Source organism: Aquabacter sp. DMC10, from assembly GCF_056314145.1.
On record NZ_JBQUYX010000001.1, the window covers coordinates 56,857 to 112,025 of the forward strand.

A 55,169-nucleotide genomic window follows, 5' to 3' on the forward strand; every position below is an offset into this window, starting at 1 on the left:
GGGCGCACATAAAAGGCGCCCTCCGGCCCCGCCTCGGTCACCCGCTCGCCGCCGAACACCGTGCCGCCTTCGGCTTTCGCGGCGATAAGCGCGCGCTCCATGCCCTCATAGGCGGCGCGGTCCACCAGCGGTCCCACCAAAGCGGAGGTGGTCAGCGGATTGCCCACGGACACGCTGCCATAGGCGGCCTTCAGACGCGGCACGAGGGTGTCATAGACGCTCTCATGGACGAACAGGCGGCGCAGCGTGGTGCAGCGCTGGCCGGCCGTGCCCATGGCGCCGAAGGCGATGGCGCGCAGTGCCATGTCGAGGTCGGCGGAGGGGCAGACAATGCCCGCATTGTTGCCCCCCAGCTCCAGGATGGAGCGGGCAAAGCGCCGGGCAAGGCGCGGCCCCACCTCGCGCCCCATGCGGGTCGAACCGGTGGCCGAGACCAGCGGCACGCGAGGATGGTCCACCAGCACCTCGCCGATGGCGCGGTCGCCGATGAGAACCTGGCTGAGATGGGCGGGCGCATCGCCGAAGCGGGCGAGCGCGCGCTCAAACACCGCCTGGGAGGCCAATGCCGTGAGCGGGGTCTTTTCCGAGGGCTTCCACACCACCGGATTGCCGCACACCAGGGCGAGCGCCGCATTCCAGGACCACACCGCGACGGGGAAATTGAAGGCGGAGATGATGCCGGTGACGCCGAGCGGGTGCCAGGTCTCCATCATGCGATGGCCGGGGCGCTCGGTGGCGATGGTCAGGCCATAAAGCTGGCGGGAAAGGCCGACGGCGAAGTCGCAGATGTCGATCATCTCCTGCACTTCGCCCAGGCCCTCGGAGGCGATCTTGCCGGCCTCGATGGAGACGAGGCGCCCCAGGTCCGCCTTGGCCGCGCGCAGTTCCTCGCCGAGCAGGCGCACCAGTTCGCCGCGCCGGGGCGCGGGCACGAGGCGCCACGCCTTGAAGGCTTCGTGCGCGGCATCGATGGCGGCGGTCGCCTCGGCAGCCGAGACGGTGCGCAGCGCGCCGATGGCCTCACCGGTCACCGGGCTGAAGGACACCATGTCCCCGCCCGTCCAGGCCGCGCGGGAGACGCCGAGGCGATCGAGGAGCGCGGCGGTTTCCTGCTTCAGGTCGAGGGTCTCGGGCATGGTCGTCTCCGCACGGGTTCAACCGGCTTCTCCGGCCGCGCAGGGCGCGCCGACCAAGGCGGTTCGTTCATTCGGTCATTGCATGATAATCAAGCCGCGAGCGTCTCTACAGCGACGTTTTCGACTTTGTTGATGCGAGATGGGAATGAACCTCACGCGCAGCCTCATCCCGGACCTCGGGGTTTTCCAGGCCTTTGCCTGCGCCGCCCGCCACGGCAGCTTCACCCGCGCGGCGGAGGAACTGAACCTCACCCAGAGCGCGGTGAGCCGGCAGATCCGCACCCTGGAGACCCAGCTGGGCGTCGTGCTGTTCGAGCGGGTGCGCAAGCGCGTGGTGCTCTCGGAAGCGGGGCGGGCCTTGCTGCCGCAGGTGGCGCGGCTGCTCGACCAGAGCGAGGAGATCATGCGCCGGGCGCTCGCCGCCTCCGACGGCAAGGCGCTCCTGACCATCGCCACCTTGCCCAGCTTCGGCAGCCGCTGGCTGATGCGGCGCCTGCCGGGCTTTCTTCAACTTCATCCCGGCATCAGCTTCAACATCGCCTGCCATCGCGGACCATTCGACCTGTCGCGCGGGGATTTCGATGTGGCCATTCATTATGGCCAGCCGGTCTGGCCCCATGCCAGTTGCACCTATCTGTGCGACGAACTCATCGTGCCCGTGGCCAGCCCCGCCTTTGCCGGCCGTCCGGCCACGCCCGATGACATTGCGCGCGGCCCCCTCCTGCATCTGAGCACCCGCCCCAAGCTCTGGAGCCAATGGTTTGAGGCGCAGGGCCTTGGCGAGGTGAATGCCTTCCAGGGCCACCATTTCGACCAGTTCAACATGGTGATCGAGGCCGCGCTCGCGGGCGCCGGCTTCGCTCTCTTGCCGCGCTATCTCATCGAGGAGGAGCTGGCGGCCGGCCGGCTCGTGGTGGCCTGCCCCCGGCCCTTCTCCAGCGCGCACAGCTATTACATCGTCCTGCCCGAGGGAAAGCAGGAGACGCCCGCCGTCCAGGCCTTCAGGTCCTGGCTGCTGACGCAGGTCTCCACCTATCGGGCCTGACGCGGCTCACGTCAGGTCCATGCGGTAGCGCACGAAATCGTCGGCTGGCAGGAAGCTGTCATAGAGCCGGCGGGCGGGATTGTCGGCGCGCGTGTGCCAATAGAGCCGCGCCCAGCCGCGCCCGCGGCCTTCATCCACCAGGTCCTGGATCAGAGCCCGCCCGACGCCCTTGCCGCGCACCTGCGGATCGACAAACAGGTCCTCCAGGTAGCAGACGGGGTCGCGCACCCAGGTGCCCTCATGGAGCACGCTCAGGCTGAAGCCCACCGCCCGGCCCTCCAGGAGGGCGAGGCGGCCAAGGAGCGGCGCCTGCGGATCCAGCATGCGCGCCCAGGTATAGGCGGTGGTCGCCTCGGGCACGGTGGCCTCGTAAAAGGCATTGTAGCCGGTCCAGAGGGCCCGCCACTCCGCCGCGTCCCCCGCTTGAGGATCTCGGATCGTCACGGCCGGGCTTGCGATCATGTCCCTCTCCCCATCCCCGCATACAAGGGAACGACTTCGCCCATATCTTGGCCCAGATCAATGAACGGAAGCCGCGAAGCCGGGGAAATGGTGCAGCGCCCGCCCAGCTTGACCTTTGGCGTGCGATGCAGAAGAAGCAGGGCATGGGCGGCGGGCACGGGCGGGATCAATGGAGGATGGTGTTCGCCGCGCTTTACGCGCTGGCGATGCTGTTGCTCGGCTTCGCCCACCAGCCGATCGCGCGGGCCGGCGGCACCGACCTGGCCGCCTTCGCCTTGCCCGACGGCAGCATCCCGTCCCTGTGCACGAGCGCTGGAGACGATGCGGGCGCACCGACGCTCGCCGGCGCCGTATGGTGCGAGGCCTGCCTCCTGGTGCATGCAGGCGGCCTCTTGCCGCCGCCGGTGGCCCTTCCCTGTCGGCCAAGCCTGCATGAGCGCACCGGCCGTGCACAGCCCGTCCTCATCCTGTCCGGGCGCGTGGCGGCCGCCCAGAGGGCGCGGGGGCCACCGGTGGGCACCAACCTGACCTGAGCCGGCGCCGCGGCCCACCCGCGCGCCGTTCCCTGGCAGGGCCCGTACGGCCCCATTTGCGAAACCTCATCATGTCGAACCTTCATTTCGACGCGCATCCGCGCGTCACCGCCTCCGCACGCCCGGGCCTGTCCGCACGGCAAGAGGCCTATGCCCATCGGCTCATCTATCCCGACAATGGGTTCAACCCGCCTCGGCCCGTGTCGCTGGCCTTGAAACGCGGCTGGGCGGGGTGTTGCCCGGCCTGCGGCGGCGGGCCCGTGGTCCTCGGCCTTGGCGCCCTGAAAGAGGACTGCCCGGCCTGCGGCGAAGCCCTCCACCATGGCCGGATCGGCAATGCCATCGCGCTTCTTGTGGGGCCGGTCGCGCTGGCGCTGGCGCTGCTGGCGGCGGGCGTCATGGAGGACCTCGGCGGACTTCCGCTGCTGTTGGAACTGGCGATCAACGAGGGGATCGCGCTTGTCTCCGCCTTGACCTTGCTGCCTCGGGCCAAGGGGATGGTGATGGCCTACGCCTGGAGCCGGTATGTGGGCGGCTTCGACCCGCTTCGGCACCTGGTTCCCGATCCCGAGAGCCCGTCCGGGCCCGATGTCGGGCTGCCGGCGCGCGTGCAGGCGAGGCAGTAGAGCCTGATCCGGCCAAGTCGAACCGATCCGGTTGGGTGGGATGGCCTCCCCAACCTGTCGATCGCGCGCGTGACGCGCGAGACGCGCGAGACGCCCCTCCCCCCGCAGGCGCCACGCCCCGGGGTGGGCGGAGGTCGCCGAGGGAACCCATCGGGACGCCGGCTGTTGCCTTCCGGGACCATGCCGGGAGGACAGATGGAGAGCATCGAATATGTCGTCGACCAGCTCGACGGGTCGCTGGCCTTCGTGCCGAGTTGGGTCACGAGCCTTGTGGTCTTTCTTCTGGCCATCCTGCTGGCGCGCTTCGTCCACGCCTTGGCCTATCGCATCCTCACCCGGGTGGTGGCCGGAATGGACCTGTTCTGGCGCTCCCTGGTGTCGCGCACGGAGGGGCCGACGCGGCTGGCCGCCATCACGGTGGCGCTCGGCTTTGCCGCCAACATCGCGCCCTTGACCTTGCGCGAGACGGCCTTGGTGCAGCAGGCGCTGCTCTTGTGCTTCATTGCGCTGGTGGCCTGGCTCGCCAATACGGCGCTGCACATCTGGGTGACGGTCTATCTGCGCCGCTTCAAGCTGGATGCGGACGACAATCTCCTGGCCCGCAAGCACGTCACCCAGACCCGCATCCTGCGCCGGGCGGCGGGCACCATCATTTTTACGGTTGCCCTGTCCGCGGCCCTCATGTCGTTCGAGGATGTCCGGCAGTATGGCGTCAGCCTTCTGGCCTCCGCGGGCGTCGCCGGCATTGTGCTGGGCCTGGCGCTCCAGCCGGTGTTGAAGAACCTGTTCGCCGGCATCCAGCTGGCCGTCACCCAGCCCATCCGCATCGACGATGCCCTGCTGGTGGAAGGCGAGTGGGGCAAGGTGGAGGACATCACTTCCACCTATGTGGTGGTCAAGCTCTGGGACTGGCGCCGCCTCATCCTGCCGCTGAGCTATTTCATGGAAAAGCCGTTCCAGAACTGGACCCGGGAGGGCTCGGCGCTGATCGGCACCGTCATGATCTATCTGGACTACCGGGTGCCCGTGGCGACGGTGCGGCGCAAGGTGGAGGAGATCGCCGCCTCGTCGCGGCTGTGGGATCGCCAGGTGGTGAATGTGTCGGTCACCGACTTCCGGGAAACGGTGATGGAAGTGCGCATCCTGGTGAGCGCCACCAACGCCGGCGCGGCATTCGACCTGCGCTGCGAGGTGCGCGAAAAGCTGATCGCTTTCCTGCAGGAGGCCTATCCCGAGGCGCTGCCCCGCCTGCGCGCGGAAGTGGTCCCGCCGCGGGACGCGGCCTTTGCCGCGCCGCCGGAGCCTGCACGCCGGTCAGCGGCCGCCACCAACGCCTGACCCGCGGCCCTGCCCTCCCGAAGGGGGCAGGGCCGCCAAGGATCAGCCGCGTGCGGCGACGATGATGATCTCAACCAGATACTTGGGCGCCGCGAGGCGGGATTCGCCGGTGGCGCGGGCAGGCGCATTGTTGGGATCGACCCAGCTGTCCCACACGGCGTTCATGGCGGCAAAGTCGTTCATGTCGGCAAGCCAGATGGTGGCCGACAGGAGGCGGGACTTGTCCGTGCCGGCGCGGGCGAGCAGGCTGTCCACGGACTCCAGGATCGCCTTGGTCTGGCTGGCCACGTCCGGCCCTTCGCCCACCTGCCCGGCCAGATAGACCGTGTCGCCGTGGATCACGGCCTGGCTCATGCGGGGACCCTTGTCGAGCCGCTCGATGCTCATCGTCTCGTCCTTCCTAGATGGACGCGCCAGGCGGACGCCGGCGCGCTGAGATCTCGGCGACCCGCCCGCGCCCGGCCTCTGAAGCGGTCCGGCGGATGGAAAGGGCCGCACCGCCTCGCCTCTACCATCGCGCCCGCCCGATCGCCAGTCCCGGGGCGCCGGGCAACCGCCCCCGCCGGCGCAAGATCACGAAACAATCGAGCCGGCGCAGAAGTGAAAGATAAAGCAACAATAAGTAAGACTTCGCATTTAATCTATTAAATGCACCTCTTTTCTTTAGTAGACACAATTGCGTCACCTTTTATAATCAATACCTCACCGTCACCGCTGAGCTTTACATGAATCGCATCGGCGGGACGCGAGATCACACTGGACTGCGCAGGCCATGCCGCGCCCCAAACGCGGGCCTCCTCCCGAAAGGGAACGCTTCGGGGATCCAGCCGGTCTCGATGAACAGGCAGACGCGCCACGGGCGATGAGACCCGAGGCTTGACGCTTAAGATGAGGGAAAGACGATGGAAGCCGACGCCAAGACCGTGAACCCGCGGTTCCAGAAGTTCCAGGAACTGCTTGCCGAAACCTTGAAGGATCCGGCGGACTCCGCCCGCTTCAATGCTGAAGTGACCGATGCCGCTTCGCTCATGGCCTATTGCGCCGAGCGTGGCCTCACCCTGCGCCAGAGCGAGGCGGACGGCATTTTTGAAGCCGCCGACGAGCTGGCCAAGGCACGCCTGGAGGCCCTGCGTCAGTCGGGCGAGCTGGAAGACGCGCAGCTGGACGCGGTGTCCGGTGGCGTCTCCTGGGCCGCCGTGGGCGGTGCAATCGGAGCGATCGCCGGTGTCGGCCTGGGCGTCACCTTAGGCCCGGGGCTGGTGGCTGGGGCCCTCGCCCTCCAAGGCTGGGCCATCATCGGCACGGCAGCCGCGTCCGCGGGCGGGGGTGCCATCGCGGGTGGCGGGGTGGGGGCCGGCATCGGCGCGCTGTCCGAGAAGGTCGCCGACCTCTTCCGCTAAGCGCGGTGCCGAACCGCATGCGCAATCAAGATTGTTCAAGGAGCCGATGATGACGCAGACGCATCCCGCCACCTTCCCTGAATTCGTGGTCGGCCTGGTGAAGGACGAGTCCCGCTTCCGGGAATTCAGTGAAACCGCCACCAGCCCGGAGGGCCTGCGCGGATACGCCGAGGCCAATGGCTACACGCTGTCGCCGGCGGAGGCTGAGCGTGTGTTCAACGAAGCGATGGCGTTCACCAAGTCGCCTGAAGCCCAGCAGATCGACGAGAACAGCCTCGAAGCGGTCAACGGCGGCATCAGCTGGGCTGCCATCGGCGGCATTGCCGGTGGCGTCGTGGGCACGGTGGGCTTTGGCCTTGCCATGGCCGGAGCGCTCGCCACCGGCCCGCTGGCCCCCACCATGGTCGCGGCGGTGATGGGGCTCAGCGCCTCCGGCGCCTTCGGCCTGGCGGCCTCCTCGGCCACGGCGGGTGTCGTTGGGGCCGTCGCCGGCGCCCTCGGTGGCCACGCCATCGACGAGAGCTGATCGCCCCTCGCCCATGCGCGGCGGCCCCTCCCGGGCCGCCGCTCCCACGCCCCTTGGCCGACCGCCGGGCGACGGGGTGCGGGACCGCCGCTTGATTGCCATCTCCCCGATCCGCGGTCTAACCTGCGCCGCCTTTCGGGGAGCCCCAATGACCCGCCCCTTCGATGCCATCTTCGCCGAGGCCGCAGCCCGCAAGGGCGGCCCGACTGCTCTGGACGCGCTCCTCGCCGAGCCCCCCTCCCGCACCCCGCAGGAGATCGCCGCCACGCCCGATGATCGCGTACTGGCCGAAATGGCGCGCCGCATCTTCAATGCGGGCTTCTCCTCCAAGGTGATCGCCGCCAAATGGCCGGCGTTCGAGACCGCGTTCGAGGGATTTGATCCCCATGCCTGCGCCTTCATGCCCGACGAGAAGCTGGAGGCCCTGCTGGCGGACCCGGGCATCGTGCGCAACGGCGCCAAGATCAAGGCGGTGCAGGCCAATGCGCGGATGGTCGTGGACCTTGCGGCCGAACACGGCACCGCCGCCGGCTTCATCGCCCGCTGGCCGGACGCCGATTATGTGGGCCTCTTGGAGATCCTGAAGACGCGCGGCAGCCATCTTGGGGGCGACAGCGGCATGCGGGTGCTGCGGGCGCTGGGCAAGCCGGCCTTCATCACCACCAAGGACGTGGTGGCGGCCCTGATCCGGGAAGGGGTGGTCGCCAAGGCCCCCAGCAGCAAGCGGGATTTCGCGGCCGTGCAAGAGGCGTTCAACACCTGGAGCGCGCAAAGCGGCCGCGACTTCACCGCCATCAGCCGCACCCTCGCTCTCACCGTGGGGGCATAGGGGCCGCGCCCCCCGGGAAGGGGGCGCAGCTGGAAGCCTCGCTCAGAGCTTGTATTCGTACAGCAGCCGGGCGCGGATGGTGCCGTCGAGAGCCCGGATGTCCTCCAGCACGCGCTGGCTGTCGGCCGCCGAGGCGTCCGCGTCCAGCACCACATAGCCCACATCCGCGTGGGTCTCGTAATATTGGGCGGCGATGTTGACGGAGTGGCGGGCGAGCACCTCGTTGAGGCGGCCCAGCATGCCCGGCACGTTGCGCTGCACCTGGATGAAGCGGGTGCCCAGCGGGCGGGCCGGCAACTGCACCTGCGGGAAGTTCACCGCGCCCATGGTGGAGCCGCTGTCGGAATAATCGACCAGCTTGCGCGCCACCTCGGCGCCGATGCGCTCCTGCGCCTCTTCCGTCGAGCCGCCGATGTGCGGGGTCAGGATGACATTGTCGAGGCCCTGGAGGGGGCTTGCGAAGCGCTCCGCATTGGAGCTCGGCTCCACCGGGAACACGTCCACTGCCGCGCCGCGCAGCTTGCCGGCCTTGAGGGCATCGGCGAGGGCGTCGAGGTCCACCACCGTGCCGCGGCTGTTGTTGATGAGATAGGCGCCGGGCTTCATGGCAGCGATCTCGTCGCGGCCGATCATGCCGTGGGTGGCGGGGGTCTCGGGCACGTGCAGGCTCACCACGTCGGAAGCGGCGAGCAGCTCATGCAGGCTGGTGGTGGATTCGGTGTTGCCGTGGCGCAGCTTGTCGGTGTGGTCATAGAAGATCACTTTCATGCCCATGGCTTCGGCCAGATTGGACAGCTGCGAGCCGATATTGCCGTAGCCGACGATGCCCAGCGTCTTGCCGCGCACCTCGTGGCTGTTGGCGGCCGACTTGTCCCAGCCGCCCTGGTGGGCGGCGTTGGAGCGGGGGATGATGCGGCGATAGAGCATCACGATCTCGCCGATCACCAGTTCCGCCACCGAGCGGGTGTTGGAGAAGGGCGCATTGAAGACCGGCACGCCGTAGGCGCGCACCGCGTCGATATCCACCTGGTTGGTGCCGACACTGAAGCAGCCGACGGCGATGAGGCGGTCGGCCGCCTCCATGATCTCGGCGGTGATATGGGTGCGCGAGCGGATGCCGAGGATGTGGACGCCCTTGATGGCCTCCTTCAGCGCCTCCCCGTCCAGCGCCTTGGTCAGGCGGGTCAGGTTGGTATAGCCGGCGGAGGTCATCAGTTCGACGGCGCTGTCATTCACGCCCTCCAGCAGCAGAACCCGGATCTTGTCCTTGGCCAGCGAGAGGTGCGGCGAATGGGAATTGCTGTGGTGCACGATCTTCGGTCCTTCAGCGATAACGACCGATGCCACTTGAGGCCCCGGTTCGGTATGACGCCAGGGCATCCCTCGAACGGGGCCGCCGGGCGGGCGCGACCTTAGCGTTTTTGCCGGCCGCGTCCAGGGAGGGGCTGCGGGCCTGGCTCAGACCACCCTTGCCTTTCCTGCAGGCCTCGGCACGGCCGCAGGCGGGACGGCTTACAAAACCGTAAGTGTAAAGTCCAAGCTTGCCGTTCTAGCGTGAGCCCCGCCGCCCGTCCGAGGCGGCAAAGACTCCCTGGGGGGACACGAGATGAAGAAGGCGGTGGCGGAGTTCATCGGCACCTTTACCCTGGTGCTGTTCGGGTGTGGCGCGGCAGTGGTGGGCGGCATGGGGACGGGGGCTACCGCCATCGATGTCCTCGGCATCGCCTTCGCGTTCGGCCTTGCCATCGTGGCCATGGCCTATGGCATCGGCCCCATCTCGGGCTGCCATGTGAACCCGGCGGTGTCCTTCGGCGTGCTCCTGGCGGGTCGCATGTCGGCCCGGGACTTCGTCACCTATGCGGTGGCGCAGGTGCTGGGTGCCCTTGCCGGGGCGTTCGTCCTCTACATCATCCTCTCCGGCAAGGGCGCGGGCTGGACGCCGGGCGCGCTGGGGCAGAATGGCTGGGGGCCGGGCTATCTGGGCGGCTACAATCTTGGATCGGCCTTCGTGTTTGAGCTGGTGGCCACCTTCCTGTTCCTGGTGACCATCCTGGGCGTGACGCAGACCGGCAATCCCACCCATGTCCACGGCCTCGCAGGCCTCGCCATTGGCCTGACGCTGACGGCCATCCACATCTTCGGCATCAATATCACCGGCGTGTCGGTCAATCCCGCCCGCTCCCTCGGCCCGGCCCTGGTGGGGGCCGCCGGCAATGGCCAGGCGCTCGGCCAAGTCTGGCTGTTCATCCTCGCCCCCATGCTGGGCGCGGCGGCGGCCGGTCTCCTGTTCAAGAGCGGCATACTCGCCCGCGACGGCGCCTGAGCGGTCTAGCCGCCGGCCGGCTGGGCGCGGGACGCGTCCGGCACCTGCGCCTCCCTGGGCGGGCCGGCGGAACGCCGCACCACCAACTCGATGGGCAGTTCCAGCCGCGCCGGGCGTGCCTCGCCCTTCAGCCGGGCGAGCAGATGATCGGCCACCGCGCGCCCCAGTTCCGTGGTCGGCAGGTGCACGGTGGTCAAGGGCGGCGTCAGGTGGGCGGCGATCTCCAGATTGTCGATGCCGACGATGGAAAGGGCCTCCGGCACCCCAAGGCCGCTGGCCTGAGCCTCCAGCAGGGCGCCGGCGGCCAGGAGGTCGTTGCCGCAGATGACGGCCGTGGGCGACTGCGCCCGGCCCATGAGTTCCACGAGGCCGGCCCGCCCGCCGGCCAAGGTGAAGGAAGTCTCGATGATCTGGGAGGGGGTGAGTTCGAGCCCCCGTTCCGCCAGGGCGGCGCGCACGCCCTCCACGCGCATGCGGGCGCGGTCATTGGCGCGCAGGTGGCCGGAAATCATGCCGAAGCGCCGATGGCCCAGCGCCAGCAGGTGCTCGGCCAAAAGCCGGCCGGCGGCGCGATTGTCGAAGCCGATGGAGGGCAGGCGGGCATCGAAGGACCAGCTCAGCACCACCGGGACGCTGGACGTGGTGAGCAGCGACCATGTCTCGTCCAGATGGTCCGCGCCCACCACCATCAGCGCGTCCACGCCGCGCGCCAGCATGGCCCGCACGGCGGCGGCCTCCAGCGTCGGCACATAGTCGCTGGCCGCCACCAGAAGCTGGTAGCCATTGGCCGCCAGTTCCGTCTGCATGGCCTGAATGGCGCGGGCGAAGATGGCGTGGTCAAGGGTCGGCACCACCGCCCCGATGGTGAGCGTCTTGCCCGAGGCGAGGGCACGGGCGGCGCCGCCGGGCACATAATTGAGCCGGGCAATGGCGGAGCGCACCCGCTCCAGGGTGTCCGGCTGGAGCAGGTCGGGATGGGACAGGGCCCGCGAGACGGTGGCGGTGGAGACGGCGGCGAGCCGGGCCACATCCTCCAGCGTTGCCTTCGTCCTCGGGGGCATGGGCGTCCCCTCCTGCTGCGGTGCATCAGCGCATGAATGCGCTTTCATCCTTATCTGACCTGCTTCCACCCACGGGGACAAGAAATTTCTCACCGCACTTGCTGTGAGCCGCCTTGACAGGCCGGCCCGGGATGATAGCGTCATGTAAGCGCTTTCATAGACCGCCGCAGAGCGGTCCCGCGCCAACGCTCCCGCAGATGGAGCGCCGACATGTGGGAGGACGTCCATGCGGCTCGGACGACGGGCCGTGGTGGGAGTGGCGACGCTCGCTGCTCTTGCTGCGGCATGGTTTGTGTTCACCAGCGTCACCGGCATGATCTCGCCGGGCCGCTTCCCGACGCCCGGCGACACCTTTATCGCCGCGCGTCAGGCGCTCACCCGCGGCTATGGGGATGCGACCCTCCTGGTGCATGTGGTCCATTCGCTGAAGCTGGTGACCCTCGGCTTCCTCTGCTCCATCGCGGTGGGCGTGCCGCTCGGCCTGCTGATGGGCTGGAGCGCGGTGGCGGAAGCCCTGCTGAACCCGGTCTTCATGCTGCTGCGCCCGATCCCGCCGCTGGCCTGGATTCCGCTCGCCATCCTCTGGCTGGGCCTGGGCGATGCCGCCAAGATCATGGTGATCTTCTTCGCCGCCTTTGTGCCTTCGGTCATCAACACCCAGGCGGGCGTGAAGTCCATTCCCCGGCCGCTGATCGAGGCCGCCCGCATGCTCGGCACGCCCCGCTGGCGCTTCGTGCGGGAAGTTCTGGTGCCAGGCTCCGCGCCCATGATTTTCACGGGCCTGCGCCTCTCCCTCCAGGCGAGCTGGACCACCCTGGTTGCCGCCGAACTGGTGGGCGCGCTCGCTGGCCTCGGCCACCTCCTGAACCTCGCCCAGCAGGACCTTTATCCCGGCATGATCCTGGTGGGGATGGCGAGCGTGGCGGTGTTCGGCGCGCTCACCACGGCGCTGCTGGCCACCGTTGAGCGGCGGACCCTGACCTGGGTGCGCGTGCGGGGAGCCGCGGCATGAATGCGACCCTTGCTCCCTCTAGCCGCATGGCGCTTGGCGCCGTCGGTCTTGTCGGCTTCTTCGCCTTCTGGGCCGCCCTTTCGGCGAGCGGCCTCGTCGCCCCCACCTTCCTGCCCGGCCCGCTGGATGTGGCGCGGCGGCTGGTCGATCTCCTCACCGCCCAATTTGCCGGCGGCACCTTGCCGGCCCATCTGCTCTCCTCCCTCCAGCGCTTCGGTGCCGGCTATCTGCTGGCGGTGGCGGTGGGCGTGCCACTGGGTCTGATGATGGGGCGCTTCCGTCTGCTGGACGACATCGTCTCGCCCATCTTCGACGCCTTGCGCTTCATCGCCCCCATCGCCTGGGTGCCGTTCGCGGCGCTCTGGTTCGGAACGGGCTTTGGCGGGCCAGTGCTCATCATCTTCTCCGGCGCCTTTCCGCCCTGCCTGCTGAACGCCTATCGCGGCGCCCGGCACGTGGATCCGCGCTACCTCGAGGCCGCCGAAATGCTGGGCACGCCGAGCCACCGCATCATCCTGGAAGTGCTGCTGCCGGCCTCGGTGCCCTCCATCATCGCCGGCTTGCGCATCGGCGCGGGGCTGGGCTGGCAGTCGCTGGTGGGTGCCGAGCTGATCGTCGCCTCCACCGGGGTGGGCTTCATGATGGTGCAGGCCCAGGGCGCGGTCTCCACCACGACGGTGATGGTCGGCATGGCCGCCATCGGCTTCATCGGCGTCCTCATCGACGTCGCCCTGCGCACGCTGGAAGCGCGCATTCATCGCCGCCTGGGCGGAGCTTGAGAGGAAGAAATGAGCAGCATCCGCTTCGATGCCGTGGGCAAGGATTTCGGCGGCCACGTCAAGGCGCTGGACGACATCAACCTGAATGTGGCCGACAAGGAGTTCGTCGCCATCGTCGGCCCCTCCGGCTGCGGCAAGACCACGTGCCTGCGCCTCGCCGCCGGGTTTGAATTCCCCTCCTCCGGCCGTGTCCTGGTGGGCAACAGCGAGGTGACGGGGCCGGGGCCGGACCGGGCCGTGGTGTTCCAGCAATTTGCCTTGTTTCCCTGGAAGACCGTCACCGACAATATCGAGCTCGGCCTGCGCAACAAGAATGTGCCTGCCGCCGAGCGGCGCCAGCGCGTGGCCGACGCCATCGCCATGATCGGCCTGAACGGCTACGAAGAGGCCTACCCCCACCAATTGTCCGGCGGCATGCAGCAGCGCGTCGCCATCGCCCGCGCCTATGTGCTCGACCCGCAGGTGCTGCTCATGGACGAGCCCTTCGGCGCGCTGGACGCCCAGACCCGGGTGGTCATGCAAGAAGAATTGGTGCGCCTGGCCCGGCTCAATCCGCGCACGGTCCTCTTCATCACCCATGGGGTGGAGGAGGCGGTCTATCTCGCCGACCGTGTGGCCGTCATGACCCGCCGGCCGGGCCGCATCAAGGAAATCATCGACGTGAAGTCGGTGCGCGAAGCGGAACGCTGGGACAGCTACAGCCGCATCGAGGACGTGATGGACCTGGAATCCTTCGTCCACCTGCGCACCCACATTTGGAAGTCGCTTCGCGAGGAAAAGGCCGGCGCCGATCACTGAGCGCCGGAACACAAAGCCGGACCACCGGCGCCACAGGAGGAAACCCGCCATGACGACGACGACGACGAAGAGGACCCTTCTGGCCGCCGCGCTCGCCTGCGCCATCGGCCTCGGCGCCCCGGCCGTGGAGGCGCAGACGCTGAAGAAGATCAACATCTCCTACCAGCCTTCCCTCTATTGGGCGCTGCCCTTCTACATCGCCACCGAGAAGGGGTGGTGGAAGGAGGTGGGCCTCGACCCGTCTTTCGTCACCTTCCCGGCGGGCGCGCCCCAGGTGGCGGCGGCGCAGGCGGGATCGTGGGACGTGGGCGGCACGGGCTCGGTGCCGGCGGTGCTCGGCGCCTCCCGCTTCGGCCTCGTCACCGCCGGCATCACCAATGACGAATCCAAGACCAATGCCATGATGACCCGCGCCGACAAGGTCGCCGCCATCACCAAGGACCCGTCCCAGCTGAAGGGCCAGAAGCTGCTGCTGACCACCAACTCCACGGTGGATTATGCCGCCCGCGCCTGCCTTGCCAAATGGGGCCTCAAATCCTCCGACATGCAGTTCGTCAATCTCGGCCAGGCGCAGATCATTTCGGCCGTGATGGCCAATAATGGCGAAGTGTCCGGCGTCTGGGCGCCCAATACCTACACGCTGGAGGAAAAGGCCGGCGCCAAGGTGCTCTGCTCGGGCGCCGATGCCGGCGCCATGGTGCCCGGAGCGCTGGTGGTGCGCCCCGCCTTCGCCAAGGACAATGCGGACGATGTGGCCAAGGTGCTGGCGGTCTATGTGCGCGGCTGGGGCTGGGCCAAGGCGCACCCGAAGGAAGCCCGCGAAATGACCAAGCGCTTCTATGCCGTCGGCGGCGTGGAAGCCTCGGACGCGGCCATCGACCAGGAATTCGCGCTGCGGCCCACCTATTCCCTCGCCCAGCAGGTCGCGCTCATGGACCGCGCCAAGGGCGCCTCGGAATTTGACGGCTGGCTGGCGCGCATCGGCGGCTTCATGGCCGAGGTGGGCACCTTGCCCTCCGCGCCCGATCCCAAGAGCTACGTGGACGACAGTTTCATGAAGAAGGTGGCCGCCGATCCCAAGCTCAAGGCCTTCGCCACCGAATTCGACAAGACCAACTGAGGCCGCAAGCCCGGACGCGCAGCGCGCGCAATGGAGTATGTGAGATGGCTATCGCGTATCTGAAGCGGGCGAGCAAGACGCCGGAGACCGAGACCGGCACCGCGCAGGACGTGGTCACCGCCATGCTGGCGGAGATCGAGCGGCGCGGCGAAGACGCGGTGAGGGACTATGCGCTGAAGCTCGACAAATGGGACGGTCCCATCCTCGTCACCGCCGAGGAGATGGACCGCCGCGCCGCCGAGGTGCCGGAGGCCATCCGCCGCGACATCACCTTCGCGGCAGGCCAGGTGCGCCGCTTCGCCGAGGCCCAGCGCGACAGCGTGCGGGACTTCTCTGTGGACCTGATGCCCGGCCTCACCGCCGGGCAGAAGCTGGTGCCCTGCAACGTGGCCGGCTGCTATGTGCCCACCGGCCGCTATGCCCATATCGCCTCCGCCTACATGTCCATCGCCACCGCCAAGGCGGCGGGCGTGAAGACGGTGGTGGCGTGCTCCACGCCCTATCGGGGCCAGGGCATCCACCCTTATGTGCTCTATGCCATGAAGGTGGCGGGCGCCGACATGGTGATGACGCTGGGCGGCGTCCAGGCCATCGCGGCGATGGCCTTCGGCCTGTTCACCGGCAAGCCGGCGGACATCATTGTCGGCCCCGGGAACAAGTTCGTGGCCGAGGCCAAGCGCATGCTGTTCGGCAAGGTGGGCATCGACGTGTTCGCCGGCCCCTCCGAGGTGGCGGTGATCGCCGATGAGACCGCCGACCCGCTGATGGTGGCGGTGGACCTGGTGGGGCAGGCCGAGCATGGCCATGAAAGCCCCGCCTGGTTGTTCACCTCCTCCCGCGCGGTGGCCGAGGCGGTGATGGCCCATGTGCCCGCGCTCATTGCCGAGCTGCCCCCCGTCGCCCGCGATGCCGCCTCCGCCGCCTGGCGCGACTATGGCGAGGTGATCGTGTGCGACACCCGCGAGGAACTGGTTGACGTCTCAGACCGCTATGCCAGCGAGCATCTGGAGATCCACGCCGCCGACCTCGACTGGTGGCTGGAGAACCTGACCAATTACGGCTCGCTGTTCCTCGGCGAGGAGACCACCGTGGCGTTCGGCGACAAGACGTCGGGGCCGAACCACATCCTGCCCACCAAGTTCGCCGCCCGTTATTCGGCCGGCCTGTCGGTGCACAAGTTCCTCAAACCCCTCACCTGGCAGCGCATGACCCGCGAGGGCTGCAAGACCATCGCCCAGGTCACCGCCCGCATCTCGCGCCTGGAAGGCATGGAGGCCCACGCCCGCACCGGCGACCAGCGCCTCGCCAAATACTTCCCGGGGCACAATTTCGACATGGGCGCGGCGGTGGACGCCTGAGGGGAAGCCATGTTCGCCTTGTCGTCCCTCTTCGACCTGACGGGCCGCACGGCCCTTGTGACCGGCGGCAGTTCCGGCATCGGACTGGCCATCGGTGCCGCCCTCGGCAAGGCCGGCGCGCGGGTCATCCTCGCCGCTCGGCGCGCGGCGGAACTGGACGCCGCCGTGGATGATCTCCAGCGCGACGGCATCACCGCCGCCGCATTGGTGTCCGACCTTGCCGCCCCCGGCGCCGCCGAGGCGCTCGCCCGTGATGCGGGGGCGGTGGACATATTGGTGAATGCCGCCGGCATCAATCTGCGCCAGCCCTTCGGCGAAGTCAGCGCGGATGCCTTCGACCTGCACATGGCGGTGCATGTGCGCGCGCCCTTCCTGCTGACACGGGATCTGGCGCCGGGCATGGCGGAGCGGGGCTGGGGGCGCATCCTCAACATCGCCTCGCTGCAATCCTTCCGCGCCTTCCCCAATTCCGCGCCCTATGGGGCCGCCAAGGGCGCGGTGGCCCAGCTCACGCGGGCGACGGCGGAAGCCTGGTCGCGCCACGGCATCACCTGCAATGCCATCGCGCCCGGCTTCTTCCCCACCGCCCTCACGCAGGCCGTGTTCGAGGACGAGGCCCGCGCGAGCGCCAATGCCGCCCAGACCGCCATCGGCCGCAACGGCCGGCTGGAGGACCTGGTGGGCCCCGCCGTTTTCCTCGCCTCCGACGCCTCGGCCTATGTCACCGGCCAGGTGCTGGCGGTGGATGGCGGCTTCACCGCCAAATGAACGCACCCGTGAGCGGACATCCCCAATGAGAGCCCTGGTCTATACCGGCCCCCACAGCCTCGAACTGCGCACCGAGCCCGAGCCCGTCCCCGGCAATGACGAGGTTCTGGTGCGGGTGGAAGCGGTGGGCATTTGCGGGTCGGACATGCATGCCTATCACGGTCACGATGCCCGCCGCCCCGCGCCCTTGGTGCTGGGCCACGAGGCGGCGGGGCGCATCGCCTCCGGGCCGCGGGCGGGAGAGCGGGTGACCGTCAATCCTCTGGTGACCTGCGGCATCTGTCCCATCTGCGAGGCCGGGCGGCCGCATCTGTGCGCCTCCCGCCAGATCCTCTCCATGCCGCCCCGCCCCGGTGCTTTCGCGGAACTGGTGCGGGTGCCCGAGCGGAACCTGGTGCCGGTGCCGGAGCATCTGCCCATCGCCCATGCGGCGCTGGCGGAGCCCGTGGCGGTGTCCTATCACGCGGTCAATGCGGGCGCGCGCCTGCTGGGCCAGCCCTTGCCCGCCGCGCGCTGCCTGGTGCTGGGGGGCGGCGCCATCGGCCTTGCCGCCGCTCTGGTGCTGCGCATGCAGGGCGCGGCACGCATCTTCCTGGCCGAGCCCCACGGGGGCCGGCGCGAGACGGTGCGGCGGGCCGGCGACTTCCTCTGCTATGCGCCGGGCGGTGGAGACGAACCGGCCGACGGCAGCATCGACCTCGTGATCGATGCGGTGGGCGCGGAGGCCACGCGTGCCGCCGCGAGCCGGCTGGTGCGGCCGGGCGGCGTCATCGTGCACGCGGGCCTTCTGCCGGGGGAAGCGGGCTTCGACGTGCGGCGGATCACCTTGCAGGAGATCATCATCACCGGCACCTATTGCTACACCCCCGCCGATTTCCGGGCGACGGTGGATGCGCTCGCCTCCGGCCGGCTCGGGGCGCTGGACTGGATCGAGGAACGCCCCCTCGCCGAGGGCCCGCAGGCCTTCGCCGACATCGATGCCGGACGCACGGCGGCGGCGAAGATCGTGCTGCGCCTTTAGGCTGTCGGTGGCGCGGGGCGATGGGGGCTGCCATGATCGGGCGGCCTCCTCCGTGTGAATCCGGCCATGTCCCGCTCCGAACGCCTGCTCCTGCTTCTCGATGTCCTGCGCCGCCACCGCCGCCCGGTGAGCGGAAAAGTGCTGGCGGACGAGACCGGCGTGAGCCTGCGCACCCTTTATCGCGACATCGCCAGCCTCCAGGCCCAAGGTGCGACCATCGAGGGCGAAGCGGGGGTGGGCTATGTGCTGAAACCCGGCTTCCTGCTGCCGCCGCTCATGTTCTCCGCCGAGGAGATGGAGGCGGTGATGCTGGGCATGAAATGGGTGACGAACCGGGGGGACGAGGCCCTGCGCGCGGCGGCAGGGCGTGCCCTCTCCCGCATCCTGGCCGTGCTGCCGCCCGACTTCCATCCGGCCACCCTGCCCTCGCCTTTGCTGGTGGGGCCGGCGGCACCCCAGCCTGAGCACATGGTGGAGCAGGCCCTGTTGCGCGCGGCCATCCGGGCGGAACGCAAGCTCTCCATCGCCTATCAAGATGCATCCGGCACCCGCACGCAGCGCATCATCTGGCCGTTCGCACTGGCTTATTTCGATCACGCCCGCGTCCTGCTGGGCTGGTGCGAAATGCGGGAGGACTTCCGCAGTTTCCGCACCGATCGACTGATGGGAGCACAGATGCGGGAGGAGCGTTATCCCCGCCGCCGCCAGGTGCTGCTGCGGGAATGGCGGGCGCAGCAGGGTCTTCCGCCATCCATGGACGGATAAACCCTACTGCCAGAAACTGACAGCAGGCTCCCATAGGGTGCGCCCGTCTCAATGACGGGAACCCACCATGTTCGTGAACACCTCCCTCCTCCTCCATGTGGCCGACGCGCAGGCGAGCGGGGCCTTCTATGCCCGGCTGCTGGGGATCGCGCCGCTGGAGGAGAGCTCCACCTTCGTCTTCTTCCGCCTGCCCACCGGCACGGGCCTCGGGCTCTGGCGGCGGGACGGCGTGACGCCGGCCGCTCCGGCGCCCGTGGGCGGGGGCGAGATCGGCCTCAGCCTCGCCAATGCCGCCGCCGTGGATGCCACCCATGCGGACTGGGTTGCCAAGGGCGCCCGTATCCTTCTGCCGCCGACGGATCTGGATTTCGGCCGCAGCTTCGTCGCTGCCGATCCCGACGGGCACTGGCTGCGGGTCTATGCGCTGGCGCCCGAAGCGGCCTGAGCGGGAGCGCTCAGGCCTGCCCGAGATAGAGCTTGGCCGCTCGCTCGTCGGTGAGGAGGTCGGCGGCGGGGCCTTCCAGGGCCACCTTGCCGCCATCCAGCACCGCGCCGCGATGGGAGATGGCCAGCGCCTGCCGAGCGCGCTGCTCTATAAGGAACACCGCCGTCCCTGTCCCGGCCAGGGCCGCGATGCGGGCGAAGCTCTCATCCACCTTGGCGGGGGACAGGGCGGCGGTGGGTTCGTCGAGCACGATCACCGCCGGCCGCGTCATCAACGCCCGGGCGAAGGCAAGCTGCTGGCGTTCGCCGCCCGACAGGCTGCCGGCCCGCGCCCGCCGCCGCTCGGCCAGAGCCGGGAACAGCGCGAACATCTCGTCGATGCGGGCCGCCTTGTCGCGCACCCCTTCCACCACCGCGAGGTTGTCGCGGATGGACAAGGAGGGGAACACGTTCGACACCTGCGGCACATAGCCGATGCCCGCATGGGCCCGCGCCTCGGCGGGCAGATGGGTGATGTCCCGCCCCTGAAGCAGCACCCGGCCGGTGACGCGCGGCAGCAGCCCCACCACCGCCTTGGCCAGCGTCGACTTGCCGGCGCCATTGGTGCCAGCCACGGTGAGGATCTCCCCCGCCGCAAGGGTCAGGTCGATGCCGTTGAGGATGTTCACCTCGCCATAGCCGCCGGCGAGGGTTTCGATGGTCAGCATCACGCGGCCGCTCCCCCAAGATAGGCGTCCCGCACCTTGGGATCGGCCAGAACTTCACTTGGCGTGCCGGAGGCGATGAGGCGACCGCGATCCATCACATGCAAGGTCGAGACGAGGCGGTTCAGCGCCGGCAGATCGTGCTCAATGATGAGGAAGCCGATGCCCCGGCCGTTCAGTTCGCGGATGCGCAGGGACAATTCCTCGATCAGCACCGGGTTCACGCCGGCAAAGGGCTCGTCCAGCAGGATCATGCGGGCGCCGGTCATCAAAGCGCGGCCCAGTTCCACCAGCTTCTTCTGGCCGCCGGACAGGCGCCCGGCGGGCAGGTCCGCCACCTTTTGGAGGCGCAGGAAGGCAATGGTCTCCTCCGCCTTTTCGGCGATGCGGGCCTCCTGCGCTTTCACGAGGCCCGGCCGGAAGAAGGCGGAGAGGAGCCCCTCCCCCGCCTGCCCGGGGCTCGCGGCCATCAGGTTCTCGCGCACGGTGAGATGACCGAATTCCCGTGGCACCTGGAAGGTGCGCACCATGCCGGCGCGCGCCCGCTCCATGGGGTTGGCGCGGCCAAGCGCGCGGCCCTCGAAGGCCACGTCGCCGGCATCCGCCGCCAGGAACCCGGTGACGAGAGAGAAGAGGGTGGACTTGCCCGCCCCATTGGGCCCGATCACGCCCACCAGTGCCCCGGTGGGCACCTCGAAGCGGACATCGTCCACCACGCGCAGGCCGCCATAGGCCTTGGTCAGTCCTTGGATGGAGAGGCTCATTTGCGGGTGAAATCCCCCATCAGGCCTTGCGGGCGGTACATGGTGAAAAGGACAAGGGCGAGCCCGACGACGCCGAGGCGCACGCTCGCCATGGCCACTTCCGAAATGAAAGGCATGAGGTCACGCAGGAAGCGGGAGCCCTCCAGGAACACCATCAGCAGGAGCGCGCCCACCAGCGCCCCGGAAATGCGGCCCACGCCGCCCATGATGATGGCCATCCAGACCTGGAAGGTCATCAGCGGCACGAACTGGTCGGGGGAGATGTAGCCGATATAATGGGCATAGACCGCGCCTGCGATGCCGGCGAGCCCGGCGCCCAAAACCAGCACCTGGATCTTGAAGCCGGCAGGGTCCTTACCCAACGCCTTCACCGCCTCCTCATTATCGCGGATGGCCTCGATCATGCGGCCGAAGGGCGAGCGCACGATGCGCACCATGGCGGCCACCGCCAGCAGGTTCAGCACCACCAGCAGGCCGAGCACCGCCAGGGCCTGGGTGGTGCCAGAGAACATGCCGAACATCTTCGGGATGCCGGGAATGCCCTGCACGCCCTGGGTGAGCCAGCGCTCGGAGGTGACGACGAGGCGCACAACTTCAGAAAAGCCCAGCGAGACGATGGCGAAATAGTCCTCCCGCAGGCGGATGCTGGCAAGGCCCAGCGGCCAGGCCGCCAGCATGGCGATGAGCGCGGCGAGCGGGAAGGTCACGAGCATGGACAGGGAATGGGTGGACAGGATGGCGGTGGTGTAGGCGCCCACGCAGAAGAAGCCCACATGGCCGAAATTGACGATGCCGGTGAGGCCATATTGCAGGTTCAGCCCCAGCGCGAGCAGCACATAGATGGCGCCGATAATGGCGATGGCGATCAGATAGGCGTCCATCAGCGCACCCCCTCCACCCGGCCGAACAGGCCCTTGGGCCGCACCAGAAGCACGATGAGCAGCACCACGAAGGCGAGCGCCAGCTTGTAGGTGAAGCCCACATAAGGCGTGGCGATCTCCTGGAGCACGCCCAGCAGCACGCCCGCCACCACCGCGCCCACGGGATGGCCGATGCCGCCCAGCACCGCCGCCGCGAAGACGGGGATCAGCATCTCCCAGCCCATTTCCGGCGAGACCACCGTCTTGATGCCCAGCAGCACGCCGGCAAGCGCCGCCACTGCGCCGCCCAGCGCCCAGAGCCCTAGCATCACCTTGCGCGGCGCGATGCCCGACACCCGCGCCAGCATGGGATCATCCGCCACCGCCCGCATGCGCCGGCCCATGGGGGTGGCGTGCAGGATGAGGAAGACCACCATTAGGGTGGCGAGGGCGGCGATACCGATCTTCAGGTCATTGGGCTGGATGCGCAGGTCATAGACCCGCCAGGGCCGCACCAGGGGCAGCTGGAACACCTGCTGCCCGTGGCCATAGATGAGGCCGAGCACCGCGCGGATGACGAAGCCGACGCCGATGGAAGCAAGCAGCGCCGAGACCGAAGCACGGCCCTCCAGCACCCGGAACACCAGGAGATAGGAGAGCACGCCCACCAGCGCGCCGGCCGCGAGCCCCACCAGGCTGCCCAGCACCATGGAGCCGGTGGCGGCAAAGCCCGCGAGCGCCGCATAGGCGCCGCAGGTCATGAAATCCCCCGTCGCCGCATTTGCGAAGCGGGCCACGCCGAACACCAGGGTCAGCGCCAGCGCCGCGAGCCCGATGACGAGCCCGGACATGAGGCCGGAAATGGCGAGCTCCAGAAAGCCGCTCATGAGCGGCTCACGGAGCGGGCGCGAGGGCGTGCGCCACGGCGGCGCGGGAGAAGGCACGAAATCACGGGCAAGGTCCTCGTCCCGCGCGAGGCGGGCGGCACAGGGAAAGGCGATGGGGGGCCGGCCGAAAGGAGCGGCCGGCCCCCTCACGTCAGATCAGAGCTTCACCACATACTTGCGCTCGATCTTGCCCTTGGAGGCGAAGGAGACCGAGAAGTCCGGCGTTACATCGCCATACTGGTCGAAATCGAGGATGGACGAGGCACCCTGATAGTCGATCTTGCCGTCCTTCAGCGCCGCCTTGCCTTCCGCGAAGGTGGAGACCGGCTTGCCACCGGGACCGGCCACCTCGCGCAGCTTGGCGGCGATGGCGGCCACGTCGGCATTGGGGCCGGCGGCCTCCATGGCGAGCGCCAGCACCACAACCATGTCCCAGGTCATGGCCGCATAGACGTTGGACAGGCCCGACTGGCCCATGGCCTTCTGGTAGGCCGCGTCATAGGCCTTGAAGGCCTCGGAGCCCTCGTTGGAGATGCTGTCGACGGCGATGATGCCTTCCGTCACCTCCGGCCCCAGCGCCTGCACCAATTGCGGGTTCGCCGCCCAGGCGGGGATGATGAACTTGGTGGTCTCGCCCGTCTGGAACCATTCGCGCAGGATGATGGTGGTGTCGGCGAGATAGGAGCCCATGACGATCACGTCGGGCTTGGCAGCCAGCACCTTCTGCAATTCGGCGCGATAGCTCGGCTGGTTGGGCTCATAGACCACCTCGGCCACCACCTTGCCGCCTTGCGCCTCCCAGGCCTTCTTGAAGCCCTCGGTGTTGCCGATGCCGGAGGCATTGTTGAAGGCCATGGTGGCCGGCCGCTTGAAGCCCTCTTTCTTCGCCACTTCCGCAAAGGCGCGGCCGAAGCGGTCATTGGTGGCCTGGAAGCGATAGAGCAGCCCCTTGGCATTGGCGGGGGGCACGGAAAGGGCCGGCGCGCCGGACGTGTGCATCAGGATGAGGCCGGCATCATTGGTCAGCGGGGCCACCGCCAGCGACACGCCGGAGGCCCAGGTGCCGAGGATCGCCTGCACCTTGTTGACCTCGATGAGCTTCTTGGCCGCCAGCACCGCCGCCTGCGGCTGGGTCTGGTCGTCCTCGGCGGAGACTTCGAGGGTGCGCCCGCCGGCACCGCCCGCCCCGTTCACCATCTCGGCGGCGGCGAGGATCATCTTCTGCATACCGGAGCCATACGGGGCGCCGGCGCCGGTGACGGGGTTCAGCGCACCGATGCGGAACGTCGCCGCTTGGGCGAACGCACCGCGCGAGAGCGCTGGGAGAAGAAGCGTGCCTGCAAGGCCCGCGAGCGTCTGGCGACGGGAAAGAGTCACGGTCGTGTTCCCTTTGGTTTGCAGTTCTTGGGTCTGGAGGTCTTGTTGGTTCAGGCGAGCGGGGTCGACTTGACGAAGGCGCCGCCCTTCATGATGAGCGGCATGTGGCGGCCCTGGCCGGTGAGCAGGGAGAGGTCCGCCAGCGGGTCGCCCTCCACCACGATGAGGTCGGCGAAGGCGCCGGCGGCGATGGTGCCGATCTGGCCTTCCATGCGCAGCAGCTTGGCCGCGACGGTGGTGGCGGAGGCGATCACCTCGTGGGCCGGCAGGACGCGGCCACGGATGACGAACTCTTCCGATTGGTGGCGGTGCATCTCGCCCAGCAGGTCCGAGCCATAGGCCATGGGAAGGCCCGCCTCGCGCATGATGGAGATGGATTCCATGCCGGCGAGGCGGACGCTGTCGATCTTGGCGATGGAGCCGGCCGGGAAACCCATGGCCGCGCCTTCGGAGGCCAGCTTGTCATAGGTCACAAGCGTGGGCACCGCGATGGCACCCTTCTGCGCGGCCAACTTGGCGGTGTCGGCCTGGATGAGATTGCAGTGTTCCAGCGAATGGACGCCGCATTCCACCGCCCGGCGGATGCCTTCATCCGTATAGAGATGGGCGGAAACATAGGTGCCGGCATTCTCCGCCTCCTCCACCACCGCCAGCAATTCCTCGCGGGCAAAGCCGAGGAAATGGATGGGATCGGTGGGCGAGGCCACGCCGCCATTGGCCATGATCTTGATGAAGTCGGCCCCGCCCTTGATTTCCTCGCGGGCAGCGCGGCGCATTTCCGGCACGCCGTCCACCACGCGGCCGAGCGCGCCCAGCCGGAAGCCGGTGCGGGGCGTCTCGCGGTCGTCATAGGGGCCGCGGAAGTCGCAATGGCCGCCGGTCTGGCTGAGCGCCTTGCCGCAGATGACCATGCGCGGCGCGGCCAAAAAGCCTTCGGCCGCCGCCACCTTCAGGCCGCGATCGGCACCGCCCAGATCGCGCACGGTGGTGAAGCCGCGCATGAGCATTTCGCCAAGGAGCTTCATGGCGCGCACGGCGACCAGACTATCCGGCAGCTTGGCGTTGGCGCCGAGGTCGGCGAGGCACGCGATGGTGTGCACGTGAGCGTCGATGAGGCCCGGCATGAGGGTGCGGCCCTTCAGATCCACCACCTCGGCCGCCGCCGCGCTGATCTTCGGCGCCACCTCCGTGATGCGCTCGCCCTCCACGAGCACGTCCACCGGCGCGCCGCGCTCGGGTGCGGTGCCGTCGACGATGCGGGCATTGGTGAAGAGAAAGGCCATGGGGGTCAGCTCCGGTTTGTCGCTTTCGCCCGCGGGGCGCGGGCGGCGCCGGCCTTGGCGGGCCGGGCGGGGATGTCGGCGGAAGGGGGAGCGGGCACCCGCTCCTCGGGAAACTGGGCGGCCACCTGGGTTTTCCAGAAGGACAGCATCTCCCGATAGTAAGAAGGGTCCTCGCGCAGCACGGTCTGGGCGATCATGCCGCGCACCAGGCACATGGTGGCGTTCATCACCGTGCGGGTGTGGGCGGCATCCGCCCCGCGCCGGTCGGCCAGCGCCATCCAGACGGCATCGAGCCCGGCATGGAACTTCTTCACCACCGGGATGAGGCGTTCCTTGAATTCGCCATTGTGACGGGCTTCCGGCAAGTATTCCATGGTGACATAGAACAGCCGGTCCGACATCATCTGCCAGATATAGTCGACGATCTCATCACTCGACCCGCCGCGCGCGGAAAAATCCTCGGCGAAACGATGCAGGTCGACGGTGACACGCTCCAGCATGTCGTTGATGGCGTCGGTCACCAATTCCTCCTTGCTGGAGAAATGATGCGTCAGCGCCCCCCGCGAGACGCCCGCCTGGGCGGCAATCTGGGGGGTGGAGAGGCGCGAGAAGCCCTGGTCGTGCAGCAGGTCGATGGTGGCATGGCGCAGGCGCGCGGAGGTCTCCGCCGTCCGCTCATGCTGGGATCGTCTGCGCTGCGCCACCCTCGCCCCCCATCCATTGCCGGCATAGCAAGGCACCACACTTACAAACAGTCAAGTCTGTTTATATCTGCACGCCCAAGGGGCATTTGCCCAGGATTGCGGCACCTGGCGCGCGTGCCTGAAAACCGGCCTGCGGCAGGGCGCACATTGCCCGGCGCCGCCATCCTGCTATCCAGATGCGGAAGGCGCAGGCACATCGCCCGATAAGACGCTGCGAGGCACGACCCATGAGCGTTCCGCCCTCCCCCGCCGCAGCGGCGCCCTCGTCGGCGCCATCGTCGGCGCGCTGGTCCGAGCTGATGACGCCCGAGCGCTGGTTCGCCCTCGCCCGCATCGCCCTCGCGGGCGTGGCGGCCCTGCTCTATTGGCGCGCGCTGATCCCCATCGAGGCGCTGTGGCTGGCGGTGGCCATCGGGCTCTATCCGCTGGTGCGGATCGGGCTCCATGACCTCATCCACGAACGCAAGATCGGCACCGAGATCTTCGTCACCATCGCCACCGTGATCGCCCTCATCGGCGGCGAGACGGTGGCCGGCGCGATCTTGATGGTCATCATCCTGATCGCGGAATTCATCGCCGACCTGAATATGGACCGGGCGCGGGCCTCCATCCGCGACCTCGTCGGCTCGGTGCCGCAGACCGCCCTCGTCCGCGCGGCGGACGGCGAACATGCCGTGCCCATCGAAACCCTGCGCCCTGGCGACGTGGTGCTGGTACGGGCGGGCGAGAAGATTCCGGTGGACGGCACCGTGGTGGCGGGCACGGGCTCCGTGGACGAGGCGCCCATCACCGGCGAGAGCGTGCCGAAGGACAAGGCGGCCGAGGATGGCGTCTATGCCGGCACTATTCTTGTCGCCGGCGCGCTTGACGTGCGCACCGCCCAAGTGGGCACCGACACCACCTTCGCCCGCATCGTCGCCTTGGTGGAAAGCGCAGGCGAGGAGCAGGCGCCGGTGCAGAAGCTCACCGACAAGGTGGCGGCCTGGCTGATCCCGGTGGTGCTCATCTTCCTGCTGGCTGTGTATGCCTATACCCGCGACGTGCGCACCATCGTCACCTTGCTCATCTTCACCTCGCCCGCCGAGCTGGGGCTCGCCACCCCGCTCGTCATCATCGCCGCCATCGCCCGCGCGGCGCGCAGCGGCATCCTGGTGAAGGGTGGCATCTATCTGGAGAGCCTCGCCAAGGTCGACACCATGGTGTTCGACAAGACCGGCACGCTCACCGCCAACCAGCCCCGGGTGGTCGGCATCGAAGTGCGCGATCCCGCCTTCGGCGAGACGGAGATCCTCGCCCTCGCGGCGGCGGCGGACCGGCGCTCGGCTCATCCGCTCGCCGAGGCGGTGGTGGCCCATGCGGAGGCACTGAGCCTGCCTGTCGCCGAGCCGGACCACTACGAGCAGATCATCGCGCGCGGCGTGAAGGCGGTGATCGGCGGGCGGGCGGTGCTGGTGGGCAATCCGGCCTTGCTGCGGGAACACGGCGTCACCCTCGACGCGCCGGTGGAACAGGGCGGCCGCACCCCCCTGCATGTGGCCGTGGACGGGCGCTTCGTCGGCGCCATCCTCATCGCGGACACCATCCGCCCCAATGCGCGGGAGGCGCTGAGCCGGCTGCGGGCCACGGGCGTCCGCCGCCTGGTCATGCTCACCGGCGACAATGCCGCTACGGCAGCGACCGTCGCGGCGGAGCTGGGCCTCGACGACGTGCGCGCCAACCTTCGCCCGCAGGACAAGGTGAGCGCCATCGCCACGCTCCAGAAAGAGGGCGCCCGCGTCGCCATGATCGGCGACGGCATCAACGATGCCCCCGCTTTGGCGCGGGCGGATGTGGGCATCGCCATGGGCAGCGGAGGCACGCAGGCCGCCTTGGAGGCCGCCGACATCGCCCTGATGACCGACGATCTCATGCGCATCGTCAGCGCCCGCGCCATCGCCCGGCGGGCCTACCGCACCATCAAGGAAAACCTCGTCTTCGGCGTGGGCGTGGTCCATGTGGCCGGCATCACGGCCGCGCTGCTGGGCTGGATCGGCCCGGTGGAGGCGGCACTCCTGCACCTCGGGCCGGACATTCTGGTGTTCCTGAACTCGGTCAAGCTGCTGAGAATTCCCATCGAGGATGTCTAGGCGCGGCAAGGCCTTGCGGGCGGACGCGCCCATCTGCGGTGCCAAATTACCTCATCCAGACACAGATGCGCGCCGCCGCGCAGTTGAACCCCCGGCGCGAATCGATATGAGTGACCCCATGATCTGCCACCCCTCCCCCGCAGGACGCCCCGCCCGATGACGGCGCCCGCAAAGGTGTCCATCGACCTCGGCACCCGCTCCGGCGGAGGCACGGCCGTGCTGGACCTGGAGGAATTGCTGGCGACCCGCCTGCTGGTGCAGGGCAATTCGGGCTCGGGCAAGTCCCATCTCCTGCGCCGTCTCCTGGAACAGAGCGCCCCCTGGGTCCAGCAGGCGGTGATTGACCCTGAGGGCGATTTCGTCACCCTGGCCGACCGCTTCGGCCACGTGGTGGTCGACGCCCAGAGGGGCGAGGCGGACCTTCAGCGCATCGCCGCACGGGTGCGCCAGCACCGCGTCTCGGTGGTGCTGAACCTGGAGGGCCTGGACAGCGAGCAGCAGATGCGCGCCGCCGCCGCCTTCCTGGGCGGGCTCTTCGATGCGGATCGCGACGTCTGGTATCCCATGCTCGTGGTGGTGGACGAGGCGCAGTTGTTCGCCCCCGCCGCCGCAGGCGAAGTGTCGGACGAGGCGCGCAAGGTCTCGCTGGGCGCCATGACCAACCTCATGTGCCGCGGCCGCAAGCGAGGGCTGGCCGGCGTCATCGCCACCCAGCGCCTGGCCAAGCTTGCCAAGAACGTGGCCGCGGAAGCCTCCAACTTCCTCATGGGCCGCACCTTCCTCGACATCGACATGGCCCGCGCCGCGGACCTGCTGGGCATGGAGCGCCGGCAGGCGGAGATGTTCCGGGACCTGGAGAGCGGCAACTTCGTCGCCCTCGGCCCGGCCATGGCCCGCCGTCCCCTGCCGGTGCGCATCGGCCCGGTGGAAACCTCCGCCCGCTCCACCAGCCCCAAGCTCCTGCCGCTGCCGGGCCCTGCCTCGGGCGAGGAGGCGCACGACCTCATCTTCACGCCGGGCGCCGACGAGAGCCGGCTTTTGGTGCCGCGCCGCCCGCCGCCGGTGGCGCCCACCGCCGACGTGCTGGCCCAGCTCGCCCGCACCACGCCGGCCGCGCCGCCGCCGGCGCCCGAGCCGCCCACCCCGGTGCCCACGCTTTCGCCGGAACAGCGCCAGGCCGCCATCGATGCCGCCTTGCGCGAGATCCTGGCCGAACCCGATGCGGGCTTCCGCACCATCGCCGTTCTCTACCAGGACTTCCTGGTGCGCTGCCGCATCCGCCGCGTGGGGGGCGAGGCGCTCTCCTTGTCCGCCTTCCGGCGTCGCCTCGCGGTGGCCCATGCGGGCATCGACATTGCCGAGGCGGAAGCCGAGGATTCCCCCTGGGCGGAAGTCATCACCATGGCCAGCGCCCTGCCGGAGGACATGCAGGGCGTGTTCCTCTCGCTCGCCCGCGCCGCCCATGACCGCCGCCCCTGCCCGTCCGATGCGGAGGTGGCCCGTGCCTATGGCAGCCGCTCGCCGGGCCGGGCCCGGCGCCTCCTGGCCTATATGGAAGAGCGGCAGGTGATCGTGACCCGGCTTGACGGCCGCGGCCGTCGCATCGTCGCCATTCCAGGCCTGGCCTGGGAGACCGAACCGGGCGATCCCAATGCCGCCCCCGGCGCGCCAGAGCCCCAGCCCTCCGCCGCCGAGTGAGGCGAAGGGTGCCCTTCGCCCTTCCCCCGGCGCCGCAAATGGCCTAATCGCGCTGCAGCATCCACTCGGGATTTCGCGCGCGCATGATCCGTCTCGATTCCATCAGCAAGCAGAACGGCAAGCAGATCGTCTTCATCGAGGCGTCCGCGACGCTGCTCAAGGGCGAGAAGATCGGCCTCGTGGGTCCCAACGGCGCCGGCAAGACCACCTTGTTCCGGCTCATCACCGGCGAGGAGCTGCCCGACGAGGGGCAGGTGTCCGTGGATCGCGGCATCACCATCGGCTATTTCAGCCAGGATGTGGGCGAGATGTCCGGCAAGAGCGCGCTGGCGGAAGCCATGGATGGCGCCGGCCCGGTGAGCGAAGTCGCCGCAGAACTGCGCGAGCTGGAGCACGCCTTCGCCGACCCCGACCGGGCCGATGAGATGGATGCCCTGGTGGAGCGCTATGGCGAGGTGCAGGCGCGCTTTGAATCCCTTGGCGGCTATGGCCTGGAGGGCAAAGCCAGCGAGGTGCTGGCCGGCCTCGGCTTTTCCCAGGAGATGATGGACGGGGACGTGGGCAAGCTTTCCGGCGGCTGGAAGATGCGGGTGGCGCTCGGCCGCATCCTGCTCATGCGCCCCGACGTGATGCTGCTGGACGAGCCCTCCAACCATCTGGACATTGAAAGCCTCATCTGGCTGGAGGACTTCCTGAAGGGCTATGACGGCGCCCTCATGATGACCTCCCATGACCGGGCCTTCATGAACCGCATCGTCAACAAGGTGGTGGAAATCGACGCCGGCTCGCTCACCACTTATACTGGCGACTATGAATTCTATGCCCAGCAGCGGGCCATGGCAGACAAGCAGCAGCAGGCCCAGTTCGAGCGCCAGCAGGCCATGCTTGCCAAGGAGATCGCCTTCATCGAGCGGTTCAAGGCCCGCGCCTCCCATGCGGCGCAGGTGCAGAGCCGAGTGAAGAAGCTGGAGAAGATCGACCGGGTGGAGCCGCCCCGTCGCCGCCAGACCGTTGCCTTCGAGTTCCTGCCCGCGCCCCGCTCCGGCGAGGACGTGGCAAGCCTGAAGAATGTCCACAAGGCCTATGGCAGCAAGGTCATCTATGAGGGCCTCGACTTCCATGTGCGCCGGCGCGAGCGCTGGTGCGTGATGGGCGTCAACGGCGCCGGCAAGTCCACCTTGCTGAAGCTCGTCACCGGCACCACCACGCCCGACCAGGGCACGGTGGCCGTGGGCGGCAGCGTCAAGCTCGGCTATTTCGCCCAGCATGCCATGGACGTGCTGGAGGGCGAGCGGACCGTGTTCGAGACGCTCGAAGACGCCTTCCCCCAGGCCGGCCAGGGCTCGCTGCGCACGCTGGCCGGCTGCTTTGGATTTTCAGGCGACGACGTGGAGAAGCGCTGTCGGGTGCTGTCCGGCGGCGAGAAGGCGCGGCTCGTCATGGCCAAGATGCTCTATGACCCGCCGAACTTCCTGGTGCTGGACGAGCCCACCAACCATCTGGACATCGCCACCAAGGAAATGCTCATCGCGGCCCTCTCCGAATATGAGGGCACCATGCTGTTCGTCTCGCACGACCGGCACTTCCTCGCCGCCCTCTCCAACCGGGTGCTGGAGCTGACGCCGGAGGGCGTGCACCAATATGGCGGCGGCTATACCGAATATGTGGCCCGCACCGGCCAGGAAGCCCCGGGCCTGCGGCATTGAGGCCAACCTGCCGCGCGGAACCCGCAGGGTCTCGCGCTCATACACTTTAGCGAAGGGCGGCGCGCTGCGGGGGCGTATGGGCGCCCCCCAACGCGCCCCAAACCTTAAGACCAGGAATTGAAGGCCACGGTATCGCCATTGGCACCGAAGGAGCCCACCTCCACCTCGCTGACCGTATAGACCGCCCCATCCGCGAAGGTGATGGTGGTGATGCCATCGGCGAGGCTGTGAGACTGCACCTCCGCCAGCCCATAGGCCTTGAACCACACCCAGTCGTCGCCCGCACCGCCATCGACGGAGCCGTTGCCGCCCTTGGCAAGGATCGTGACCTCGTCATCGCCAGCGCCGCCAGACATGCTGGTGGCACCGGGAGCCGAGACGAAGAAGCGGTCGCTTCCTTCGCCGCCATAAAGCGTATTGCTGCCCCCGGCCACCGACAGGATGTCGTTGCCCTCATCCCCATACATGAGGTGGGTTCCGGCCACGGAGGTCCAGAGATTGTCGTCACCCTCGCCGCCATAGAGCGTGGCATTGGTGGCGCCACCCACGAGGCTGTCCGCGTCCGCCCCGCCATAGGCCAGCATGGCGTTGGGGCTGAGGCTGCCGATCAGTTCGTCCTCCCCCCCGCCGCCATAAAGCGTGTCGATGCCGCCCGCCGGCCCTGTGACCGAGGCGGTGATCGTGTCGTTGCCGGCTTCGCCATAGAGCAGGTTGGAGCCGCCGTTCACCCACATCAGGTCTTCGCCGGCATCGCCATGGAGGGTATCGGCGCCGCTGCCGCCCACCAGCGTATCGGCGCCCTCGCCGCCATAAAGGAGGCCATGGGAGCCAAACTCCTGGGTGACGACGCTGTCATTGCCCAGCCCGCCATAAAGCGTATCCGTGCCCGTGGCATCCAGGCCACCCGCCAGGCTGTCATTGCCGGCGTCGCCATAGAGCAGGTTGGAGCCGCCATTCACCCATATGAGGTCGGCATCCTCGCCGCCATAAAGGGTGTCCTGGCCGCTCGCCCCCACGACGGTGTCGGCTCCGGCATCGCCATAGAGCACGGCGTGCGTGCCGTTCAGATTGGAGGCAATATTGTCGCCATCGGAACCGCCATAGACGGTGTCGACCGCGCCTGCCACCGCGACGGTGCCAGTGCGGATGAAGTCGACGCCCGCCTCCCCGTAGAGGATATTGCTCCCGCGGGTGACCCAGACCTCGTCATTACCGAGGCCGCCATAAAGCGTGTCGGCCCCGCTGGCGCCGCTCACCTGGTCATTGCCGTCATCGCCATAAAGCAGGCTGGCCGCCGCGCGGCTGGCCAGAATGTCGTCGCCGAAGCCGCCATAGAGGGTATCGATGCCCCCCGCCTGGGCGCTGCCGGTGATCACGTCGATGCCGGCGTCGCCATAGAGGATGTTGCTGCCCAGCGTCACCCAGATCAGGTCATTGCCGTCGCCGCCGAAGATGGTATCCGCGCCGCTCGCGCCGGCGATGGTGTCGGCGCCCGTGCCGCCCTCCATGAGGGCGTGGGTGGTGCGGCTGCTCAGTTGGTCGTTGCCCTCGCCGCCATAAAGCGTGTCCTGTGCGCCAGGCGTCGTATCCAGGCCACCGAGCATGGTGTCGGCACCTGTGTCCCCATAGAGAAAATTGGACCCGCGGGACACCGAAAGCTGGTCGGCGTCGCTTCCGCCATAAATCGTGTCCGATCCGACCCCGCCGGCAATGGTATCGGCACCGGCATCACCATAGAGAAGATTACCCGAGTAAAAGATGCCGCCAGCCGGCAAGGATGACGTGATGGAATCTCCACCATCACCGCCATAGACCGTCGCCACACCCGTCGCACCCGCCCCGACATTGATCACATCCGCATCGGCATCGCCGTAAAGAATGTCTCCGCCGGTGGAGGACATGGTGTCCGCGTCAAATCCGCCGTACAGGGTGCTGTTTCCGATCCCTTCCATGCGGTCGAGGCCGGCATCCCCATAGAGGCGCGAGAACCCACCGCCGCCGCTGAGGAAGTCGGCGCCTTCACCGCCATAGGCCGTGATGGAAGCCCCGGCGGAGCCTATGATTTGATCAAACCCGGAGCCGGCGAAGATGACGCCCGTTCCGTTCAGGGCCCGGATGGAATCGTTGCCGTCGTCACCAAAAATCTGCCACTTCGCAGAGGTGACGGTCCCGCCAACTATATTATCATCTCCCGCACCGCCATACACCGTAACCTCACCCCCACGGAGAAGGATTGAATCATTTCCCTCTCCGCCAAAGATGACGCCGCCGAAAACACTTGATCCGGTGGCCGCCTGCTCAGCGCTGTAGATCTCATCATTACCGCCGTCACCATAAAGGACATTCACGCCTACGTTGGCATTCAGGAGATCATTGCCGACGCCGCCATAAACCGTGTCATTACCTGCAAACGGCCGAAAGATGGAATCCAGGGGCTGACCAAGATAAGTATCGTTGCCCTCGTCACCATAAATCACGGCGCCGCCCACCACCGTGGCACCGTTGATGACGTGCCAAGTCGGCCCAGAGGCGCCGGTCAAGAGATCATCCCCGGCGCCACCATAAAGAGTATCACCGGCCACAGGCGCTTCACTCGAAGCAAGCCCTGCAGTCAGAGTGTCATTGCCCTCTCCTCCATAGAAGATGTTGCCCGACTGGAGCGCATAAAGGACATCATCCCCGCCGTCGCCGTTCAGAATGTTGATGTCCCTGGAATTGGTTTCTGGATTGAAGGCCAGTGCCCCGGCCCGGGACGCGACCACGTCGTCTCCCTCGCCGCCGTAGAGCGTGTTGCCGCGCGCATCCACTGCGACGTTAGAAGCCAGGTCGTCGGCACTGCCCGCGTAAACCGTGTCATTGCCCGCACCGGCGATCAGCACATTGTCGGGGCCGAAGCTCGAAATGCTGTCGTTGCCGTTGCTCGTGGCGATGATGCCACCAGAACCAAGGACATTCACCGTGACCGAAGACGTGCTGGTGTAGATCAGCGCGTCCGGCCCACCGCCAAAGGTGGTGTCTTTGGTGACACCCGCCTTCACGTCCACGGCCGCACGCGCGTCAGGGTCGGTGGTGCTGTAGACGCCCGCCGCCTCCAGAGCGGCGATGATCTGAGCCTGCTCCGAGCCCGACATGCCCAGCGCAGTAAGCCCGGGAAAATTCTCCGTCGGATCGCCCTGAACCAGTTCGGTCCGCGTCAAGTCATACAGCATGGCCACCCCACCCCTGAAGAGCCCCGCCACCCGCATCAGCGGGCGGACGCCGGCTCAGTCACCCAAGGGCAGGGTTGATTGCCCAAGCGGAATGCACATCACCCAAATGGGTGAAACATGGGCATGAGACCGCGAATGGGCGGGGAAGCGGGGTCCCAGCGGCACATTTTTTTAGGGGCGCCGCCGGCGATGCGGTACGACAGAACCGCACGTGTGGCCAAGGACTTATCCCACCTCGCCTGCCTTCTCGATTCGCCGGGCCTCCGCTCGCAACAGGCGGGCGATCTGGTCGACTCGCTCGGGGGTGAGGCGGCTCTCGATGGCGGCCACGGAGAGGGAGCCGGCAAGGCCGCCGTCGGGCGTGAGGACGGCGACGCCCACCGCCACCACCCCCGGCGCGCGGCTGAGATTGGTGGCATAGCCGCGTGCCCGCGCCTCGGCCACGAGGCGCGCCATGGCCTCCATGCTGAGATCGCCGAATTGCGGCAGGCGCGGGCCGTTGGAGGCCATGATGGCGGTGGCTTCCTCCTCCGGCAAAGCGGCGAGCATGGCCAGGCCGCCGCAGCCGATGCCCAGCGGAATGCGCGCGCCCACATCGATGGTGAAGGCCTTGATGGGAAAGCTGCCGGCCGCGCGCTTGATGCAGAGTGCATCGCCGCCCGCCCGCACGGCCGCGAACACGGTGTCGCCAGTCTTCTCCGCCAGGCGCTCCACCGCCTCGCCCGCCATGTCGGAAAGCGCCAGGCGCGGCTCGGCCAATAGCCCCAGCTCATAGACCCAGGCGCCGAGGTGATAGCGGCGCGTGGCCGGGTTCTGCCGCGCCAGCCCCTCGCCGATCAGCCCCTGCACGATGCGATGGGCGGTGGCATGGATGAGCCCCGTCTCCCGCGTGATGTCCACCATGCGCGCGCCAGACTGGCTGCGTTGCGCCAGCACCCGCAGCACGCTCGCCGCGCGCCGGATGCTCTGCGTGCCACCGGCTTCCCCCTCCCCACCCGCCATTTCCGCTCTCCCGTAATATCCATATATTGGACTATTTTTATGTCACCAAACCTGACCAAAACCTATTTGTTGACTTGTTTGTTTGGCGTACGTAGCTTCCACTACGATCAGACGGGAAATTATAGTCCAATATATGGACAAGTCAACTTCCACCCCGTCGATGGAGGTACGCCATGGATCGCCGACATCTGCTGCTGTCCACCCTTGCGGGCGCCACGGCGCTTCTTGCCGCCCCGTTCATGGGCAGCCTCCCCGCGCAGGCCGATGCCTTCCCCTCAAGGCCAATTCATCTGGTGGTGGGCTATGCCGCCGGCGGGTCCACGGACCAGATCGCCCGCATCGTCGGCCAGAAGCTCTCCGAGGAGCTGGGTCAGCCGGTGGTGATCGACAACAAGCCCGGCGCCGGCGCCACCATCGCCTCTGACTTCGTCGCGAAGTCCGCCCCCGATGGCTACACGCTGTTCATGAGCACCATCGCCAACACCATCAACACCACGCTCTATCGTCGCCTGCCGTTTGACTTCGAACGCGATTTTGCGCCGGTCTCGCTGGTGGCCACCGTGCCGAACGTGCTGGTGGTCAATCCCAGCGTTCCCGCCAATACGGTGCAGGAGTTCATCGCGCTGGCGAAGAAGAACCCGGAGAAGCTCTATTTCGCCTCCTCCGGCAGTGGATCGTCCATCCACCTGTCTGGCGAGCTGTTCAACATGGTGGCGGGGGTCAAGCTCACCCATGTGCCCTACAAGGGCAGCGCACCGGCGGTGGTGGACCTGATGAGCGGCCAGGTGCAGGCCATGTTCGACAACCTGTCCTCCTCGCTGCCCTACATCAAGGCCGGCAAGCTGCGCGCGCTGGCGGTGACCTCCGCCACCCGCTCCCCTGCCGCGCCCGACATCCCCACCATGGCGGAAGCCGGCCTGCCCGATTGCGAGGTGCTGTCCTGGTTCGCGCTGGTGGCCCCGGCCAAGACCCCGCAGCCCATCATCGACAAGCTGAACACGGCTTTGGTGAAGCTGCTGGCCGATCCCAGCACCAAGCAGCAGTTCGACAATATCGGCGCCGATCCCGCCTCCAGCACCCCGGCCGCGCTGGCCGCCCTCATTTCCTCGGAAACCGCCAAGTGGGCAAAGGTGGTGAAGACCTCCGGCGCCGAAGTGAACTGACCTTTCCCGGTCCCAACCCGCCGGCGGCGCCCCGCGCCCCGGCCCCTGACTTTCCCCTCCTGCCGCCTTGGCGCGGTGGGACGGGCCGTGCTTTGCCTCAAGGACCCTTCAGATGAACCAGCACGTCGATCTCAAGTCCGATGCCGTCAACGGCGTCCATTCCATCACCGGCGGCGAGGCCGTCGCGCGCATGATCCTCGCTTATGGCGGCGGCGTGGTGTTCGGCATGGGCGGCTTCCAGCTGCTGCCCTTCTATGATGCCGCCCGCCGGCTGGGCCTCAAGCACATCCTCATCAATGATGAGCGCGCCGGCATCTTTGCGGCCGACGCTTATGCCAAGGTCTCCGGCCGCGTGGGCCTGTGCGACGCGACACTCGGACCAGGCGCCACCAATCTCGTCACCGGCCTCATGGAAGCGCTGAATGCGGGCACCCCGCTGGTGGTGCTGGCCGGCGATACCCACCGCGCCCATTCCTGGAAGAATATGACCCAGGAATGCCGGCAGGTGGACCTGCTGCGCCCGGTCTCCAAGGAGGTCATCCGCGTGGAGATGGTCTCCCGCATTCCTGAACTGGTGCGCCGGGCCTATACGGTCGCCACCTCCGGCCGCCCCGGCCCCGTGGTGCTGGACATTCCCGAGGACATCTCGCACGCGGTCCACGACTTCCCCGTCAGCGCCTTCGAGGTGGACACCCGCTTCCAGAGCGTTCCCGCACTGCGCACCCGCCCCGATGGGGAGAGCATCGCGGAAGCGGCGGCCCAGATCGCGGGGGCCAAGGCGCCGGTGATCCTGGCGGGCGGCGGCGTGCACATTTCCGGTGCCGCCCAGGCGCTCACCGCCTTTGCCGAAGCCTTCAACATTCCCGTCGCCCACACGCTCTCCGGCAAGGGCGCGATCCCCTGCGCCAGCGCGCTCAATGCCGGCCTGTTCGGCCGCTATGATCGCATTGCCAACCCGCTCATTGAGGAATCCGACCTCCTCATCGTGGTGGGCTGCAAGCTGGGCGAGATCGCCACCAAGCGCTACACCATCCCCTCCCCCGGCAAGGCGCTGATCCATCTGGACTGCGTGGCCGAGGAGTTCGACCGCACGGTGCCTTCCGCCGTGAAGCTGTGGGGCGATGCCCGCCTCGGTATCGAGGACCTGGCCGCCGCACTCGCCCCCTCCCGTGAAGCGCTCTCCACCCGCTGGGCTGGCCGCCCCGCCGACATCGCCGCCCGCATGGATGCCTGGCGCACCAAGGTGGGCGACCGGCTCAACTCGCAGGAGACGCCGGTGGACATCGCCCGCCTCCTCACCGAAATCAACGCGGCCATGCCGGAGAACGGCTATCTGGTGGCCGATGGTGGGTTCGCGGCCCATTGGGGCGGGCTCCTGTTCGATTCCCCCCGCGCCGGCCGCTCCTTCGTGCCCGATCGCGGCTCGGCCTCCATCGGCTATGGCCTGCCCGGCGCCATCGGCGCGGCGCTCGCCGCCCGCCCGGCCCCGGTCTTCGCGCTGACCGGCGATGGCGGCTTCAACATGATGCTCGGCGAACTGGAGACGGCCCGCCGGCTGGAATTGGACTTCGCCGTCATCGTCATCAACAACGCCGCCTCGGGCTATGTGAAGGCGCTCCAGCACCTCATGTATGGCCAGGGCGCCTACCAGTCCTCGGACCTCAGCGAGATCGACTATGCGGCGGTGGCCAATGCCATGGGATGCCGCGGCATCCGCGTGGAGCGGCCGGAAGATGTGGCGGGGGCGCTGAAGGCGGCGCTGGTGCCGTGCGGCGTGCCCACCGTCATCGACGTGGTGGTGACGCGCGATCCCTCCAAGATGCTGCCCGGCGTCGACAGCCGCACGGTGCAGATCAAGCCCGGCGACCGCATCGCCTGAGGGCGCGGGACACACGCAAGACAGCGGCCCGCGAGATCGTCTCGCGGGCCGTTCTTATTTGAAGCGCCGCCTCAGGCGGCCAGCAGCGCCAGTAGCTTCTCCCGGGCGTCGTCCGTGAAGGGCGCCGCCTTGCGGATGCAGCGGTCCACATTGACGGTGACGGCCTTCATCGTCGCCGCCGCCCGCTCCCCCGAAAACAGCGCCTGCCCGAACACAACGGACGAGCGGCGCACCTCCACCACCCGGCAGGCGGCGTCCACCGCGCCGGGATAGTGAAGCTCGCCCACGAAATCCACCTCCATATGGACCAGCATGTAGGTCTGCGCGTCGGTGAGCACCAAGGGCGTATGGCCGGCGATGAAGCGCTGGCGGGCGCTCTCCATCATGGCGAGGAAGGACAGGTTGTTCACATGACCGTTCAGGTCGAGGTCGGCGAAGCGGACCTGCTCGGTGGTGAAGAAGCCGAACGATGACCGCTGGCGCAGGTCGATGGCGGGAGGGGTGTCGCTGGTGCCGGACATAAGCGGCCTCAATAGGTGGTGGGCCAGGTGGCGAGCCGGCGCAGGCCGATGCCGCCGGTGGGGCGGCGGGCATGGAGCGCGCGCATGCGGATCAGCCAGTCGCGTGTCTCGGGCGGCGAAATCACGGTCTGCGCCATGAAGGGCTCGGCCAGCGCATAGGCCGAGGTGTCGCGTGCCAGCTCCGCCTCCAGCTCCGCATAGCGCTCCGGCCCCTCGCCGGGTTTCAGCCGATGGAGCACGTTCATGGCCGGCTGGCGGCCCATGAGGCTCACCTCGGCGGTGAACCAAGCGGCCATCTCGTCCGCATAGCCGGCGCCCATGTTGAGGTGCGCCTGGCCGTAGGACTTGCGCAGGATGACCGAGAGCTTGGGCACCGTGGCCGCCCCCAGCGCCTGCAGATAGTTCATGATCTTGCCCGGCATCTTCTGCCGCTCGCCCGCCGCGCCCACCAGGAAGCCGGGCGTATCGGCGAAGGTGATGAGCGGGATGTTGAAGCTGTCGCACAGGACAATGAAGCTCACCACCTTGTCGCAGGCATCCGCATCGAGCGCGCCGCCCTTGTGCTGGGGGTTGATGGCGATCACGCCCACGGTCTCGCCGGCGAGCCGCGCAAGGCCGGTGAAGGCCACGGGCGCGAACCGTTCCTTCAGCGGAAAGAGGGTGCCGGCATCGAAGATGATCTCCAGCATGCGCCGCACGTCATAGGTGCGCTTGGGGCTTTCGGGCAGCAGGTCCAAAAGCTTGGCCTGGTCCCCGCCCGGCGCGCCGGGGGCGATGCGAGGCGGCAATTCCTGGCCGTGGGAGGGCAAATAGGACAGGAAGCGCTTGATGAGATCGAGGGCCTCCTCGTCCGTGTCCACCGCGCGGTCCACCACGCCGGTCACCTGGGTCTGCACCTCCCAGCCGCCGAACTCGCGCGGGTCATTGGCCTCGGCCAGCGCCACGGAGGTGACATGCTCGCTGGAGACGGCCATCACCGCCCCCTTCCGCATCACCACGAAATCGGACATGGAGGCGTAGAAGGAGCCGTCGCCATAGGTCAGGCCGAGAATGGCCGCCGCCCAGGGCGAGGAGCGGTCGCGCCAGAGTTCGGAATGCTCACCCGCCCGGTGCAGGCCCTGCGCGCCCATGATGTCGGGAATGCGCGAGCCGGCGCATTCGTTCAGCAGCACCAGCGGCACGCCATTCTTGGCCGCATTGGCCTTGGCGTGGTGAAACTTCTTGTCGCCGATGGCGGACGTGGAGGCGCCGAGCGTGGTGAAGTCGGCCGCATGCACCACCACGGGCCGCCCCTCCACGAAGGCGGTGCCGCTCACATAGCCGTCGGCCGGCGAGCGGTGATGGTCATCCGCGCGGGCGGAGACGGCGAGCAGGCCCCATTCGGCGAAGCTGCCGGCATCGGAAAGATGCGCCACCCGCTCGCGGGCATTGAGGATGCCGGCTTCCTTGCGCTCGGCGAGGCGCTTCTGGGAGCCCATGGCGAGGGCGCGGGCGCGGCGGGCGTCCAGCTCCGCCTGTTCGGTCTCGAAAGCCATGTCAGTCGATCCAGGCCACGATCTGCTCGGCGGCGACGGCATCGCCCTCCGCCACCAGCAGCTCGGCCACGCGCCCGTCGCGGGGGGCGAGCACGGGGATTTCCATCTTCATGGATTCGATGAGCATCAGTTCCTGATACTCGCCAACGGTGTCGCCCACCGACACCAGGATCTTCCAGACGGCGCCGGAGACGTCGGACAGGACTGCGGTTCTTGCCATGGTCGGGTTGTCCTAGAGGAGATGATCGAGAAAGGCGCGGGTGCGCGCGTGCTGGGGGGCGCGGATCAATTCGTCCGGCGGGCCCTCCTCCACGATGCGGCCGCCATCGGTGAAGCAGATGCGGTCGGCCACCTCCCGGGCAAAGCCGATCTCGTGGGTAACCAGGATGCAGGTCATGCCCTCGGTCGCAAGATCGCGGATGGTGTCGAGCACGTCCTTCTTGCGCTCGGGGTCGAGGGCCGCCGTCACCTCGTCGAACAGCATCAGCCGCGGCTGGAGGGCGAGCGAGCGGGCGATGGCCACGCGCTGCTGCTGGCCACCGGACAATTCGCCCGGATAGCGGCGGGCCTTGTCCTCCAGCCCCACCTTGCGCAGGAGCGCGAACGCCTCCGCCTCCACCTCCCGCCAGCGCCGGCCCAGCACATGGACGGGCGCCATGCAGATGTTGGCGAGCACGGTGCGGTGAGGGAAGAGATTATATTGCTGGAACACGATGCCCACGCGCCGCCGCAGGGCCGCCTTGTCCATCAGCGGATCGTCCACCCGGATGCCGGCCACCTCGATGGAGCCGGACGCGAATGGCGTCAGCGCGTTGACACAGCGCAGGAAGGTGGACTTGCCCGAGCCCGAGGGCCCGATCAGGCACACGGTCTCGCCCTCGGCGACTTTCATGTCGAAGTCCTGGAGCACGGGCGTCGTGCCATAGGACTTGCACACCTGCTTGGCCACCAGGATGGGGGATGCAGTCGCCATCTCAGCCCCGCTCCGCCAGGCGGCGTTCCAGCATCAGGGTCAGGCGCGCGATGGGGTAGCAATAGGCAAAGAACATGGCGAGCAGCATCAGGTAGATGGGCAACAGCAGATCGGCCCGCCCCTCCGCCACCTGCGCGGCCTGGGCGATGGTGAGGCCCTCCTGGATGCCGACGATGGAGATGATCGTCGTGTTCATGGTCAGGATGGCATATTGGTTCATCCAGGGCGGGATGATGCGGCGGACCGCCTGCGGGAGGATCACCAGCAATTGGGTCTGGAGCGGGCTGAGGGAGAGCGCGCTCGCCGCCTCCCACTGCCCCTTGGGCAAGGAGAGGATGGCGCCGCGCACCGTCTCGGCGATATTGGCCATCACAGGCAGCGACAAGCCGAACACCGCCTTGATCCAGGCCGGCAGCGAAATGGCCAGCCCGAACAGGCGAAACTCATAGGGCACCAGCAGCATCACCGCGAACAGCACCACCAGCCAGGGGGCGTTGCGGAAGAACAGGACCGGCGCCCGGCACAGGTTGCGCACCACGGCGCTGCGGGCGCACATGCCCGCCCCCAGCACCACCCCGAGGGAGGTGGCCACCATCATGGTGACGACGCTGACGAGGATGTTGAACAGGAAGCCGGAGAAGATCAGCGGCGTCCATTTCAGCAGCAGCTCCATCACCCCCGCCTGGGAGGGCTTCAGCCCCTGCGCCGCCGCCACCGGGGCGATGACCGCGAATAGGAAGATCAGCCCCGCCCGGCGCGCCGGCACGGCGCCGAGATCGGCCACGCGCAGAGGCAACGGGCCGTCGCGAAGGGGGGCGAGGGTGGCGCGCAGGAAGCTCATCGGCCGTATCCGGGAATGCGCAGGGCGCGCTCGATCAGCGCCATGGTGAAGGCCACCGCCAACACGATGCCCATGTAGGAGACCAGCAGCACCAGCATCATCTCGCGCACGTTCATCATCTCGGACCAGATCTGCGCGCACACCGACAAAAGCTCCTGCACGCCGATGGCATAGGACAGGGAGGTGAGCTTCACGAGCGCCACCAGGTTGTTGGTGAGCGAGGGCAGGCAGATGCGCAGGCCCATGGGCAGGATGACATAGAAGAACGCCTTGACCCGCCCGTAGCCCAGCGCCTCCGCCGCCTCCACGGTCGCCGCCGGCACCGCCTCGATGCCCGACCGGAAGGTCTCGGCATTGAAGGCACCGGTGGCGAGCGAAAGGGAAATCACCGCCCAGCCGAAATTGGAGACCAGCGGCTCCCACATTCCCGGCGCCACCTGCACCTTGGGCAGGAGGGCCCCAAAGGCGAAATAGAAGAAGGCCAGTTGCACCAGTTGGGGCGTGTTGCGGAAGGCCTGCACATAGGCGTTCACCACGCCACGCACGAAGCGGCTGCGGCTGCGCTGGAGGAAGGCGCAGACGACACCGAGAACGAGGCTGGCCGAGATGCAGGCGCCAGCCAGCGCCAGCGTCGTCCGAAACCCTGCCAGGAAGCGGGATTGGTCATAGGAATCGTAGAAGATCGAGAAGTTCATCCCGTAGGTCTCATTGAGCCAGCGGAAGAACTCGGCCACGCTGTCCATCACATGTCTCGCCAGGCTGTGTCAGGCTGCGCCCGCCGGCCTGAGACCGGCGGGCGCCCGTGCGGCGGTCAGTTCTGGTATTTCTCGTGCATCTCCACGAGATAGGCATTGGGCTTGATGCCCCACTTCTTCTCAAGCTCGATCAGCCGGCCGGACTTGTGCCAGGACTTGGACATGTCGACCATGAACTGGCCGAACGGCCCGTTGAGGTCGGAGAGCTTGACGCCGATGATCCAGGGCTCGCTCTCTTCCGTGGGCAGCGGCATCTCATAATCGGCCCATTGGGGATCGCCCGAAGCGAGCGTGCCCTCGATCAGCGAGCTGTCGAACAGGAAGGCGACGCAATTGCCGCCGAGCAGTGCCTTCTTGGCATCCTCGACGCCGGGGAAGACCACCAGTTCGGCACCGTGATGCTGGGCGGCGGGGCGGTTGTAATAGGCCCCCTGAATGGCGCACACCTTCTTGCCCTTCAACTGGTCCCAGGAGGTGAACTTGGCTGCCTTGGGGGCGATGATGTTGCCGCCCGAGGCATAATATTGCGGCTCGATGGCCCCCACCACTTTGCGCCGGTCGGGCCGGTCGCCCATGGTGGCGATAATCAGGTCGATGCGGCCCTGGTTGAGGAATTCCATGCGGTTGGCGGCGGTGACCGGCACCAGCTCCAGCTTGACGCCGAGCTTGTTCGCCACGTCGCCAGCCATGTCGATCTCCATGCCGACGATCTTGCCGGAGGGGTCGAGATAGGCCCAGGGCTTGTAGTCGGTCTTCACGCCGACCACGATCTTCCCGGCCTCCTTGATCTTGGCCATGGTGTCCTGTGCGACGGCAGGTCCCGCGGCAAGCCCCAGGACGAGGGCTGCAAGGGCGAAGATGCGATGCGTCATGTTTCCCTCTGGTCTCTGGATGCCGGTCGCTGCCGGCGGACGGTGCGCCTTTGCGGCGCGTTCACATGCCGATGAGATCGGCCTTGCGGAGCATGGCTCCGAACATGCGGATGGAGGCGACGTCCACCATGGTGCCATCCACCTGGATGGCGCCCAGCCCCTGCGCCTCGGCCTCCTTGTAGGCGGCGGCGAGCTTGCGGGCCCGTGCCACCTCGCCGGCATCGGGCGTGAAGACGGAGAGCGCCCAGTCGATCTGGGCGGGATGGATGGCCCACTTGCCGACGCAGCCGAGCGTGAGAGACCGTGAGGCCTCCACCGTGTAGCCCTCGGGGTCGCGGAAATCCGCATAGGGCCCGTCCACCGCATCAATGCCGGCGGCCCGGCAGGCCATCACCATGCGGAAGCGCGAATAGTGCCAGACGTCGCCCGGATAGGGGCCGACCTTGCCGTCGGGCTTGATAAGCACCCCCATGGAGGCGGAGAAATCGCCCATGCCGAAGATCAGGGCTTCCAGGCGCGGCGAAGCCTTGGCGATGGCCTCCACATTCTGAAGGCCCTCCACTTCCTCGATCAGGGCTTCCAGGCCAATGGGCTTTTCCAGGCCGATATCCTGCTCCAGCTGATTCAGCAGCGTGTCGGCAAAGAGAATGTCGGCGGGGGTCTTCACCTTGGTGAGCATCAACGTGTCGAGGCTCTCGCGCGCCCCGCTCACCACCTCGATGATGTCGCGATAGGCATAGCGCGTGGAGAAGTCGTTGATGCGCACGCAGCGCGTCTTGCGGCCCCACTCATAGGTGGTGAGCGCCTCGACGATCTTGGCCCGCGCCTCGGCCTTCTGGCTGGGGGCGACCGCGTCCTCAAGGTCGAGGAAGACGTGGTCGGCGAGCGAGGCGGCCGCCTTGCGCATCATCTTCTCGGACGAGCCGGGAACGGCGAGCTGGACACGGCGCAGGCGCTGGGGACGGGACGAGGGGCTCATGCTGCGGTCTCTGCGGAAAGGGGGCGCGGGCGGCCGAAGGCACCGGCGGCGCGCAGGGTGGAAATGGTGTCGGAAGAAAAGCCGGCCTCAGCCAGCACAGCGTCGGTATGCTCGCCCAGGAGCGGCGCGCGGCGGCGGATGGCGCCGGGGGTGGCGGTCATCTTCACCGGCACGCCGGCCAGCGTGACGGGCGCGTCCATGCCGGGCTGCTCCACGGGCACGATCATCTCGCGGGCGGCAAAATGCGGGTCGGCCATGATCTCGGCCACGTCATAGACCGGCCCGAACGGGATCTTGCCACCCAGCAAGGCGAGAAGCTCCGCCTTGGTGTGGCGGCCGGTGAAGCCCGAGAGGATTTCGATCAGCGCCACCCGGTTGTCATAGCGCGCCTGCCAGGTGGAAAAGCGCGGATCGGCGGGCAGGCGGGCGAGGCCGCACAGGTCGCACAGCAGGGCGAACATGCGGTCGTCATAGGCGGTGATGGTGCACCAGCCGTCCGAGGTGGGGAAGGTGCCGAAGGGGCACAGGAAGGGATGCTGGTTGCCCTGCGGCACCGGCACCATGCCGGCATAGGCATATTGGTGGAGCACCCGCTCGCACAAGGCCAGCACGCTGTCCACCATGCTCACGTCCACGAACTGCCCCTCGCCCGTGCGCCGGGCATGATGGACCGCGCACATGATGCCGAAGGCCGCCAGCATGGCCGGCACGATGTCGCCCACCCCCGGCCCGATCTTGGTGGGCGCGCCATTCTCCTCGCCGGTAATGGCCATGATGCCGCCGAAGGCCTGGGCCACCACGTCATAGGCCGGCCAGTCGCCATAGGGGCTCGGTTTGGTGCGCGGGTCGCCGAAGCCGCGGATGGCAGCATAGACGAGGCGGGGATTGCGTGCCTTCAGCGTCTCGTAGGAGAAGCCGAGCCGCTCCATGACCCCGGCGCGATAATTCTCCACCACCACGTCGGCGCCATCAATGAGCGCGAGCAAGGTCTCGCGCCCCTCGGCCGTCTTCAGGTCCAGGGTGATGGAGCGCTTGTTGCGGTTCACCGAGGCGAAATAGCCGGCGAAGGCCTTGAGCTGGTCGTCCGGGTGGAAGGGGCCGAAGGTGCGCGTCACGTCGCCATCGGGGGGCTCCACCTTGATCACGTCGGCGCCCTGGTCCGCCAGCATGGCAGTGCAATAGGGGCCGGCGAGGAAATGGGTCATGTCCACGACCTTCAGGTCGCCGAGGGCGCCGGCCGGCGCGAGGGCGCTCACGCTGCCGCCCCATAGGCGCTGGCGCGCTTCACCAGCACCCGGCGCACGCATTCGCACACCACCACGTCGTCCTGGTTCACGCCCCAATGGCGGAAGGTGACGATGCCGGCATCGTCCCGGCCCGCGTCTTCCTTGGCGAGCACCTCGGAATAGGCATAGAGCGTGTCGCCGTGGAACACCGGCGACTTCAGCCTGAGGCCGGTCATAGAGAGTTCAGCCAGCGCATTCTCCGCCGTGTCCTGGCTGGCCATGCCGATGACGAGGGCGGTGGTGACGCCGCCGAACACCACGCGCCGGCCGAACGGGGCGGTCTTCATCATGTGCTCGTCGAAATGGCCGGCGGCGGTGTTCATCACCAGATTGGTGAGGAGCACATTCTCCAGCGGCTCGACGGTCTTGCCCCGGGCGTGGCGCATCACCAGGCCCACCTCAAAGGCCTCGAAATAGCTGCCCGGCGCGGTGAGGGTGGCCATATCCATCACAGCCTCCCCAGGATGCTATCGGAGATGACGCGCAGTTGGATTTCCGAGGTGCCCTCGAACACCTTCGTGAGGCGCGCGTCGCGCCAGTGGCGCTCCACCGCGTGATGGGTGGTGTAGCCGGCGCCGCCATGGATCTGGAGCGCATCGGAAGCGACGCGCTCGGCCATCTCGCTGGCCAGATATTTGGCCATGGAGGCCTCGCGGTCACAGCGCTCGCCGGTGTCGATGCGGTCGCAGACATAGTGGACGAACTGGCGGGTGCTCTCCACCTCGGCCGCCATGCGGGCGATCTTGAAGCGCGTCTCCTGGAAGGCGGCGATGGGCTGGCCGAACTGAACCCGCTCCTTGGAATAGGAGATGGCATCCTCCAGCGCCCCGCGCGCCACCCCAACCGCCCGCGCAGCGGTCTGGGCGCGGGCGCATTCCAGGCCCTGGGTGGCGTAATAGAAGCCCTTGCCTTCCTCGCCGATAAGGCTGTCCGCCGGGATGCGGAAATTGTCGAAGGCCAGTTCGTAGGTCTTCATGCCGAAATAGCCGATCTTGGGGATCGGCGACCCGGCCATGCCCTCCGGGAACTCGCCCCGCTTCTTCTCGAAGATGAACATGGACAGGCCATGATGGCGCTTGTCCGGCGGCGCCTTGGAGGTGCGCGCCACAAGGATGATGAAGTCCGCTTCCTTGGCGAAGGTGCACCAATACTTGTTGCCGGTGATGAGATAGCTGTCGCCATCCTTCACCGCCCGTGTGGAGACGGAGGCCACATCCGAGCCGGCCGAGGGTTCCGACATGGCGAAGGCGCCCACCATCTCGCCCACCGCCATCTTGGGCAGGAAGTAGCGGCGTTGCTCTTCGCTCATCATGTGGCTGCCGATGAGCAAATTGCCGCGCACGATGATGGAGCCCACCGACATCCAGCCGCGCGCCAGCTCTTCCGACACCAGGCAATATTCAAAGCAGCCGAGGCCGAGGCCGCCATATTCTTCCGGGATCAGGATGCCGAAATAGCCAAGCTCCGCCAGCTTGTCGCGCAGCGCCATGGGAATGTCGGCACGCTCGGGATCCAGCTTGTTGGCGAGCGGGGTCACCTCTCGCCGGGTGAATTCGCGGGCATGCTCCTGGATGGCCCGCCGTTCTTCGGTCATGTAGCTCATGGGGCCGCCTCCGCCGGGGCCGCGCGCGGCACCATGTTGGTGCGCACGAAGGAAATCACGCGTTCGCCGCGCTGGTTGAAGCCTTCGGTGTGCCAGGTGGCGATGCCCATCATCGGGTTCTTTCCGGAGTCCCGAAGTCCCGTGACCGTGCTGCGGGCGGTGAGCGTGTCGTCGGGATAGACGGGCGGGCCATATTCGAGATCATCAACACCCAGGAAGGCGCCACCTGCTTCGGACAAGTCCTCCACGGACAGGCCGAGCACCAGCGTGAACACCATCAGCGGGTTGACCGGCGTGTCGGGATGGCCGAGCGCTGAGGCATATTCCCGGTTGAAGTAGAGCGGGTTGAAATGCAGGGTCAGCGTCGAGAACAGCGCTGCCTCCGAATTGCGCAGGGTTCGCCCCCAATGGTGCTCAAACCGGCGGCCCACCTCGAACGCCTCGAAGGTGTTCCCCTTCCGCATCAGCACCGCCGAGCTGCGGAATTCTGTCGTCATTTCAAAACGATGCCTCCGGGAAGGGCGGCAGCGCCAGGACGGCGCGAACGGCCGCCATGCGCTGCTCAACTTTTGACCACGCTTAAATCAGTGCATTCAGGTTTGATCTGATGAAAAGGAATGTCAACGTCGAAATTTTCATGTGATCGAAACTTGACACCAAAATTTTGATCACACTATTTGTCGTGAGCCGACGGAGAGAGGGCTTTCCGCTGGCGGGAGCGGCACCGGGAGCGCATCCATGGCGGGACGCAGCAGCAAGGGCACGGCGCGGGGCAACAGCGCGCGGGACGAGACCGCGCAAGGCCGCACCGCGCCGGCGCCGGAGGCGGCTCCGAAGGCCGTGGCCGCAGCAAAGCCCCCCGCACGGCGGGGGCGTAGCGCAAAGGCCAACGCCGTTCCTCCCGACGTCCCCCTTCCCGAAACGCCCCCCGAAGCGCCAGAGACGCGCGTCGCCAAGGCCGTTCCGCGCGGCGCCGCCCGCCGCAAGACCGAGGCGGAACCTGCCCCCGCGGCCGGAGACCTGACCGCCGACGACGTTCACGCGGAAGCCGACGCCCGCGTCGGCGCCGTGGTGCGCGCCGAGCGGCTGCGGCGGGGCTGGTCGCTGGGCGCGCTGGCCGAGCAAGCCATGATCTCCATCGGCATGCTCAGCCAGATCGAGCGGGGCCTTGCCACCCCCTCCCTGCGCACGCTGCGGCTGCTGGCCGGCGCGCTGGACGTGCCCATCACCCAATTCTTCGAGGGCGACAGCGTACCGCCCTCCGCCAATCCCTTCATTGTGCGCGCCAACGAGCGCCACTGCCTGAACCTCACCAATACCGGCATCAACAAGATGTTCCTGATGCCGCCGGGCACCAGCCTGCTGGAGATGTGGGAGTTCCGCTTCGCACCGGGCGGCACGTCCGGCGGGGCGCTCTACAACCACAATGGCGAGAAGGCAGGCGTGGTCATTCAGGGCCGCATCAAGCTCTTGATCGGCGACGAGACCTACACGCTGGAAGCCGGCGACAGCTTCCGCTTCTCCAGCATGCTGCGGCACCGGGTGGACAACGATTCCGACGAGGAAGCCCGCGTCTTCTGGGTGGTCACCCCGCCCGCTTCCGGCGGCCGCGCGCCTTCCCGCCAATAGGCTTTCCTGAACGACCGAGGCGATGGCGATGAAGAAGGTTCTGGTGGCCAATCGCGGTGAGATCGCCCGGCGGGTGTTCCGCTCCTGTGGGACCCGGGGCCTTGCCACCGTCGCCGTCTATTCGGAGGCGGACGCAAACGCCGCGCATGTGGCGGAGGCCGACGAGGCCGTGCATATCGGCCCCGCCCCGGCCCGCGACAGCTACCTGAAAGCCGAGGCGGTCATTGCCGCCGCCCACGCCACGGGGGCGGATGCGGTCCATCCCGGCTACGGCTTCCTGGCTGAAAACGCGGCCTTCGCACAGGCGGTGCAGGAGGCCGGCCTCACCTGGATCGGTCCTGCGCCGGACACCATCCGGGACATGGGCGATAAGGAACGCGCCCGTCAGATCGCCCGGCGCGCCGGCGTGCCCGTGGTGCCGGGCAGCGCCCGCTTCGGGGTGGATGCGCAGGGCTGGCCGGCGGCCGCCGATGCGGTGGGCTATCCGCTGCTGGTGAAAGCCGCGGCGGGCGGCGGCGGCATCGGCATGCGCCGCGTGGACGGGCCGGAAGGCTTGGCCCCAGTGGTCGCTGCTACCCGCTCCATGGCCGCCCGCGCCTTTGGCGACGGCACCATCTATTTCGAGCGCTACGTCCCCCGCGCCCGCCACGTGGAGGTGCAGGTGTTCGGCTTTGGCGACGGGCGCGCCGTGCACCTGTTCGAGCGCGACTGTTCCCTCCAGAGGCGCTTCCAGAAGGTGATCGAGGAAAGCCCCGCACCCGGCCTGCCCGAGAGCGTGCGGGCCGCCATGGCGCAGGCGGCGGTGAAGCTGTGCGCGGCGACCCGATATGCGGGTGCCGGCACGGTGGAGTTCATCCTGGATGTGGCCACCGGCGATTTCTTCTTCCTGGAAATGAACACACGCATCCAGGTGGAGCATCCGGTCACCGAAAGCGTCACCGGCCTCGACCTGGTGGGCCTACAGCTCGATTTTGCCGCCGGCACCCTTGCCCCGCTCGCGCAGGAGGACGTGGCGACGCACGGCCACGCCATCGAATGCCGGCTCTATGCGGAGGATCCGGTGCGCAATTTCCTGCCCTCCCCCGGCCGCATCACCGCCTATGTGCCGCCGCCCGCCGCGCCCTGGCTGCGCATCGATGCGGCCTATGGCCCGGGCGACACCATCACCCCCTTCTACGATCCCCTCATCGCCAAGGTGATCGCCCATGGCGCGACGCGCGAGGAAGCGCGCGCCCGCGCCCGCGCGGCGCTGGAGGCCTTCACTCTGGAGGGGCCGGCCAACAACCGCGCCTTCCTGATCGCCTGCCTCGCCGACGCGGACTTCGCGGCGGGGGAGGTCGACACCGGCTTCATCGACCGCCGGCGCGCCCTGCTGGTGCCCGCGCGGACAGCGGCGGCCTGACAAAGGCGGTCGCCGACCCCGACGCCTCGATCCCGCACGTTCAGCCCCCGGAGCCTCTTCCGGGACTGCCTTGGCTCGTCTGCTCGCCGGACCCTTGTCCCACCCTCAGGAGATGGAAATCCTCATGACCAGCCCCGCCCCCATCGAGCGCTATGGCATCGGCCCGCGCATGTCCCAGATCAGCATCCATGGCGGCGAGACCGTCTATCTGGCCGGCCAGGTGGCCAAGGCCAAGGCGGGCGCGTCCATCCGCGAGCAGACGGAGGAGATCCTCGCCAATATCGATGCGCACCTCGCCAGCGTCGGCAGCAGCAAGGCGCGCCTGCTCCAGGCCACCATCCTGCTCGCGGACATGGCCAATTTCGACGAGATGAATGCCGTGTGGGATGCTTGGGTGCCGGAAGGCAATACGCCCGGCCGCGCCTGCTACGAAGCCAAGCTGAACCGCGCCGCGCTGGGCGTCGAAGTCATCGTGATTGCGGCCCGCTAGAGCATGGCGGAGCGACGCGGATACCGGTTCGCGTGAAGGACATGCGTTAAAGCAAAGAGAGGGCCTTTCAGTGTTCCGCTGAAGACCTGACAGGCGCTCGCCGCGCGCGACCTCGCCGAGGGCGATGCACAGACCGCACATATGCGAACGGCCGGCATGCGCCGGCCGTTGCTGGTCACAGGTCGTCCAAGATCAGGCCTTCGTGCCCTTCTTGGCCGTCGCCTTGGTCGCGGGAGCCTTGGTCACGGGAGCCTTGAGAGCCGGAGCCTTCGCAGCGGCCGCAGCCTTCGGCGCCACCTTGGTCACCGGCTTTGCGGCCGGCTTCGTCACCGGCTTAGCCGCGACCTTGGCGGCAGCCTTGGCCGGTGCCTTGACGGGCTCTTTGGTCTTGGGAGCAGCGGCCTTAGGGGCCTCCACTGCAGCAGGCTCGGCCTTCGCTTCGGCCGGCGCAGCTTCGGCGGCGGGCGCGGGCTTCTTCACCGCGGGGGCGTTGGCTGCAGGGGCCTTGGCTGCAGGGCTCTTGGCAGCCGTCTTGGCAGCAGCCTTGGGGGCAGCAGTCTTGGGGGCAGCAGTCTTGGGGGCAGCAGTCTTGGGGGCAGGAGCCTTCGGGGCCTCGGCCTTCACCTCAGGCGCCGGCTCCGCCGGCTTTGCGTCAGCAATTGCCGCCTGGCCAGTCTTCGCAGCGCCCTTCGCAGTCCGTTGGGTGCTTTTAGAACGCTCCTGGGTTGGAGGGGCCTCGGCGGGGGCGGCGGCCGGCGCTTCGACAGGGGCAGCCTTCGCGGCCGCCTTGCGGGGCGTCTTGGCCTTGGCCGGAGCCGGGACCTCCTCGGCCGGAGCCTCCGGCGCCAGGGCGGGGGCTTCGATGGTCACCACGGCCTTCGCCGCGGCCTTGCGGGGCGTGCGGGCAGGCTTGGCAGCCGGCGCCGCGACGGGCGCGGGGGCCTCGGCCTTCACCTCGGGAGCGGGAGCAGGCGCGGCAGCCTTTGCCTTGGCGCCGCGGCCCTTGGCCGGCGCGATGGGCGCCGGCGCGGCCGGGGCCTGTTCCACCACTGGGGCTTCGGCCACCGGAGCCTTGGCAGGCGCCGGCTCGGCGGCCGCCTTGCGCGCAGACTTGCGGGGTGCGGCCTTGCTGGTCGCAGCATCCGCCACCGGCGCTTCAACGGGGGCGGGGACGGGGGTGGGCGTGACCTTGTCGGGCTTGGCGGGGGCAGCCTTCGCAGCGGTCGGCTTCGCCTTCGCGGACGCCTTGGCCACGACGGGCTTCTCCTCAACCGGCTTGGCAGCAGCGGCGATCTTGGCGGCCTTGGCGGGCGCGGCAGCCTTGGGCGCCGCGGACACGCTGGCGCTCGCCTTGGGAGCAGCGGCCGGCTTGGGAGCAGTGGCTGGCTTGGGAGCAGTGGCTGGCTTGGTCTCGCTCTTGGCGACAGCCGTCGCATCCTTGGCAGCGGGCGCCTTGGCAGCAGGCGCGGCCTTCGCGGACGCAGTCTTGGCAGTCGCCGCCTTGGCGCTGGCCGGCTTCGCAGGCGCCTGGGTGAGAGCGGAGGCAGCCAGGGCCTTGATCTCCTCGGGAGTCAAGCTCGCCGGATCCTTAAGGGCCTTCGCCGCGATCTTGCTCACCGAGGGACCCGTGACTTCGCTCTTTGCCATCAACGCCTCCAATTCCTTGAGCCGGCGCAGACGCATAAGCCGAATAGGCATGACCGCCAGCATTCGGATGGATGCCCCGGAGATGTGTCGAATTGGTTAATGAAATCAGCAAGAGCAAGGCAAAAGTGCTGAACCGGTGTGATTTTTCTTAAACAATACGAAACAGAACAAGAACATCGGCGTCATCGGCCTGTCGAGACCCATCGCTAGGGTCTGCGCAGCGAATCACTCCTGCCCGCCGGGAGGAGGCGCATGGCTTCGGCGCGCGTGGCATTTGCGCCGGCCCAAATCGAGAAAAAGTCCTTCAGACGGAGGCCAGCGATGACCCAGCACGGACCCGAGCGCGCGCCCCACACCGGCCGCCTGTCCATCGTCTTCACCTGCCGCGACAATGGCGGCCTCAGCCTGTTGGCGGAAGCCCTCGCCAATCACGCCCAGCCGCATCTGCGCGCCTTTTCCGCCAGCGCCGAGCGCGCCGGCCCTGTGGATCTTGCCGCCGTGGAATGCCTCCACGGCGCCCGCGTGCCGGCGGATGGCTTGTCTGCCAAACCGCTCGAACTGTTCGCGCTGGCCGGCGCGCCCCGCATTCACGCCGTGGTGGCGATGGTGGAGGCGGTGCATGGCGAGGCAAGCCGCTTCGCCGCGCGGTGTGGCGCGCGCCTGCATCTGTGGCAGTTCGAGGAAGTCGGGCATCTGGCCGACGCCCATGCCCGCCGCCTCGCCTATCGCCGCCTGCTGCCGGGATTGCGCTCCGCCATCGGCGAACTGCCCGCCACCTTGCCGGCAGCGGCCTGATCCAGAAAGAAAAACGGCCAGAGGCGCAGGCCTCCGGCCGTTTTCATGATGGGTAAGCGGGCGGCGCTCAGTCCGCGATGCGGCCGCCCAATTCGTCCTCGATATGGATGCGGATGATCTCGTCGAAGCTGGTCTCCGCGACAAAGCCCAGTTCGGTCGCCCGCCGCGCGTCGAATTTGCGCGGCCAGCCGGCCACGATGCCCTCGATCACCGGATCGGGCGCGCGGCGGATGCGGGCCACCGCCTTGTCGCCGGCAACCCGCCGCAGCGCCTCGATCTGCTCGCCCACCGTCACCGCCAGCCCCGGCATGGTGAAGTTGCGGCGGGCACCGAGGGGCGCGGTGTCCAGGAGCGCCGCATGGATGAGGAAACCCGCCGCCGAGCGCGGCGAGGCGTGCCAGTGCATCACCTCGTCGGACACCGGCAGCACCGCCTCCTGCCCCGCCAGCGGCTCGCGGATGATGGAGGAGAAGAAGCCGGACGCCGCCTTGTTGGGCTTGCCCGGCCGCACGCAGATGGTGGGCAGGCGGATGCCAACGCCATCGAAAAAACCGCGCCGCGAATAGTCCGCCAGCAGCAGTTCGCAGATGGCCTTCTGGGTGCCGTAGGAGGTGAGCGGCGTGTGGAAGAACTCGTCGCCAATGGCTTCCGGGAAGGGCGCGCCGAACACCGCGATGGACGAGGTGAAGACCAGGCGCGGGCAATAGCCCTCTATCCCCCGCACTGCATCGAACAGGAAGCGCGTGCCGTCGAGATTGATGCGATAGCCCTTCTCGAAATCCATCTCCGCCTCACCGGAGACGATGGCGGCCAGATGGAAGATCACGTCCGGCCGGTCCGCCAGAAGTGCGGCCGCCTCGCCCGGCACCGAGATGTCGGAGACACGGGCCTCGATGGGGAACGGCGCTTCGATGCGGGCGGGGGCGACCACATCGTGCGCGGTCAGCGCCGAGATGGGAGAGGAGCCGAGACGGCCCTCGCGAGCGAGACGCTCGATGAGCTTGCGGCCGACCATTCCGGCGCCGCCGATAACGAGAATGCGCATGGGTTCAATCCTGCCAAACAGCCGCCCTCAGAGCGACCAGCCGCCGTCGATGATGTGGATCTGGCCGGTGGTGAAGGCGCTTTCCTCGCT

At 68.1% G+C, this 55,169-nt stretch carries 55 protein-coding genes (2 of these 55 only partly in view); 26 read left to right on the top strand and 29 right to left on the bottom strand.

The genetic code is table 11. The annotated features are described in order from the left end of the window. Positions 1-1,136, bottom strand: the 5' portion of a protein-coding gene (gene amaB, locus ACT54L_RS00235) for an L-piperidine-6-carboxylate dehydrogenase (protein ID WP_476083529.1). Its footprint begins 391 nt before the window's first position; the window shows 1,136 of its 1,527 coding nt (coding positions 1-1,136); its start codon is at positions 1,134-1,136; its stop codon lies off the left edge, out of view. 145 nt (positions 1,137-1,281) lie between these two features. Between amaB and ACT54L_RS00240 the strand changes: the two genes are divergently transcribed. Then, the gene (locus tag ACT54L_RS00240) at positions 1,282-2,181 is read left to right on the top strand and encodes a LysR substrate-binding domain-containing protein (protein WP_476083530.1); all 900 of its coding nucleotides are present in this window, start codon (positions 1,282-1,284) and stop codon (positions 2,179-2,181) included. Positions 2,182-2,187: 6 nt separating this feature from the next. On the opposite strand, the gene ACT54L_RS00245 is transcribed toward ACT54L_RS00240, so the two are convergent. After that, positions 2,188-2,643: an N-acetyltransferase family protein gene (locus ACT54L_RS00245; protein WP_476083531.1), complete on the bottom strand. Its 456-nt coding sequence runs from the start codon at positions 2,641-2,643 to the stop codon at positions 2,188-2,190. A 176-nt stretch (positions 2,644-2,819) separates the two neighbouring features. Here ACT54L_RS00245 and ACT54L_RS00250 point away from each other — a divergent pair, with 176 nt between their 5' ends. The 3 genes from ACT54L_RS00250 (at position 2,820) to ACT54L_RS00260 (ending at position 5,140) form a co-directional block, all read left to right on the top strand. Further along, entirely contained in the window at positions 2,820-3,176 is a 357-nt protein-coding gene (locus ACT54L_RS00250; protein WP_476083532.1) for a hypothetical protein, read from the top strand. A gap of 71 nt (positions 3,177-3,247) precedes the next feature. Further along, positions 3,248-3,802, top strand: a complete 555-nt coding sequence (locus ACT54L_RS00255; protein WP_476083533.1) for a DUF983 domain-containing protein — start codon at positions 3,248-3,250, stop codon at positions 3,800-3,802. Between the two features lie 195 nt (positions 3,803-3,997). Then, complete coding sequence (locus ACT54L_RS00260; protein WP_476083534.1) at positions 3,998-5,140, top strand: mechanosensitive ion channel family protein; 1,143 nt, start codon at positions 3,998-4,000, stop codon at positions 5,138-5,140. Between the two features lie 42 nt (positions 5,141-5,182). Here the strand turns inward: ACT54L_RS00260 and ACT54L_RS00265 are convergent, their stop codons facing one another. After that, the gene (locus ACT54L_RS00265) at positions 5,183-5,527 is read right to left on the bottom strand and encodes a RidA family protein (RefSeq protein WP_274777562.1); all 345 of its coding nucleotides are present in this window, start codon (positions 5,525-5,527) and stop codon (positions 5,183-5,185) included. A 515-nt stretch (positions 5,528-6,042) separates the two neighbouring features. Here ACT54L_RS00265 and ACT54L_RS00270 point away from each other — a divergent pair. From ACT54L_RS00270 to ACT54L_RS00280, 3 genes are all read left to right on the top strand, one after another. Then, the gene (locus tag ACT54L_RS00270; RefSeq protein WP_476083535.1) at positions 6,043-6,540 is read left to right on the top strand and encodes a hypothetical protein; all 498 of its coding nucleotides are present in this window, start codon (positions 6,043-6,045) and stop codon (positions 6,538-6,540) included. 49 nt (positions 6,541-6,589) lie between these two features. After that, positions 6,590-7,066, top strand: coding sequence for a hypothetical protein (locus ACT54L_RS00275; protein WP_476083536.1), 477 nt, complete (start codon positions 6,590-6,592; stop codon positions 7,064-7,066). Between the two features lie 148 nt (positions 7,067-7,214). Next, positions 7,215-7,895, top strand: a complete 681-nt coding sequence (locus ACT54L_RS00280) for a DNA-3-methyladenine glycosylase I (RefSeq protein WP_476083537.1) — start codon at positions 7,215-7,217, stop codon at positions 7,893-7,895. A gap of 42 nt (positions 7,896-7,937) precedes the next feature. Here the strand turns inward: ACT54L_RS00280 and serA are convergent, their stop codons facing one another. Further along, entirely contained in the window at positions 7,938-9,242 is a 1,305-nt protein-coding gene (gene serA, locus ACT54L_RS00285) for a phosphoglycerate dehydrogenase (RefSeq protein ID WP_476083538.1), read from the bottom strand. Positions 9,243-9,501: 259 nt separating this feature from the next. On the opposite strand from serA, the gene ACT54L_RS00290 reads away from it, so the two are divergent. Further along, positions 9,502-10,218, top strand: a complete 717-nt coding sequence (locus tag ACT54L_RS00290; RefSeq protein WP_476083539.1) for an MIP/aquaporin family protein — start codon at positions 9,502-9,504, stop codon at positions 10,216-10,218. A gap of 5 nt (positions 10,219-10,223) precedes the next feature. Here ACT54L_RS00290 and ACT54L_RS00295 read toward each other — a convergent pair whose 3' ends face one another. Next, on the bottom strand, positions 10,224-11,279 hold the full coding sequence (locus ACT54L_RS00295) for a LacI family DNA-binding transcriptional regulator (RefSeq protein WP_476083540.1): 1,056 nt from the start codon (positions 11,277-11,279) through the stop codon (positions 10,224-10,226). A gap of 226 nt (positions 11,280-11,505) precedes the next feature. Between ACT54L_RS00295 and ACT54L_RS00300 the strand changes: the two genes are divergently transcribed. The 9 genes from ACT54L_RS00300 (at position 11,506) to ACT54L_RS00340 (ending at position 19,345) form a co-directional block, all read left to right on the top strand. Further along, positions 11,506-12,291 (top strand): ABC transporter permease, encoded by a 786-nt coding sequence (locus ACT54L_RS00300; RefSeq protein ID WP_476083541.1) that lies wholly within the window; start codon positions 11,506-11,508, stop codon positions 12,289-12,291. Beyond that, a complete protein-coding gene (locus tag ACT54L_RS00305) occupies positions 12,288-13,070 on the top strand; it encodes an ABC transporter permease (RefSeq protein ID WP_476083542.1) in 783 nt (260 codons plus the stop codon). The genes ACT54L_RS00300 and ACT54L_RS00305 overlap by 4 nt, the downstream gene beginning before the upstream one ends. Before the next feature lie 9 nt (positions 13,071-13,079). Then, entirely contained in the window at positions 13,080-13,868 is a 789-nt protein-coding gene (locus ACT54L_RS00310) for an ABC transporter ATP-binding protein (protein WP_476083543.1), read from the top strand. A 49-nt stretch (positions 13,869-13,917) separates the two neighbouring features. Beyond that, positions 13,918-14,988, top strand: a complete 1,071-nt coding sequence (locus ACT54L_RS00315) for an ABC transporter substrate-binding protein (protein WP_476083544.1) — start codon at positions 13,918-13,920, stop codon at positions 14,986-14,988. Positions 14,989-15,032: 44 nt separating this feature from the next. Then, positions 15,033-16,346, top strand: a complete 1,314-nt coding sequence (gene hpsN, locus ACT54L_RS00320) for a sulfopropanediol 3-dehydrogenase (RefSeq protein WP_476083545.1) — start codon at positions 15,033-15,035, stop codon at positions 16,344-16,346. A 9-nt stretch (positions 16,347-16,355) separates the two neighbouring features. After that, positions 16,356-17,114, top strand: coding sequence for an SDR family NAD(P)-dependent oxidoreductase (locus ACT54L_RS00325; RefSeq protein ID WP_476083546.1), 759 nt, complete (start codon positions 16,356-16,358; stop codon positions 17,112-17,114). A gap of 25 nt (positions 17,115-17,139) precedes the next feature. Then, complete coding sequence (locus ACT54L_RS00330) at positions 17,140-18,135, top strand: alcohol dehydrogenase catalytic domain-containing protein (RefSeq protein WP_476083547.1); 996 nt, start codon at positions 17,140-17,142, stop codon at positions 18,133-18,135. 66 nt (positions 18,136-18,201) lie between these two features. After that, complete coding sequence (locus ACT54L_RS00335; protein WP_476083548.1) at positions 18,202-18,900, top strand: helix-turn-helix transcriptional regulator; 699 nt, start codon at positions 18,202-18,204, stop codon at positions 18,898-18,900. 67 nt (positions 18,901-18,967) lie between these two features. Continuing rightward, complete coding sequence (locus ACT54L_RS00340; RefSeq protein WP_476083549.1) at positions 18,968-19,345, top strand: VOC family protein; 378 nt, start codon at positions 18,968-18,970, stop codon at positions 19,343-19,345. A 10-nt stretch (positions 19,346-19,355) separates the two neighbouring features. Here the strand turns inward: ACT54L_RS00340 and ACT54L_RS00345 are convergent, their stop codons facing one another. The 7 genes from ACT54L_RS00345 to ACT54L_RS00375 all read right to left on the bottom strand — a co-directional run bounded on the left by ACT54L_RS00345 (position 19,356) and on the right by ACT54L_RS00375 (position 25,923). Further along, a complete protein-coding gene (locus ACT54L_RS00345; RefSeq protein ID WP_476084389.1) occupies positions 19,356-20,051 on the bottom strand; it encodes an ABC transporter ATP-binding protein in 696 nt (231 codons plus the stop codon). Then, positions 20,051-20,812 (bottom strand): ABC transporter ATP-binding protein, encoded by a 762-nt coding sequence (locus ACT54L_RS00350; RefSeq protein ID WP_476083550.1) that lies wholly within the window; start codon positions 20,810-20,812, stop codon positions 20,051-20,053. The genes ACT54L_RS00345 and ACT54L_RS00350 overlap by 1 nt, the downstream gene beginning before the upstream one ends. Next, positions 20,809-21,693 carry a branched-chain amino acid ABC transporter permease gene (locus tag ACT54L_RS00355; RefSeq protein ID WP_476083551.1) on the bottom strand — a complete coding sequence of 295 codons (885 nt, stop codon included), beginning with the start codon at positions 21,691-21,693 and terminating at the stop codon, positions 20,809-20,811. Before ACT54L_RS00355 ends, ACT54L_RS00350 begins: the two co-directional genes overlap by 4 nt. Then, entirely contained in the window at positions 21,693-22,559 is an 867-nt protein-coding gene (locus ACT54L_RS00360; protein ID WP_476083552.1) for a branched-chain amino acid ABC transporter permease, read from the bottom strand. Before ACT54L_RS00360 ends, ACT54L_RS00355 begins: the two co-directional genes overlap by 1 nt. 156 nt (positions 22,560-22,715) lie before the next feature. After that, positions 22,716-23,936 (bottom strand): ABC transporter substrate-binding protein, encoded by a 1,221-nt coding sequence (locus ACT54L_RS00365; protein WP_476083553.1) that lies wholly within the window; start codon positions 23,934-23,936, stop codon positions 22,716-22,718. Between the two features lie 50 nt (positions 23,937-23,986). Beyond that, positions 23,987-25,219, bottom strand: a complete 1,233-nt coding sequence (locus ACT54L_RS00370; RefSeq protein WP_476083554.1) for a metal-dependent hydrolase family protein — start codon at positions 25,217-25,219, stop codon at positions 23,987-23,989. Between the two features lie 5 nt (positions 25,220-25,224). Then, entirely contained in the window at positions 25,225-25,923 is a 699-nt protein-coding gene (locus ACT54L_RS00375) for a TetR/AcrR family transcriptional regulator (protein WP_476083555.1), read from the bottom strand. 227 nt (positions 25,924-26,150) lie between these two features. On the opposite strand from ACT54L_RS00375, the gene ACT54L_RS00380 reads away from it, so the two are divergent. The 3 genes from ACT54L_RS00380 (at position 26,151) to ACT54L_RS00390 (ending at position 31,453) form a co-directional block, all read left to right on the top strand. Then, a complete protein-coding gene (locus ACT54L_RS00380) occupies positions 26,151-28,049 on the top strand; it encodes a heavy metal translocating P-type ATPase (RefSeq protein WP_476083556.1) in 1,899 nt (632 codons plus the stop codon). A gap of 156 nt (positions 28,050-28,205) precedes the next feature. Then, positions 28,206-29,747 carry an ATP-binding protein gene (locus ACT54L_RS00385; protein ID WP_476083557.1) on the top strand — a complete coding sequence of 514 codons (1,542 nt, stop codon included), beginning with the start codon at positions 28,206-28,208 and terminating at the stop codon, positions 29,745-29,747. Positions 29,748-29,830: 83 nt separating this feature from the next. Continuing rightward, positions 29,831-31,453 (top strand): ABC-F family ATP-binding cassette domain-containing protein, encoded by a 1,623-nt coding sequence (locus ACT54L_RS00390; protein ID WP_476083558.1) that lies wholly within the window; start codon positions 29,831-29,833, stop codon positions 31,451-31,453. 104 nt (positions 31,454-31,557) lie between these two features. Here the strand turns inward: ACT54L_RS00390 and ACT54L_RS00395 are convergent, their stop codons facing one another. After that, a complete protein-coding gene (locus ACT54L_RS00395) occupies positions 31,558-34,662 on the bottom strand; it encodes a beta strand repeat-containing protein (protein ID WP_476083559.1) in 3,105 nt (1,034 codons plus the stop codon). Positions 34,663-34,887: 225 nt separating this feature from the next. Further along, a complete protein-coding gene (locus ACT54L_RS00400; RefSeq protein WP_476083560.1) occupies positions 34,888-35,664 on the bottom strand; it encodes an IclR family transcriptional regulator in 777 nt (258 codons plus the stop codon). A 173-nt stretch (positions 35,665-35,837) separates the two neighbouring features. On the opposite strand from ACT54L_RS00400, the gene ACT54L_RS00405 reads away from it, so the two are divergent. Together ACT54L_RS00405 and ACT54L_RS00410 are read left to right on the top strand one after the other, a co-directional pair. Beyond that, entirely contained in the window at positions 35,838-36,827 is a 990-nt protein-coding gene (locus ACT54L_RS00405; RefSeq protein WP_476083561.1) for a Bug family tripartite tricarboxylate transporter substrate binding protein, read from the top strand. A gap of 112 nt (positions 36,828-36,939) precedes the next feature. Continuing rightward, positions 36,940-38,706: a thiamine pyrophosphate-binding protein gene (locus ACT54L_RS00410; protein ID WP_476083562.1), complete on the top strand. Its 1,767-nt coding sequence runs from the start codon at positions 36,940-36,942 to the stop codon at positions 38,704-38,706. Between the two features lie 71 nt (positions 38,707-38,777). Here the strand turns inward: ACT54L_RS00410 and ACT54L_RS00415 are convergent, their stop codons facing one another. From ACT54L_RS00415 to ACT54L_RS00470, 12 genes are all read right to left on the bottom strand, one after another. Further along, the gene (locus ACT54L_RS00415; RefSeq protein ID WP_476083563.1) at positions 38,778-39,227 is read right to left on the bottom strand and encodes an acyl-CoA thioesterase; all 450 of its coding nucleotides are present in this window, start codon (positions 39,225-39,227) and stop codon (positions 38,778-38,780) included. Between the two features lie 8 nt (positions 39,228-39,235). Next, positions 39,236-40,762 carry an acyl-CoA carboxylase subunit beta gene (locus ACT54L_RS00420; protein ID WP_476083564.1) on the bottom strand — a complete coding sequence of 509 codons (1,527 nt, stop codon included), beginning with the start codon at positions 40,760-40,762 and terminating at the stop codon, positions 39,236-39,238. A gap of 1 nt (position 40,763) precedes the next feature. After that, positions 40,764-40,982 carry an acyl-CoA carboxylase biotin carboxyl carrier protein subunit gene (locus ACT54L_RS00425; RefSeq protein WP_476083565.1) on the bottom strand — a complete coding sequence of 73 codons (219 nt, stop codon included), beginning with the start codon at positions 40,980-40,982 and terminating at the stop codon, positions 40,764-40,766. A gap of 12 nt (positions 40,983-40,994) precedes the next feature. Beyond that, positions 40,995-41,735 (bottom strand): amino acid ABC transporter ATP-binding protein, encoded by a 741-nt coding sequence (locus ACT54L_RS00430; protein ID WP_476083566.1) that lies wholly within the window; start codon positions 41,733-41,735, stop codon positions 40,995-40,997. Between the two features lies 1 nt (position 41,736). Then, the gene (locus ACT54L_RS00435) at positions 41,737-42,576 is read right to left on the bottom strand and encodes an amino acid ABC transporter permease (protein ID WP_476083567.1); all 840 of its coding nucleotides are present in this window, start codon (positions 42,574-42,576) and stop codon (positions 41,737-41,739) included. Further along, positions 42,573-43,319 carry an amino acid ABC transporter permease gene (locus tag ACT54L_RS00440; protein ID WP_476083568.1) on the bottom strand — a complete coding sequence of 249 codons (747 nt, stop codon included), beginning with the start codon at positions 43,317-43,319 and terminating at the stop codon, positions 42,573-42,575. Before ACT54L_RS00440 ends, ACT54L_RS00435 begins: the two co-directional genes overlap by 4 nt. A 68-nt stretch (positions 43,320-43,387) precedes the next feature. Further along, complete coding sequence (locus ACT54L_RS00445) at positions 43,388-44,203, bottom strand: transporter substrate-binding domain-containing protein (protein WP_476083569.1); 816 nt, start codon at positions 44,201-44,203, stop codon at positions 43,388-43,390. A 61-nt stretch (positions 44,204-44,264) separates the two neighbouring features. Then, positions 44,265-45,182 carry an HpcH/HpaI aldolase/citrate lyase family protein gene (locus ACT54L_RS00450; protein WP_476083570.1) on the bottom strand — a complete coding sequence of 306 codons (918 nt, stop codon included), beginning with the start codon at positions 45,180-45,182 and terminating at the stop codon, positions 44,265-44,267. Then, positions 45,179-46,438: a CaiB/BaiF CoA transferase family protein gene (locus ACT54L_RS00455; RefSeq protein WP_476083571.1), complete on the bottom strand. Its 1,260-nt coding sequence runs from the start codon at positions 46,436-46,438 to the stop codon at positions 45,179-45,181. Before ACT54L_RS00455 ends, ACT54L_RS00450 begins: the two co-directional genes overlap by 4 nt. Then, the gene (locus ACT54L_RS00460) at positions 46,435-46,917 is read right to left on the bottom strand and encodes a MaoC family dehydratase (protein WP_476083572.1); all 483 of its coding nucleotides are present in this window, start codon (positions 46,915-46,917) and stop codon (positions 46,435-46,437) included. The genes ACT54L_RS00455 and ACT54L_RS00460 overlap by 4 nt, the downstream gene beginning before the upstream one ends. Then, the gene (locus ACT54L_RS00465; RefSeq protein WP_476083573.1) at positions 46,917-48,071 is read right to left on the bottom strand and encodes an acyl-CoA dehydrogenase family protein; all 1,155 of its coding nucleotides are present in this window, start codon (positions 48,069-48,071) and stop codon (positions 46,917-46,919) included. Before ACT54L_RS00465 ends, ACT54L_RS00460 begins: the two co-directional genes overlap by 1 nt. Continuing rightward, positions 48,068-48,568, bottom strand: a complete 501-nt coding sequence (locus ACT54L_RS00470) for a MaoC family dehydratase (RefSeq protein WP_476083574.1) — start codon at positions 48,566-48,568, stop codon at positions 48,068-48,070. Before ACT54L_RS00470 ends, ACT54L_RS00465 begins: the two co-directional genes overlap by 4 nt. 241 nt (positions 48,569-48,809) lie before the next feature. On the opposite strand from ACT54L_RS00470, the gene ACT54L_RS00475 reads away from it, so the two are divergent. The 3 genes from ACT54L_RS00475 to ACT54L_RS00485 all read left to right on the top strand — a co-directional run bounded on the left by ACT54L_RS00475 (position 48,810) and on the right by ACT54L_RS00485 (position 51,592). Then, entirely contained in the window at positions 48,810-49,700 is an 891-nt protein-coding gene (locus tag ACT54L_RS00475; RefSeq protein WP_476083575.1) for a helix-turn-helix domain-containing protein, read from the top strand. 28 nt (positions 49,701-49,728) lie between these two features. After that, positions 49,729-51,102 carry an acetyl-CoA carboxylase biotin carboxylase subunit gene (locus ACT54L_RS00480; RefSeq protein ID WP_476083576.1) on the top strand — a complete coding sequence of 458 codons (1,374 nt, stop codon included), beginning with the start codon at positions 49,729-49,731 and terminating at the stop codon, positions 51,100-51,102. Between the two features lie 124 nt (positions 51,103-51,226). Beyond that, entirely contained in the window at positions 51,227-51,592 is a 366-nt protein-coding gene (locus tag ACT54L_RS00485; RefSeq protein WP_476083577.1) for a RidA family protein, read from the top strand. 192 nt (positions 51,593-51,784) lie between these two features. Here ACT54L_RS00485 and ACT54L_RS00490 read toward each other — a convergent pair whose 3' ends face one another. Beyond that, positions 51,785-53,239 carry a hypothetical protein gene (locus ACT54L_RS00490; RefSeq protein WP_476083578.1) on the bottom strand — a complete coding sequence of 485 codons (1,455 nt, stop codon included), beginning with the start codon at positions 53,237-53,239 and terminating at the stop codon, positions 51,785-51,787. A gap of 321 nt (positions 53,240-53,560) precedes the next feature. On the opposite strand from ACT54L_RS00490, the gene ACT54L_RS00495 reads away from it, so the two are divergent. Beyond that, entirely contained in the window at positions 53,561-54,034 is a 474-nt protein-coding gene (locus ACT54L_RS00495; protein ID WP_476083579.1) for a hypothetical protein, read from the top strand. 67 nt (positions 54,035-54,101) lie between these two features. Here the strand turns inward: ACT54L_RS00495 and denD are convergent, their stop codons facing one another. Further along, complete coding sequence (gene denD, locus ACT54L_RS00500) at positions 54,102-55,079, bottom strand: D-erythronate dehydrogenase (protein WP_476083580.1); 978 nt, start codon at positions 55,077-55,079, stop codon at positions 54,102-54,104. Between the two features lie 27 nt (positions 55,080-55,106). Continuing rightward, positions 55,107-55,169, bottom strand: the final stretch of a protein-coding gene (locus tag ACT54L_RS00505) for an SDR family oxidoreductase (RefSeq protein WP_476083581.1). It continues 681 nt past the right edge of the window; the window shows 63 of its 744 coding nt (coding positions 682-744); its start codon lies beyond the right edge, outside the window — the gene reads right to left on this strand; it ends in the stop codon at positions 55,107-55,109.

Excerpts from the sequence above, each read along its gene's own strand:
- ACT54L_RS00425 (WP_476083565.1), bottom strand. The coding sequence starts at position 40,982 with ATGGCAAGAACCGCAGTCCTGTCCGACGTCTCCGGCGCCGTCTGGAAG.
- ACT54L_RS00295 (WP_476083540.1), bottom strand. The coding sequence starts at position 11,279 with ATGCCCCCGAGGACGAAGGCAACGCTGGAGGATGTGGCCCGGCTCGCC.
- ACT54L_RS00420 (WP_476083564.1), bottom strand. The coding sequence starts at position 40,762 with ATGGCTTTCGAGACCGAACAGGCGGAGCTGGACGCCCGCCGCGCCCGC.
- ACT54L_RS00300 (WP_476083541.1), top strand. The coding sequence starts at position 11,506 with ATGCGGCTCGGACGACGGGCCGTGGTGGGAGTGGCGACGCTCGCTGCT.
- ACT54L_RS00305 (WP_476083542.1), top strand. The coding sequence starts at position 12,288 with ATGAATGCGACCCTTGCTCCCTCTAGCCGCATGGCGCTTGGCGCCGTC.
- ACT54L_RS00410 (WP_476083562.1), top strand. The coding sequence starts at position 36,940 with ATGAACCAGCACGTCGATCTCAAGTCCGATGCCGTCAACGGCGTCCAT.
- ACT54L_RS00465 (WP_476083573.1), bottom strand. The coding sequence starts at position 48,071 with ATGAGCTACATGACCGAAGAACGGCGGGCCATCCAGGAGCATGCCCGC.
- ACT54L_RS00275 (WP_476083536.1), top strand. The coding sequence starts at position 6,590 with ATGACGCAGACGCATCCCGCCACCTTCCCTGAATTCGTGGTCGGCCTG.
- ACT54L_RS00485 (WP_476083577.1), top strand. The coding sequence starts at position 51,227 with ATGACCAGCCCCGCCCCCATCGAGCGCTATGGCATCGGCCCGCGCATG.
- ACT54L_RS00445 (WP_476083569.1), bottom strand. The coding sequence starts at position 44,203 with ATGACGCATCGCATCTTCGCCCTTGCAGCCCTCGTCCTGGGGCTTGCC.
- ACT54L_RS00490 (WP_476083578.1), bottom strand. The coding sequence starts at position 53,239 with ATGGCAAAGAGCGAAGTCACGGGTCCCTCGGTGAGCAAGATCGCGGCG.
- ACT54L_RS00265 (WP_274777562.1), bottom strand. The coding sequence starts at position 5,527 with ATGAGCATCGAGCGGCTCGACAAGGGTCCCCGCATGAGCCAGGCCGTG.
- ACT54L_RS00460 (WP_476083572.1), bottom strand. The coding sequence starts at position 46,917 with ATGGATATGGCCACCCTCACCGCGCCGGGCAGCTATTTCGAGGCCTTT.
- ACT54L_RS00290 (WP_476083539.1), top strand. The coding sequence starts at position 9,502 with ATGAAGAAGGCGGTGGCGGAGTTCATCGGCACCTTTACCCTGGTGCTG.
- ACT54L_RS00440 (WP_476083568.1), bottom strand. The coding sequence starts at position 43,319 with ATGGACAGCGTGGCCGAGTTCTTCCGCTGGCTCAATGAGACCTACGGG.
- ACT54L_RS00260 (WP_476083534.1), top strand. The coding sequence starts at position 3,998 with ATGGAGAGCATCGAATATGTCGTCGACCAGCTCGACGGGTCGCTGGCC.
- ACT54L_RS00255 (WP_476083533.1), top strand. The coding sequence starts at position 3,248 with ATGTCGAACCTTCATTTCGACGCGCATCCGCGCGTCACCGCCTCCGCA.
- ACT54L_RS00450 (WP_476083570.1), bottom strand. The coding sequence starts at position 45,182 with ATGAGCCCCTCGTCCCGTCCCCAGCGCCTGCGCCGTGTCCAGCTCGCC.
- ACT54L_RS00355 (WP_476083551.1), bottom strand. The coding sequence starts at position 21,693 with ATGGACGCCTATCTGATCGCCATCGCCATTATCGGCGCCATCTATGTG.
- ACT54L_RS00480 (WP_476083576.1), top strand. The coding sequence starts at position 49,729 with ATGAAGAAGGTTCTGGTGGCCAATCGCGGTGAGATCGCCCGGCGGGTG.
- ACT54L_RS00395 (WP_476083559.1), bottom strand. The coding sequence starts at position 34,662 with ATGCTGTATGACTTGACGCGGACCGAACTGGTTCAGGGCGATCCGACG.
- ACT54L_RS00310 (WP_476083543.1), top strand. The coding sequence starts at position 13,080 with ATGAGCAGCATCCGCTTCGATGCCGTGGGCAAGGATTTCGGCGGCCAC.
- ACT54L_RS00335 (WP_476083548.1), top strand. The coding sequence starts at position 18,202 with ATGTCCCGCTCCGAACGCCTGCTCCTGCTTCTCGATGTCCTGCGCCGC.
- ACT54L_RS00245 (WP_476083531.1), bottom strand. The coding sequence starts at position 2,643 with ATGATCGCAAGCCCGGCCGTGACGATCCGAGATCCTCAAGCGGGGGAC.
- ACT54L_RS00380 (WP_476083556.1), top strand. The coding sequence starts at position 26,151 with ATGAGCGTTCCGCCCTCCCCCGCCGCAGCGGCGCCCTCGTCGGCGCCA.
- ACT54L_RS00435 (WP_476083567.1), bottom strand. The coding sequence starts at position 42,576 with ATGAGCTTCCTGCGCGCCACCCTCGCCCCCCTTCGCGACGGCCCGTTG.
- ACT54L_RS00250 (WP_476083532.1), top strand. The coding sequence starts at position 2,820 with ATGGTGTTCGCCGCGCTTTACGCGCTGGCGATGCTGTTGCTCGGCTTC.
- ACT54L_RS00405 (WP_476083561.1), top strand. The coding sequence starts at position 35,838 with ATGGATCGCCGACATCTGCTGCTGTCCACCCTTGCGGGCGCCACGGCG.
- ACT54L_RS00370 (WP_476083554.1), bottom strand. The coding sequence starts at position 25,219 with ATGGCCTTTCTCTTCACCAATGCCCGCATCGTCGACGGCACCGCACCC.
- hpsN (WP_476083545.1), top strand. The coding sequence starts at position 15,033 with ATGGCTATCGCGTATCTGAAGCGGGCGAGCAAGACGCCGGAGACCGAG.
- denD (WP_476083580.1), bottom strand. The coding sequence starts at position 55,079 with ATGCGCATTCTCGTTATCGGCGGCGCCGGAATGGTCGGCCGCAAGCTC.
- ACT54L_RS00430 (WP_476083566.1), bottom strand. The coding sequence starts at position 41,735 with ATGGCGACTGCATCCCCCATCCTGGTGGCCAAGCAGGTGTGCAAGTCC.
- ACT54L_RS00470 (WP_476083574.1), bottom strand. The coding sequence starts at position 48,568 with ATGACGACAGAATTCCGCAGCTCGGCGGTGCTGATGCGGAAGGGGAAC.
- ACT54L_RS00385 (WP_476083557.1), top strand. The coding sequence starts at position 28,206 with ATGACGGCGCCCGCAAAGGTGTCCATCGACCTCGGCACCCGCTCCGGC.
- ACT54L_RS00240 (WP_476083530.1), top strand. The coding sequence starts at position 1,282 with ATGAACCTCACGCGCAGCCTCATCCCGGACCTCGGGGTTTTCCAGGCC.
- ACT54L_RS00340 (WP_476083549.1), top strand. The coding sequence starts at position 18,968 with ATGTTCGTGAACACCTCCCTCCTCCTCCATGTGGCCGACGCGCAGGCG.
- ACT54L_RS00350 (WP_476083550.1), bottom strand. The coding sequence starts at position 20,812 with ATGAGCCTCTCCATCCAAGGACTGACCAAGGCCTATGGCGGCCTGCGC.
- ACT54L_RS00315 (WP_476083544.1), top strand. The coding sequence starts at position 13,918 with ATGACGACGACGACGACGAAGAGGACCCTTCTGGCCGCCGCGCTCGCC.
- ACT54L_RS00360 (WP_476083552.1), bottom strand. The coding sequence starts at position 22,559 with ATGAGCGGCTTTCTGGAGCTCGCCATTTCCGGCCTCATGTCCGGGCTC.
- ACT54L_RS00330 (WP_476083547.1), top strand. The coding sequence starts at position 17,140 with ATGAGAGCCCTGGTCTATACCGGCCCCCACAGCCTCGAACTGCGCACC.
- ACT54L_RS00390 (WP_476083558.1), top strand. The coding sequence starts at position 29,831 with ATGATCCGTCTCGATTCCATCAGCAAGCAGAACGGCAAGCAGATCGTC.
- ACT54L_RS00280 (WP_476083537.1), top strand. The coding sequence starts at position 7,215 with ATGACCCGCCCCTTCGATGCCATCTTCGCCGAGGCCGCAGCCCGCAAG.
- ACT54L_RS00325 (WP_476083546.1), top strand. The coding sequence starts at position 16,356 with ATGTTCGCCTTGTCGTCCCTCTTCGACCTGACGGGCCGCACGGCCCTT.
- ACT54L_RS00475 (WP_476083575.1), top strand. The coding sequence starts at position 48,810 with ATGGCGGGACGCAGCAGCAAGGGCACGGCGCGGGGCAACAGCGCGCGG.
- ACT54L_RS00400 (WP_476083560.1), bottom strand. The coding sequence starts at position 35,664 with ATGGCGGGTGGGGAGGGGGAAGCCGGTGGCACGCAGAGCATCCGGCGC.
- ACT54L_RS00345 (WP_476084389.1), bottom strand. The coding sequence starts at position 20,051 with ATGCTGACCATCGAAACCCTCGCCGGCGGCTATGGCGAGGTGAACATC.
- ACT54L_RS00415 (WP_476083563.1), bottom strand. The coding sequence starts at position 39,227 with ATGTCCGGCACCAGCGACACCCCTCCCGCCATCGACCTGCGCCAGCGG.
- ACT54L_RS00495 (WP_476083579.1), top strand. The coding sequence starts at position 53,561 with ATGACCCAGCACGGACCCGAGCGCGCGCCCCACACCGGCCGCCTGTCC.
- ACT54L_RS00270 (WP_476083535.1), top strand. The coding sequence starts at position 6,043 with ATGGAAGCCGACGCCAAGACCGTGAACCCGCGGTTCCAGAAGTTCCAG.